The organism is Streptomyces telluris (genome assembly GCF_024519335.1).
Lineage (GTDB): Bacteria > Actinomycetota > Actinomycetes > Streptomycetales > Streptomycetaceae > Streptomyces > Streptomyces telluris.
Genome location: NZ_JANIID010000042.1, coordinates 1 through 51732 on the forward strand (window position 1 = coordinate 1; position 51732 = coordinate 51732).

The 51732-nt window shown below is 73.0% G+C and carries 51 protein-coding genes, 1 pseudogene and 2 riboswitches; of the genes and pseudogenes, 35 read left to right on the forward strand and 17 right to left on the reverse strand.

Going from position 1 to position 51732, the window contains the following annotated elements:
• The 3 genes and pseudogenes from NQU55_RS31875 to NQU55_RS31885 all read left to right on the forward strand — a co-directional run.
• Positions 1–355: pseudogene (locus NQU55_RS31875) on the forward strand (aa3-type cytochrome oxidase subunit I); the annotation flags it as partial.
• Positions 352–750, forward strand: a complete 399-nt coding sequence (locus NQU55_RS31880) for a cytochrome c oxidase subunit 4 (RefSeq protein WP_058044773.1) — start codon at positions 352–354, stop codon at positions 748–750. The pseudogene NQU55_RS31875 and the gene NQU55_RS31880, both read left to right, overlap by 4 nt.
• 119 nt (positions 751–869) lie before the next feature.
• On the forward strand, positions 870–2126 hold the full coding sequence (locus NQU55_RS31885; RefSeq protein WP_168090975.1) for a L,D-transpeptidase: 1257 nt from the start codon (positions 870–872) through the stop codon (positions 2124–2126).
• An 18-nt stretch (positions 2127–2144) separates the two neighbouring features.
• Here NQU55_RS31885 and NQU55_RS31890 read toward each other — a convergent pair whose 3' ends face one another.
• Positions 2145–2546, reverse strand: coding sequence for a DNA-binding transcriptional response regulator (locus tag NQU55_RS31890; protein WP_168090976.1), 402 nt, complete (start codon positions 2544–2546; stop codon positions 2145–2147).
• A gap of 237 nt (positions 2547–2783) precedes the next feature.
• On the opposite strand from NQU55_RS31890, the gene ctaE reads away from it, so the two are divergent.
• The 6 genes from ctaE to NQU55_RS31920 all read left to right on the forward strand — a co-directional run bounded on the left by ctaE (position 2784) and on the right by NQU55_RS31920 (position 9897).
• Entirely contained in the window at positions 2784–3404 is a 621-nt protein-coding gene (gene ctaE / locus NQU55_RS31895) for an aa3-type cytochrome oxidase subunit III (RefSeq protein ID WP_168090977.1), read from the forward strand.
• 67 nt (positions 3405–3471) lie between these two features.
• Entirely contained in the window at positions 3472–4281 is an 810-nt protein-coding gene (qcrC, locus tag NQU55_RS31900; RefSeq protein WP_168090978.1) for a cytochrome bc1 complex diheme cytochrome c subunit, read from the forward strand.
• The gene (gene qcrA, locus NQU55_RS31905) at positions 4278–5333 is read left to right on the forward strand and encodes a cytochrome bc1 complex Rieske iron-sulfur subunit (RefSeq protein ID WP_168090979.1); all 1056 of its coding nucleotides are present in this window, start codon (positions 4278–4280) and stop codon (positions 5331–5333) included. The genes qcrC and qcrA overlap by 4 nt, the downstream gene beginning before the upstream one ends.
• A complete protein-coding gene (gene qcrB / locus NQU55_RS31910; protein ID WP_168090980.1) occupies positions 5330–6955 on the forward strand; it encodes a cytochrome bc1 complex cytochrome b subunit in 1626 nt (541 codons plus the stop codon). Before qcrA ends, qcrB begins: the two co-directional genes overlap by 4 nt.
• 163 nt (positions 6956–7118) lie before the next feature.
• The gene (gene trpD / locus NQU55_RS31915) at positions 7119–8183 is read left to right on the forward strand and encodes an anthranilate phosphoribosyltransferase (RefSeq protein ID WP_168090981.1); all 1065 of its coding nucleotides are present in this window, start codon (positions 7119–7121) and stop codon (positions 8181–8183) included.
• Positions 8184–8272: 89 nt separating this feature from the next.
• Positions 8273–8389: riboswitch (SAM riboswitch) on the forward strand.
• A gap of 149 nt (positions 8390–8538) precedes the next feature.
• Positions 8539–9897 (forward strand): aminotransferase class V-fold PLP-dependent enzyme, encoded by a 1359-nt coding sequence (locus tag NQU55_RS31920; RefSeq protein WP_168090982.1) that lies wholly within the window; start codon positions 8539–8541, stop codon positions 9895–9897.
• Between the two features lie 144 nt (positions 9898–10041).
• Here NQU55_RS31920 and NQU55_RS31925 read toward each other — a convergent pair whose 3' ends face one another.
• On the reverse strand, positions 10042–10323 hold the full coding sequence (locus tag NQU55_RS31925; RefSeq protein WP_168090983.1) for an Lrp/AsnC family transcriptional regulator: 282 nt from the start codon (positions 10321–10323) through the stop codon (positions 10042–10044).
• A 9-nt stretch (positions 10324–10332) separates the two neighbouring features.
• On the reverse strand, positions 10333–11082 hold the full coding sequence (locus NQU55_RS31930) for a rhomboid family intramembrane serine protease (RefSeq protein WP_168090984.1): 750 nt from the start codon (positions 11080–11082) through the stop codon (positions 10333–10335).
• Between the two features lie 152 nt (positions 11083–11234).
• On the opposite strand from NQU55_RS31930, the gene NQU55_RS31935 reads away from it, so the two are divergent.
• The 5 genes from NQU55_RS31935 (at position 11235) to NQU55_RS31955 (ending at position 16818) form a co-directional block, all read left to right on the forward strand.
• Positions 11235–11474: a hypothetical protein gene (locus NQU55_RS31935; protein WP_168091009.1), complete on the forward strand. Its 240-nt coding sequence runs from the start codon at positions 11235–11237 to the stop codon at positions 11472–11474.
• Positions 11475–11493: 19 nt separating this feature from the next.
• Positions 11494–12873, forward strand: coding sequence for an NYN domain-containing protein (locus NQU55_RS31940; protein ID WP_168090985.1), 1380 nt, complete (start codon positions 11494–11496; stop codon positions 12871–12873).
• Between the two features lie 218 nt (positions 12874–13091).
• A complete protein-coding gene (locus NQU55_RS31945; RefSeq protein WP_168090986.1) occupies positions 13092–14156 on the forward strand; it encodes a C40 family peptidase in 1065 nt (354 codons plus the stop codon).
• Between the two features lie 236 nt (positions 14157–14392).
• Positions 14393–15463 carry a C40 family peptidase gene (locus NQU55_RS31950; RefSeq protein WP_168090987.1) on the forward strand — a complete coding sequence of 357 codons (1071 nt, stop codon included), beginning with the start codon at positions 14393–14395 and terminating at the stop codon, positions 15461–15463.
• A 146-nt stretch (positions 15464–15609) separates the two neighbouring features.
• Positions 15610–16818, forward strand: coding sequence for a hypothetical protein (locus NQU55_RS31955; RefSeq protein ID WP_206328881.1), 1209 nt, complete (start codon positions 15610–15612; stop codon positions 16816–16818).
• A 26-nt stretch (positions 16819–16844) separates the two neighbouring features.
• On the opposite strand, the gene NQU55_RS31960 is transcribed toward NQU55_RS31955, so the two are convergent.
• A complete protein-coding gene (locus NQU55_RS31960) occupies positions 16845–18083 on the reverse strand; it encodes a glycosyltransferase 87 family protein (RefSeq protein ID WP_168090989.1) in 1239 nt (412 codons plus the stop codon).
• Between the two features lie 146 nt (positions 18084–18229).
• Here NQU55_RS31960 and NQU55_RS31965 point away from each other — a divergent pair, with 146 nt between their 5' ends.
• Positions 18230–19372: a glycosyltransferase family 4 protein gene (locus NQU55_RS31965; RefSeq protein WP_168090990.1), complete on the forward strand. Its 1143-nt coding sequence runs from the start codon at positions 18230–18232 to the stop codon at positions 19370–19372.
• A 78-nt stretch (positions 19373–19450) separates the two neighbouring features.
• On the opposite strand, the gene NQU55_RS31970 is transcribed toward NQU55_RS31965, so the two are convergent.
• Positions 19451–21247 carry an AMP-dependent synthetase/ligase gene (locus NQU55_RS31970; protein ID WP_168090991.1) on the reverse strand — a complete coding sequence of 599 codons (1797 nt, stop codon included), beginning with the start codon at positions 21245–21247 and terminating at the stop codon, positions 19451–19453.
• Between the two features lie 295 nt (positions 21248–21542).
• On the opposite strand from NQU55_RS31970, the gene NQU55_RS31975 reads away from it, so the two are divergent.
• The 6 genes from NQU55_RS31975 (at position 21543) to NQU55_RS32000 (ending at position 26650) form a co-directional block, all read left to right on the forward strand.
• Complete coding sequence (locus NQU55_RS31975; RefSeq protein ID WP_168090992.1) at positions 21543–22304, forward strand: metallophosphoesterase family protein; 762 nt, start codon at positions 21543–21545, stop codon at positions 22302–22304.
• A 68-nt stretch (positions 22305–22372) separates the two neighbouring features.
• The gene (locus tag NQU55_RS31980; protein WP_168090993.1) at positions 22373–22822 is read left to right on the forward strand and encodes an SRPBCC family protein; all 450 of its coding nucleotides are present in this window, start codon (positions 22373–22375) and stop codon (positions 22820–22822) included.
• 50 nt (positions 22823–22872) lie between these two features.
• Positions 22873–24216, forward strand: a complete 1344-nt coding sequence (locus NQU55_RS31985) for an ArsA family ATPase (protein ID WP_168090994.1) — start codon at positions 22873–22875, stop codon at positions 24214–24216.
• 80 nt (positions 24217–24296) lie between these two features.
• Complete coding sequence (locus tag NQU55_RS31990; RefSeq protein ID WP_168090995.1) at positions 24297–24758, forward strand: DUF5304 family protein; 462 nt, start codon at positions 24297–24299, stop codon at positions 24756–24758.
• Positions 24759–24815: 57 nt separating this feature from the next.
• Positions 24816–25757 carry an ROK family glucokinase gene (locus NQU55_RS31995; protein ID WP_168090996.1) on the forward strand — a complete coding sequence of 314 codons (942 nt, stop codon included), beginning with the start codon at positions 24816–24818 and terminating at the stop codon, positions 25755–25757.
• Positions 25758–25903: 146 nt separating this feature from the next.
• The gene (locus NQU55_RS32000; protein WP_168091010.1) at positions 25904–26650 is read left to right on the forward strand and encodes an endonuclease/exonuclease/phosphatase family protein; all 747 of its coding nucleotides are present in this window, start codon (positions 25904–25906) and stop codon (positions 26648–26650) included.
• Between the two features lie 10 nt (positions 26651–26660).
• On the opposite strand, the gene NQU55_RS32005 is transcribed toward NQU55_RS32000, so the two are convergent.
• Positions 26661–27242, reverse strand: coding sequence for a hypothetical protein (locus NQU55_RS32005; protein ID WP_168090997.1), 582 nt, complete (start codon positions 27240–27242; stop codon positions 26661–26663).
• Positions 27235–28014, reverse strand: coding sequence for an alpha/beta hydrolase (locus NQU55_RS32010; protein ID WP_168090998.1), 780 nt, complete (start codon positions 28012–28014; stop codon positions 27235–27237). The genes NQU55_RS32005 and NQU55_RS32010 overlap by 8 nt, the downstream gene beginning before the upstream one ends.
• A 126-nt stretch (positions 28015–28140) precedes the next feature.
• Here NQU55_RS32010 and NQU55_RS32015 point away from each other — a divergent pair, with 126 nt between their 5' ends.
• The 4 genes from NQU55_RS32015 to NQU55_RS32030 are packed head-to-tail and all read left to right on the forward strand — an operon-like array spanning position 28141 to position 31940.
• The gene (locus NQU55_RS32015) at positions 28141–28902 is read left to right on the forward strand and encodes a lysophospholipid acyltransferase family protein (RefSeq protein WP_168090999.1); all 762 of its coding nucleotides are present in this window, start codon (positions 28141–28143) and stop codon (positions 28900–28902) included.
• Between the two features lie 49 nt (positions 28903–28951).
• Positions 28952–30178 (forward strand): MacS family sensor histidine kinase, encoded by a 1227-nt coding sequence (gene macS, locus NQU55_RS32020; protein ID WP_240976093.1) that lies wholly within the window; start codon positions 28952–28954, stop codon positions 30176–30178.
• Complete coding sequence (locus tag NQU55_RS32025; protein ID WP_168091000.1) at positions 30175–30867, forward strand: response regulator; 693 nt, start codon at positions 30175–30177, stop codon at positions 30865–30867. The genes macS and NQU55_RS32025 overlap by 4 nt, the downstream gene beginning before the upstream one ends.
• A gap of 41 nt (positions 30868–30908) precedes the next feature.
• The gene (locus tag NQU55_RS32030; RefSeq protein WP_168091001.1) at positions 30909–31940 is read left to right on the forward strand and encodes a 6-phosphofructokinase; all 1032 of its coding nucleotides are present in this window, start codon (positions 30909–30911) and stop codon (positions 31938–31940) included.
• Between the two features lie 118 nt (positions 31941–32058).
• Here NQU55_RS32030 and NQU55_RS32035 read toward each other — a convergent pair whose 3' ends face one another.
• The gene (locus NQU55_RS32035; protein WP_168091002.1) at positions 32059–34026 is read right to left on the reverse strand and encodes an anthranilate synthase family protein; all 1968 of its coding nucleotides are present in this window, start codon (positions 34024–34026) and stop codon (positions 32059–32061) included.
• 95 nt (positions 34027–34121) lie between these two features.
• Positions 34122–34178, reverse strand: a complete 57-nt coding sequence (locus NQU55_RS37220) for a trp operon leader peptide (protein WP_168091012.1) — start codon at positions 34176–34178, stop codon at positions 34122–34124.
• Positions 34179–34435: 257 nt separating this feature from the next.
• Between NQU55_RS37220 and NQU55_RS32040 the strand changes: the two genes are divergently transcribed.
• Both NQU55_RS32040 and NQU55_RS32045 read left to right on the forward strand, forming a co-directional pair.
• On the forward strand, positions 34436–35785 hold the full coding sequence (locus NQU55_RS32040) for a class II 3-deoxy-7-phosphoheptulonate synthase (RefSeq protein WP_168091003.1): 1350 nt from the start codon (positions 34436–34438) through the stop codon (positions 35783–35785).
• A 119-nt stretch (positions 35786–35904) separates the two neighbouring features.
• On the forward strand, positions 35905–36159 hold the full coding sequence (locus NQU55_RS32045; protein ID WP_168091004.1) for a (2Fe-2S)-binding protein: 255 nt from the start codon (positions 35905–35907) through the stop codon (positions 36157–36159).
• A gap of 17 nt (positions 36160–36176) precedes the next feature.
• Here the strand turns inward: NQU55_RS32045 and bfr are convergent, their stop codons facing one another.
• Positions 36177–36665 (reverse strand): bacterioferritin, encoded by a 489-nt coding sequence (gene bfr, locus NQU55_RS32050; protein ID WP_168091005.1) that lies wholly within the window; start codon positions 36663–36665, stop codon positions 36177–36179.
• A gap of 155 nt (positions 36666–36820) precedes the next feature.
• Here bfr and NQU55_RS32055 point away from each other — a divergent pair, with 155 nt between their 5' ends.
• Entirely contained in the window at positions 36821–37453 is a 633-nt protein-coding gene (locus NQU55_RS32055) for a sulfite oxidase-like oxidoreductase (RefSeq protein WP_058044804.1), read from the forward strand.
• Positions 37454–37492: 39 nt separating this feature from the next.
• Here the strand turns inward: NQU55_RS32055 and NQU55_RS32060 are convergent, their stop codons facing one another.
• The 5 genes from NQU55_RS32060 to thiO all read right to left on the reverse strand — a co-directional run bounded on the left by NQU55_RS32060 (position 37493) and on the right by thiO (position 42677).
• Positions 37493–38377 carry a deoxyribonuclease IV gene (locus NQU55_RS32060; protein WP_168091006.1) on the reverse strand — a complete coding sequence of 295 codons (885 nt, stop codon included), beginning with the start codon at positions 38375–38377 and terminating at the stop codon, positions 37493–37495.
• 2 nt (positions 38378–38379) lie between these two features.
• Positions 38380–40335, reverse strand: a complete 1956-nt coding sequence (pknB, locus tag NQU55_RS32065) for a Stk1 family PASTA domain-containing Ser/Thr kinase (protein WP_168091007.1) — start codon at positions 40333–40335, stop codon at positions 38380–38382.
• Positions 40336–40431: 96 nt separating this feature from the next.
• Complete coding sequence (locus NQU55_RS32070) at positions 40432–41232, reverse strand: thiazole synthase (RefSeq protein WP_058044806.1); 801 nt, start codon at positions 41230–41232, stop codon at positions 40432–40434.
• A gap of 9 nt (positions 41233–41241) precedes the next feature.
• Complete coding sequence (thiS, locus tag NQU55_RS32075) at positions 41242–41481, reverse strand: sulfur carrier protein ThiS (protein WP_240976094.1); 240 nt, start codon at positions 41479–41481, stop codon at positions 41242–41244.
• Positions 41478–42677, reverse strand: coding sequence for a glycine oxidase ThiO (gene thiO, locus NQU55_RS32080; protein ID WP_168091008.1), 1200 nt, complete (start codon positions 42675–42677; stop codon positions 41478–41480). Before thiO ends, thiS begins: the two co-directional genes overlap by 4 nt.
• Positions 42676–42787, reverse strand: a riboswitch (TPP riboswitch). Its footprint overlaps the gene before it by 2 nt.
• Positions 42788–42915: 128 nt before the next feature.
• Here thiO and NQU55_RS32085 point away from each other — a divergent pair.
• The 5 genes from NQU55_RS32085 to NQU55_RS32105 all read left to right on the forward strand — a co-directional run bounded on the left by NQU55_RS32085 (position 42916) and on the right by NQU55_RS32105 (position 47546).
• A complete protein-coding gene (locus tag NQU55_RS32085; protein WP_372504854.1) occupies positions 42916–44151 on the forward strand; it encodes an NAD(P)/FAD-dependent oxidoreductase in 1236 nt (411 codons plus the stop codon).
• Between the two features lie 60 nt (positions 44152–44211).
• Positions 44212–44577, forward strand: coding sequence for an Rv2175c family DNA-binding protein (locus NQU55_RS32090; RefSeq protein ID WP_256791626.1), 366 nt, complete (start codon positions 44212–44214; stop codon positions 44575–44577).
• Positions 44578–44718: 141 nt separating this feature from the next.
• On the forward strand, positions 44719–45369 hold the full coding sequence (gene thiE / locus NQU55_RS32095) for a thiamine phosphate synthase (protein WP_168096921.1): 651 nt from the start codon (positions 44719–44721) through the stop codon (positions 45367–45369).
• A gap of 153 nt (positions 45370–45522) precedes the next feature.
• Complete coding sequence (metF, locus tag NQU55_RS32100) at positions 45523–46440, forward strand: methylenetetrahydrofolate reductase [NAD(P)H] (RefSeq protein ID WP_256791627.1); 918 nt, start codon at positions 45523–45525, stop codon at positions 46438–46440.
• Between the two features lie 41 nt (positions 46441–46481).
• Entirely contained in the window at positions 46482–47546 is a 1065-nt protein-coding gene (locus NQU55_RS32105) for a chromosomal replication initiator protein DnaA (RefSeq protein ID WP_168090798.1), read from the forward strand.
• 63 nt (positions 47547–47609) lie between these two features.
• Here the strand turns inward: NQU55_RS32105 and NQU55_RS32110 are convergent, their stop codons facing one another.
• Complete coding sequence (locus tag NQU55_RS32110) at positions 47610–49136, reverse strand: phytoene desaturase family protein (protein ID WP_168090799.1); 1527 nt, start codon at positions 49134–49136, stop codon at positions 47610–47612.
• 366 nt (positions 49137–49502) lie between these two features.
• Entirely contained in the window at positions 49503–50117 is a 615-nt protein-coding gene (locus NQU55_RS32115; protein ID WP_168090800.1) for a TetR/AcrR family transcriptional regulator, read from the reverse strand.
• A gap of 208 nt (positions 50118–50325) precedes the next feature.
• Here NQU55_RS32115 and NQU55_RS32120 point away from each other — a divergent pair, with 208 nt between their 5' ends.
• The gene (locus NQU55_RS32120) at positions 50326–51087 is read left to right on the forward strand and encodes a methyltransferase (protein ID WP_168090801.1); all 762 of its coding nucleotides are present in this window, start codon (positions 50326–50328) and stop codon (positions 51085–51087) included.
• Positions 51088–51324: 237 nt separating this feature from the next.
• Entirely contained in the window at positions 51325–51729 is a 405-nt protein-coding gene (locus NQU55_RS32125; protein WP_168090802.1) for an SCO2097 family morphological protein, read from the forward strand.
• Positions 51730–51732 lie beyond the last annotated feature (3 nt).

Genomic DNA, 51732 nt, shown 5'->3' on the forward strand with positions numbered 1-51732 from the left:
CATGCCGCGCCGTTACGCGGACTACCTCGCCGCCGACGGCTTCACCACGCTGAACACCATCTCGACCATCAGCTCCTTCCTGCTGGGCCTGTCGATCCTGCCGTTCATGTACAACGTCTGGAAGACCGCCAAGTACGGCAAGAAGGTCGAGGTCGACGACCCGTGGGGCTACGGCCGCTCGCTGGAGTGGGCGACCTCCTGCCCGCCGCCGCGGCACAACTTCCTCACGCTGCCGCGCATCCGCTCCGAATCCCCGGCGTTCGACCTGCACCACCCGGAGATCGCGGCCCTGGAGCTCGAAGAGAACCTCGCGGCTGAGAAGGCCCTCGCGGGTGGCAAGGAGGCCGGCAAGTGAAGATCCAGGGCAAGATGTTCATCTGGCTCTCCGTCTTCATCCTCGCCATGGCGTGCGTCTATGGCGTGTGGTCGAAGGAGCCGGCCGGTACGACGGCGCTCTTCCTGGCCTTCGGCCTGTGCATCATGGTCGGCTACTACCTGGCGTTCACCGCGCGCCGGGTGGACACCGGCGCCGGTGACAACAAGGAGGCGGACGTCGCCGACGACGCCGGCGAGCTGGGCTTCTTCGCCCCGCACAGCTGGCAGCCGCTCTCCCTGGCGATCGGTGGCGCCCTGGCCTTCATGAGCATCTGCTTCGGCTGGTGGCTGATGTACTTCTCGGCCCCGGTCATCGCGGTCGGCCTCTTCGGCTGGGTGTTCGAGTTCTACCGAGGCGAGAACCAGAACCAGTAGCGAACGGCCGTTGCCGTCCAGGGCCCCCCGCACCGTCAGGTGCGGGGGGCCCGGTGCGTTTCCACCCGTTTGCAGTCACCCGGCAGGCCGGAGGTCCCGATCCTTCCTACGGTGTGACCATGACCCAGTCACGTCGACACCGTCTGGCGCTCACCGGGGCGGTGCTGCTGACCGCGCTGGTGGTGGGGGTCACCGCCTGCGGCGGCTCGTCCAACCCGCTGGCCGACAAGCCCTACGACGCCAGCGGCCAGGTCGAGCTCACCAGTGCCCACGACGGGCAGAAGGCGGACCCCAGCAAGCCCCTGGAGGTGGTGGCCAGGGGCGAGGACCGGATCACGGACGTCACGGCGACGGACGCGGCGGGTCGCTACGTCAAGGGCGAACTCAGCCCCGACGGCTCCCGCTGGCACAGCACCGGCGCCCTCGCCGCCGGCGCCCACTACACCGTGCGCGTCACCACGGAGGACGAGAACGGCTCCCAGGGGCGCCGCACGATCGGCTTCGACACCAACCCGGCCGACCGCCTCCTGCGCGTCAGTTTCGGCCCGCAGAGCGGCACCTACGGCGTGGGGCAGCCCATCACCGCCGAGCTGAGCACCCCCGTCCAGGACCCGGCAGCCCGCGCGATCGTCGAGCGCACCTTCCGGGTCGAGTCCAAGCCCGCCGTGGAGGGCGCCTGGCACTGGGTGGACAACCGCACCCTGCACTACCGCCCGAAGGAGTACTGGCCCGCCCACACCACCGTCGACGTGCACGCCAACCTCGACGGCATCAAGGTCGGCGGCGGCCTCTACGGAGGCCCCTCCAGGGCCGTGCGGATGACGACGGGCGACCGCATCGAGGCCGTCACCGACGCGAGCGCGCACAGCATGACCGTGTTCGTGAGCGGCAAGGAGGTCCGGTCCATCCCGGTGACCACCGGCAAGCCCGGCTACGCCACCCGCAACGGGGTCAAGGTGATCCTGGGCCGGGAATCCTTCGTACGCATGCGCGGCACCAGCATCGGCATCGCCGAGGGCAGCGCGGACTCCTACGACCTGCCCGTCCACTGGGCCACCCGGGTCACCTGGAGCGGCGAGTACGTACACGCCGCGCCCTGGTCCGAGGGGTCCCAGGGCGCCGAGAACGTCAGCCACGGCTGCACCGGCATGAGCACCGCCAACGCCAAGTGGTTCTTCGACACCGTGCACGTCGGCGACATCGTCAAGGTCGTGGGCAGCGCCGGCGCGACCATGACCCCGTTCGACAACGGCTTCGGCGACTGGAACATGTCCTGGGACGAATGGCGCAAGGGCAGTGCCCTCGTCGGAGGGAAGACCGGGAAGGCCGAGGGGAGCAGCCCCGCCGACGCGGCCCGCCTGCGCCCCGAGCTCTAGCCGCCCCCGGGCGCCCCCTCAGGCGTCCACGGCCTTCCGGGCGCGCAGCAGGCCCGCCAGGGCGTCGGCGAAGACCCCCGGGTCCAGCGGGTGCGTCACGGCCGCGTCGGCGCGGCTCCAGGTGGCCAGCCAGGCGTCCTGCGGGCGGCCCATGAGCAGCAGCACGGGCGGGCAGCGGAACACCTCGTCCTTCAGCTGCCGGCAGACCCCCATGCCGCCCGCGGGCGCCGTCTCGCCGTCCAGGACGCACACGTCCACGTGGTGCTCCTCCAGGGCCGTGAGCACGCCCGGGAGCGTCGCGCACTCCACGTACACGACCGGCGGCACGTCGGGGGCGGGCCGGCGCCCGGCGGCCAGCCGGACCTGCTCGCGGGTGTCCGCGTTGTCGCTGTAGACCAGCACGGTGGCCGTCGGCTGCATCGTTCCTCCAGGCTTGTGTTCGGCACAGCTGTGGATCTGACGTGGAGCTGATCGATGGCCGGACTCTACTCCGCGAACACCCTTCCGGAGGAGGGTCCGTCAGGCCCCCGAGGTGCCCCGGAACGTCCGGTTCCCCCCTTTGGGGGACCCCGGCACTGGGCCGTACGAGCAGCGCACATGCTCTTGACACACCGAACGGCACCCCCCGGAGTGAGCACGAGATAAGCGACCGACATAATGTCGGTCGTGGCGACTGCAACAGCAACAGATACCGGGCACGCACACCCGTCGGTCAATCGACCGAACCTCACCAGCGTCGGAACCATCATCTGGTTGAGTTCCGAGCTGATGTTCTTCGCGGCCCTCTTCGCGATGTACTTCACCCTGCGATCGGTGACGGGCACCGAGTTCTGGTCGGAAAAGGCGTCCGCGCTGAACCTGCCGTTCTCGGCGACCAACACCACGATCCTGGTGCTCTCCTCCCTCACCTGCCAGCTCGGCGTCTTCGCCGCCGAGCGCGGCGACGTGAAGAAGCTGCGCACCTGGTTCGTGATCACCTTCGTGATGGGTGCCATCTTCATCGGCGGCCAGGTCTTCGAGTACACCGACCTCGTGAAGAAGGACGGGCTCTCGCTCTCCTCCGACCCGTACGGCTCGGTGTTCTACCTGACGACCGGCTTCCACGGCCTGCACGTGACGGGCGGTCTGATCGCCTTCCTGCTGGTCCTGGGCAGGACGTACGCGGCCAAGAGGTTCACCCACCACCAGGCGACGGCGGCCATCGTCGTGTCCTACTACTGGCACTTCGTCGACGTGGTGTGGATCGGCCTCTTCGCCACGATCTACTTGATCAAGTAATCGGTCCCGTCCCGCACCGGACCAACAGTCCAGATCGACGCAGAAGATCCTGACACCGGGGTAATCCGTGAAAAAGCTCTCCGCACGACGACGCCATCCGCTGGCGGCGGTCGTCGTCCTACTCTTCGCGCTGGCGGTAACTGGGGGGCTGTACGCCGCGTTCGCGCCGGCGGACACGGCCAAGGCCGATGAAACCGCCCAGTCCCTCGCCATCGAGGAGGGCAAGAAGCTCTATTCCGTGGGCTGCGCAAGCTGCCACGGCACCGGCGGTCAGGGCACCACCGACGGCCCGAGCCTCGTCGGCGTGGGCGCTGCGGCCGTCGACTTCCAGGTCGCCACCGGCCGCATGCCGCTCCAGCAGCAGGGTGCCCAGGCCCCCCGCAAGAAGGCGATCTACTCGCAGGCCGAGATCGACCAGCTCGCCGCGTACATCGCCTCGCTGGGTGCCGGCCCCGCGATCCCGACCAAGGATCAGTACAGCCCGGACGGCGCGGACATCGCGAAGGGCGGGGAGCTCTTCCGCACCAACTGCGCCCAGTGCCACAACTTCACCGGTAAGGGCGGCGCGCTTTCCAACGGCAAGTACGCCCCCACGCTTGAGGACGTCAACCCCAAGCACATCTACGAGGCCATGCAGACCGGCCCGCAGAACATGCCTTCCTTCCCCGACACGACGATGACGGAGAAGAACAAGAAGGACATCATCGCGTACCTCGACACGGTCAACAGCAGCAAGTCGGAGAGCCCGGGCGGCCTCGAGCTGGGCGGGCTCGGCCCCGTCAGCGAGGGTCTGTTCGCGTGGATCTTCGGACTGGGCGCGCTGATCGCAGTAGCCATCTGGGTCGCGGCCCACACCGCTAAGGCCAAGAAGTCATGAGTAGCCAAGACATTCCAGAAGAGAACCTGCCGAGCACGCAGGACGCGCACGGCGGTGCCGTGACGAAGACGGCCGGCGACCCGTTCGCCGACCCCGGCCTCCCGCCGCACGAGCCCCGCATCCAGGACGTCGACGAGCGGGCCGCCCAGCGCTCCGAGCGCGTGGTCGCCTTCCTGTTCCTGCTCTCGATGCTGGCCACGGTCGGCTTCATCGCCTCCTACGTGACCCTCCCGGTCGACAAGAGCATCTACGTCTTCCCGATCGGTCACATCAGCGCCCTGAACTTCGCGCTGGGCATGACCCTCGCGGTGGCGCTGTTCTGCATCGGCGCGGGCGCGGTCCACTGGGCCCGCACCCTGATGTCGGACGTGGAGGTCGCCGACGAGCGGCACGCCATCGCCGCCGAGCCCGATGTCAAGGCCAAGGTCATGGCCGACTTCAAGCAGGGCGCGGAGGAGTCGGCCTTCGGCCGCCGCAAGCTGATCCGCAACACCATGTTCGGCGCGCTGGCCCTGGTGCCGCTCTCCGGCGTGGTGCTGCTGCGCGACCTCGGACCGCTTCCGGGCACCAAGCTCCGGAAGACCGCCTGGTCCGAGGGCAAGATGCTGATCAACCAGAACACGCTGCAGCCGCTGCGTCCCGAGGACATCCAGGTCGGCTCCCTCACCTTCGCCATGCCCGAGGGCATGAAGGAGGAGGACCACGACTTCCAGAAGGAGATCGCCAAGGCCGCCCTGATGATCGTCCGGCTCCGCCCGGAGAACATCAAGGACAAGCGCGAGCTCGACTGGTCCGCCGACGGCATCGTCGCGTTCTCCAAGATCTGCACCCACGTCGGCTGCCCGATCAGCCTCTACGAGCAGCAGACGCACCACGTGCTGTGCCCGTGCCACCAGTCCACCTTCGACCTGTCCGACGGCGGACGCGTGATCTTCGGCCCGGCCGGCCACGCCCTTCCGCAGCTGCGGATCAAGGTCAACGACAAGGGCTACCTTGAGGCCATGGGCGACTTCGCCGAGCCCGTCGGTCCTGCCTACTGGGAGCGCGGATGAGCACTACGACTGACAACCGCCGCAAGGCGCCCGCAGGCGAGCGGGTCGCCGACTGGGCCGACGGCCGTCTGGGTATCTACACCCTGGCCAAGGCCAACATGCGGAAGATCTTCCCGGACCACTGGTCCTTCATGCTGGGCGAGGTCTGCCTCTACAGCTTCGTGATCATCATCCTCACGGGTGTGTATCTGACGCTGTTCTTCCACCCGAGCATGAACGAGGTCGTCTACCACGGCTCGTACGTGCCCATGCAGGGCATGCACATGTCCGAGGCGTTCAAGTCGACCCTCGACATCAGCTTCGACGTCCGTGGCGGTCTGCTCATCCGGCAGATCCACCACTGGGCCGCGCTGATCTTCCTCGCGGGCATGTTCGTGCACATGATGCGCGTGTTCTTCACCGGTGCGTTCCGCAAGCCGCGTGAGGTCAACTGGCTGTTCGGCTTCCTGCTGTTCGTCCTCGGCATGTTCACCGGCTTCACCGGTTACTCGCTCCCGGACGACCTGCTCTCCGGCACCGGTGTCCGCTTCATGGAGGGCGCGATCCTGTCCGTGCCGATCGTCGGCACGTACATCTCGATGTTCCTCTTCGGCGGCGAGTTCCCCGGCTCGGACTTCGTGCCGCGGTTCTTCTCCATCCACGTCCTGCTGCTGCCGGGCATCATGCTCGGTCTGCTGGTGGCCCACCTGATCCTGGTGATCTACCACAAGCACACGCAGTTCCCCGGCCCGGGCCGGACCAACAAGAACGTCGTCGGCCTCCCGCTGATGCCGGTCTACATGGCCAAGGCCGGTGGCTTCTTCTTCCTGGTCTTCGGCATCATCGCGGCCATCGCGGCGATCGCCTCGATCAACCCGATCTGGGCCATCGGCCCGTACCGCCCGGACCAGGTGTCCACCGGCGCCCAGCCCGACTGGTACATGGGCTTCGCCGAGGGTCTGATCCGTGTCATGCCGGGCTGGGAGATCAACCTGTGGGGCCACACGCTCGTCCTGGGCGTGTTCATTCCGCTGGTCATCTTCCCGCTGGTGCTCGGTGCGATCGCGGTCTGGCCGTTCATCGAGTCCTGGGTCACCGGTGACAAGCGCGAGCACCACCTGCTGGACCGCCCGCGCAACGCCCCGACGCGCACCGCCTTCGGTGCCGCCTGGATCGCCGCGTACTTCGTGATGCTGGTCGGTGGTGGAAACGACCTGTGGGCCACCCACTTCCACCTGTCGATCAACGCCATCACCTGGTTCGTCCGCATCGGCTTCTTCGTGATCCCGGTCCTGGTGTTCATCGCCACCCGCCGGATCTGCATGGGCCTGCAGCGCCGCGACAAGGACAAGGTGCTGCACGGACGCGAGTCCGGCATCATCAAGCGCCTGCCGCACGGTGAGTTCGTCGAGGTCCACGAGCCCCTCTCGCAGGAGCAGATGCACACCCTCACGGCGCACCACCAGCCCCAGCCGCTCGAGCTGGAGCCGGAGTACGACGAGAACGGCGTGGCCCGCAAGGCCGGCGCCGGCCAGCGCCTCCGGGTGAAGCTCTCGAAGGGCTTCTACGGCGAGGGGACCCAGATCCCCAAGGCCACCGTGGAGGAGTACGAGGAGATCACGAGCGGCCACGGCCACCACTGATCCCCCGGATCGCCTCTGATCCACCCTGATCGCTGATCGCCACAGCGAGAGCCCCGTCCGACGCATGGACGGGGCTCTTCGCTGTCTGCGGGGGTGGATAGGCTGGGCTGGCAGACCCCGGGACGAACCCGGCTCTCCGGACCGACCACCAGGAGCGTGGACCATGAACGTTGTGACCCCGGCAGGCGGCGACAGCGCGGTGGCCCCCTCCTGGCCGGGCCTCCTGGACGCCCTGCTCGCCGGCCGTGACCTCACCGTCGTCGACGCCGCCTGGGCCATGGACCGGATCATGAGCGGCGAGGCCACCGGCGCGCAGATCGCGGGCTTCCTGGTCGCCCTGCGCGCCAAGGGCGAGACGGTCGCCGAGATCTCCGGCCTGGTGCGCACGATGTACGAGCACGCCCGGCTGATCGAGGTCCCCGGCCCCAGCGTGGACATCGTCGGCACCGGCGGCGACGGCGCCAAGACCGTCAACATCTCCACCATGTCCTCGATCGTCGTCGCCGGCACCGGCGTGAAGGTCGTCAAGCACGGCAACCGGGCGGCGTCCTCGGCCAGCGGCGCCTCCGACGTGCTGGAGAAGCTGGGCGTGAACCTCGACCTCAGCCCGCAGCGGGTGGTGGAGGTGGCCGAGGAGGCCGGCATCACCCTCTGCTTCGCGGTGAAGTTCCACCCGGCGCTGCGGCACGTGGCCGCGGCCCGGCGCGAGCTCGGCATCCGCACCGTCTTCAACGTGCTCGGCCCGCTGACCAACCCCGCGAAGGTACGGGCCCAGGCCACGGGCGTCGCGGACGCCCGGATGGCCCCGATCCTCGCCGGGGTGCTCGCCGAGCGCGGCTCCTCGGCGCTGGTCTTCCGCGGCGACGACGGCCTCGACGAGCTGACCTCGACCGCCACGTCGAAGGTGTGGGTGGTCTCCGGGGGACGGGTCCGCGAGGAGTCCTTCGACCCGCGGGACGTGGGGATCGACCTGGTGCCCGTGGAGGCGCTGCGGGGGGGCGACGCGTCCTACAACGCCGATGTCGCGCGGCGTCTGCTCGCGGGCGAGGCGGGGCCGGTGCGGGACGCCGTGCTCCTCAACTCCGCCGCGGCGCTGGTGGCGTTGGCGCCGACGGAGGAGCCGCTGGCGGAGCAGATCAGGGGTGGGCTGGTGCGGGCCGGGGAGTCCATCGACTCCGGGGCGGCCCGGCGGGTGCTAGAGCGGTGGGCGCTGGCGAGCAACGCGTAGCGCCGTGAAGGAGTAGTGCGGTGCAGGGGCGTCCGTGATCCGGACGCCCCTTCCCGGCCGGCGATCAGTTGTGCCATACTCTCCGCCAAGGTCACGAGTGACAGCGACACGGCCCCGGCCCGCTGTCCGGCAACCCTCCTTCCGTGGCGGGGTGCCCCGGGTGATGACCAGGTCGCAGGCAGCGAGGTCTGCGGCAAGCGCGGGTCCCTCGCCAGGGATCCTGGTTGTCGAGGGAGTTCCTTCCGTGGTTCAGCGAATGCGTTAGGGCTCGAAGAGCCCCTTTTCCCGCACCCTCTTTCCCTTTCCCGCGCCCGTCGCGCGGTGGAATTCGCCTGCCTTTTTACGGGAGTTCGCCATGTCTGTCCCCACCCTTGCCTCCGACCGGTCCGTTTGCACCCCTCTGCCCGTTCTCGGGTGCGATGTCCGGGTCCCGCTGGTGACCGGCGGAGAGGTGACCTACGCCGCGCTGGACTACGCGGCCAGCGCCCCCGCCCTGCAGCGGGTGTGGGACGACGTGGCGGCGTACGCGCCCTACTACGGCAGCGTGCACCGCGGCGCGGGCTACCTCTCGCAGCTGTCGACGGAGCTCTTCGAGAACAGCCGGGCGGACGTCGCCGCGTTCCTCGGCTGCCGGGACGGCGACCAGGTCCTCTTCACCCGCTCGACCACCGACTCGCTCAACCTGCTCGCGGCCGTACTCCCCGCCGGGACGCGGGTGTTCGTCTTCGAGACCGAGCACCACGCGGCGCTGCTGCCCTGGGAGCGGCGCGCGGACGCCGAGGTGACCTACCTCGACGCGCCCCGCACCCCCGGGCAGGCGGTCGAGACGCTGGAGCAGGCGCTCGCGGCCCGCGAGCCCTACGGGCCCGCGCTGGTGTGCGTGACCGGTGCGTCCAACGTGACCGGCGAGCTGTGGCCCGTACGGGAGCTGGCCGCCGCCGCGCACGCCCACGGCGCGCGGATCGTCGTGGACGCGGCCCAGCTCGTCCCCCACCAGCGCGTGGACATCGCGGAACTGGACGCCGACTGGGTCGCCTTCTCCGGGCACAAGCTGTACGCGCCCTTCGGCGCCGGCGTGCTGGCCGGCCGGGCGGACTGGCTCCGCGACGCCGAGCCCTACCTGGCCGGCGGGGGCGCGAGCCGGCGCGTCGCGCGGGGCGCCTCCGGCGAGGTGGAGGTCGACTGGCACGACGGGGTCGCCCGGCACGAGGCCGGCTCGCCCAACGTCATCGGGGCCTACGCCATCGCCTCCGCGTGCAAGGCGCTCACCGAGGCCGGCTTCGACCGGCTCGCGGAGCGGGAGCGGCAGCTGATCACCGCCGTGCGGGAGGGGCTGGCGGCGGTGCCGGGGGTGCGGGTGCTCTCGCTCTTCGGGCCCGGCGCCCCGAGCGTGGGCGTCCTGTCCTTCACCGTCGACGGCTGGAACAGCTCGCACTTCGCGGCGGCGCTCTCCGCGGAGTACGGGATCGGCGTCCGCGACGGCCTCTTCTGCGCGCACCCGCTGGTGCGGACGCTGGTCGGCGGCGCGTCCTCGGCGGACGGCGGGTGCGGCTCCGACGAGGGGGCGCCCCTCAACGCGATCCGTGTGAGCTTCGGTGCCGGCACGCCCGATGAGCATGTCGAACGCTTCGTGACGGCGGTCGGTGAGCTCGTCCGCGACGGGGCGAGGTGGTCCTACCGGACGGAGAACGGGCGCTGCGTGCCGGTCGCCTGACGGCGGAGGCTTGATCGCGGGCTGCGCCGGTACCGGCACCGCCGGTCACGATCGTCGTGGCTGATCGCCGCCGCGGCGGGTCACCACGATGGTGGTGACCGGCGGTGCCGGGCGGGCGCAACCCGTGGTTTCTGCGACGTGCCGTCAGGCGTCCAGGCCGATGGCGAACGCCGCCTCCAGGTCGTGCTGGGAGTACGTGCGGAACGCGATATGCGTCTCCGTCGAGGCGACGCCCGGGACCTTGCTGATCCTGCCCGGGATGACGTCCGCGAGGTCGTCGTGCCGGGCCACCCGCACCATGGCGATCAGATCGTGCGCACCCGTCACCGAGTACACCTCGCTCACGCCCTCGATCGCGGCGATCTGCTCGGCGATCTCGGGGATCCGGTCGACGTCGGTCTTGATCAGCACGATCGAAGTGATCACTGCGGGCTCCTATCGGGGGTCGGGGGGCAGCCCCGCCTTCACTCTAGTCGTACGGCCGTACCTCGCCCACGCGTACAGGAAGCCCAGCGCGAAGCCCACGACGTGGGCGAGGTAGGCGACGCCGGGGCGGTCGCCGGCCGCGCGGGCGGCCACCCACTGCAGGGCGAACCAGAAGAGCAGCACGGCCCAGGCGGGGAACCGCAGCGGCAGGAAGAAGAGGAACGGGAAGAGACTGGTGACGCGGGCCCGGGGGAAGAGGTAGAGGAAGGCCCCGAGGACCCCGGAGATCGCACCGGAGGCGCCGACGAGCGTGCGGTCGGAGGCGGCGTGCGCGGCCGCGTAGCCGAGCAGGGCGAGCACTCCGGCGGCGAGGTAGAAGAGGACGAAGGGTCCGCGTCCCATCCGGTTTTCGGCCATGGCGCCGAAGACGTAGAGGAAGAGCATGTTCCCGAGCAGATGCAGCCAGTTGCCGTGCACGAAGAGCGCGGTGAGCGGGGTGATCAGCTCCGCCGGCGGCCCGTGCCAGAGCTTCTCGGGCACCACGCCCCAGCGCTCGAAGTAGGCGCTCTGGGCGGCGAGGAGGTTGCTGCCGCTGCCGTGGCCGGCCAGGGGGGCGGTGAGCTCCGCCGCGGGGCCCAGGAGGAACACCGCGCAGCAGGCGCCGATGAGGGCGTAGGTGACCAGGGGGACCGGCGGGGGGATCCCGTCGTGACCCCCGTGCGCCGCCGTCCCGGCTGCCTTTCCGGCCTTTCCCAACATGAGCAGATCATGACGTACCGGCAGCAAAGCGCACAGAGTGCCTCGCCGGGCCGGTGAAGCGGGCCCGCACTCCGCGCCGCATGACCATCAGGCCGTAGGGTTACGGGAAGCACACCCGCAGTTCGATGGACTTGATGAGGACGGACGACACGATGGGCGTTCCCCAGCCGACAGCCGGGACCCGGTGGCGCTGCGCTCTGTGCGGCAATCTCACCCGGTTCGACGTGACGCGTACGACCAAAGCCGTGGAATTCATCCATCTCGACCTCTCCGGCGAGCCGAGCGTGGAGGAGCGCGAGGTGGTCAGTGAGACGATCGAGTCCGTGCGTTGCCGCTGGTGCAACGCGGTCGACCAGGTCGAGCTGGTGGACCGGCCGGGCGCGAAGGCCTGAAGAACGGGAGCGATGAGCGGTGGTGGAGCACACGGGTGGCGCGGAGGCGGCCGGTGGACCTGGTGACACCGGTGGGACCGACGGCGCTGCCGAGGTGCTCGACCGTCCGTTGCCGGAAGGCGTGCGGCGCCGGGTCATCGGCTTGGTCGCGGAGGCGTTCGGCGGTCTGACCGTCGCCGAACTCCCGGCGGCGCTGCGGCAGTACGCCCGGTTCACGCCGAGCCGGCGGGCCAAGTTCGCGGGCAATGCGATGGCGGCGGCGGTGGAGAACGACCCCGCGTTCCGCCAGCGCATCTCGGCCCGGCTGCGCGAGACGGGCTCCGAGCTCGCCGAGGCGCTGGACGCGGGTTCGCCGCCGGCGGCCGCCGATCCGGAGGACGTGGCCGCCATGGCCTACGTGCTGCGGCCCACGGGCTGGGTCAAGCTCGTGACGGCGGCCGGCGAGGAGGCCCTGCGGGCGACCGCGGAGCGCGCGGGCGAGGAGGCCCAGCGCGAACTGCGGCGGCTGCGCGAGGAGCTGGCGGAGGCCCGGGTCGCGGCGCGGGCCGAGGCCGAGCGGGTCCGCGCCGAGCTGGAGGCGTCCCGCAGGGAAACCGACTCGCTGCAGCGCAAGCTGCGCAGCGCGGTCGCCGATGTGCGGCGCGGGGAGGCCGCCCTGCGCAAGGCGGAGGCCGAGCTGGAGTCCGTGCGGGCGGCCGGTGCGGCCGAGAAGGCCGCCGCGCTGGGGGAGACCCGCCGGCTCAAGACGCGGCTGTCGGAGGCCGAGGCCGCGCTGGAGGCGAGCCGCCGGGCGGTGCGCGAGGGGCGCAGCGTGGAGGACATGCGCCTGCGGCTGCTGCTGGACACCGTCCTGGACGCGGCGCAGGGGCTGCGCCGCGAACTGGCCCTGCCGCCCGTCTCCGTGCACCCCGCGGACACGGTGGACGCCGTGGAGCCGGGCCGGATGACCCCGAAGGACATCGCCACGCGCGCCCTGTCCGAGACCGATCCTGCGCTGCTGGACCAGCTGCTGGCGCTGCCTCAGGCGCACCTCGTGGTCGACGGCTACAACGTCACCAAGACCGGCTATCCGACGATGCCGCTGGACAAGCAGCGGCTGCGGCTGCTGGGCGGGCTCGCGATGCTGGCCGCGCAGACGGGCGCCGAGGTGACCTGCGTCTTCGACGGGGCCGAGCTGGCCGCGCCCGTGCTGCTCGCGCCGCCGCGCGGCGTGCGGGTGCTCTTCAGCAAGCCCGGGGTGACCGCGGACGAGCTCATCCGCCAGCTGGTGCGGGCCGAGCCGCCGGGCCGTCCGGTCGTGGTGGTCTCCACCGACCGCGAGGTCGCCGACGGCGTCGCGAAGGCGGGCGCCCGGCCGGTGGCATCGGCCCTGCTCCTCAAGCGACTTGCCCGTACCTGACCGTCAAGCCGTCATCACCGGCTGTGTCACGTTGGTAAAGCTTCTGTTGAGGCAAGAGATTTTTCTGATGAGGATTTGAACGGATCAGTCGGGGGTCACTAAGGTCGGACCTCGAACCTTCGCCCGGTCGATCATCCATTCGGGGTGACGGTGAAGGTCCCGCCCGAACCGTGCCCTCCGGCGTGCGGTGGCGGCCGAGGAAGAAGGAGCCCGTCTCCGTGGCGTCCCACCGTCGACCCAAGCAGCCGGGCCGCGCCCGGGTGACCGTGCTGACCGCGACCGCGGCCGCGGCCGTCGCCCTCACCTCGCAGGCCGCGCACGCCGATCCGAAGGCCTCCAAGGCGGAGGTCAAGGAGAAGGTCGACAAGTACTACGAAGAGGCCGAGCAGGCCACGGAGAAGTACAACGGGGCCAAGGAGAAGCAGGACAAGCTCGACAAGCAGGTCACCGATCTCCAGGACAAGGTCGCCCGCGGCCAGGAGGAGATCAACAAGCTGCGCAACAGCCTCGGTTCGCTGGCCACCGCGCAGTACCGCAGCGGCGCCGTCGACCCCTCGCTGCAGCTGCTGCTCTCCTCCGACCCGGAGAGCTACCTGGAGAAGGCCTCCACGCTCAACCAGGTGAGCGCCAAGCAGGCCGACACCCTCAAGCAGATCTCCGAGAAGCAGCGCGCGCTCAAGCAGCAGCGCCAGGAGGCGACCGGAAAGCTCAAGGACCTCGCGGAGACCCGCACGGTGCTGGGCGAGCAGAAGGAAGCCGTCCAGGAGAAGCTCGCCGCCGCCAAGGAGCAGCTCAACACCCTCACCGCCGCGGAGCGCGCCGAGGTCCTCGGCGAGAAGGAGAAGGCCGACGGCGCCAAGGGCGGCGAGGAGCGCGCCGGCCGCGCCGGCGGCAGCAGCCGCCCCGACCTCGGCAAGGACGTGCCCACCTCCGGCCGCGCCGCCGCCGCGCTCGCCGCCGCCCAGGGCAAGATCGGCTCCCCGTACGTCTGGGGCGCGACCGGCCCCGGCTCCTTCGACTGCTCCGGGCTGACCGGCTGGGCGTACGCACAGGCCGGCGTCACCCTGCCGCGCATCTCCCAGGACCAGGCCAACGCGGGCACCCGCATCTACGACCAGAGCCAGCTCAAGCCCGGTGACCTGGTGCTCTTCTACGGCGACCTGCACCACATCGGCCTCTACGCGGGCAACGGCCAGACCCTGCACGCCCCCAAGCCGGGCGCCAACGTGCGCTACGAGTCGATGGGCAACATGCCCTTCCAGTTCGGCGTCCGCATAGGCTGACGACTGGGCCGAATGGCTGACCCGCCGCCCGTTCGGGCGAATCGCGGTGGCCCTCGCTGACATCACGCCCCGCCGGTGACCTGCGTCTCCGGCGGGGCGTCCGCATTCCCGTCCCATTCCCACCCCGCGAGGTCTTTGAACACGGGGTGAGCGCGCCGCTACTGTCTGGCGCTGCGGTACCGGCGCGCCGGGCAGACCGCGCCCACAGTGCAGCAAGGAAGGGAGTGCGGCAGCCCGTGGCGTCCCATCGCCGTTCTTCGCAGTCCGGTCTCACCCAGACCGTCCGGGTCACCGTCCTGTCCGCCGCCGTGGCCACGGCCGCGGCCGCGATGGCGCCCCCGGCCGGAGCGCGGCCCAGCGACACCGCCCGCGACGACCGGTCCCGCGGGACCGTCAAGGCGCAGGTCGACCGGCTCTACGAGCAGGCCGAGCGGGCCACCGAGAAGTTCAACGAAGCGGGCGAGCGCGCAGGCGAGCTCCGCAGGAAGGTCGCCGAGGCCACCGACCGCGTCGCCCGCGGCCAGGAGCGCGTCAACCACATGCGCACCGCCCTCGGCATGGTCGCCGCCGCGCAGTACCGCAGCGGCGCCGTCGACCCCGCCCTGCAGCTGCTCCTGTCCTCCGACCCCGACGGCTACCTGGACCGCGCCGCCACCCTGGACCGCGTCTCCGACCGGCAGAGCGAGCAGCTCAAGGCCCTCACGGAGGCCCAGCGGGCCCTGCGCCAGGAGCGCAGCGAGGCGGCCCGGATGCTCGGCGAGCTGGAGCGGACGCGCAAGGCCGTCGAAGAGCACAAGCGGCAGGTCGAAGGGAAGCTCGCCACCGCCCGCCGCCTGCTGAACGCCCTGCCGGCGGCCGACCGGGAGGCCTACGCCCGCGCCTCGCGCTCGGACGGCACCCGGCAGCTGGAGCGCCCGGACGGGGGCGCCCCCGCCGGCCTGCAGGACCTCGCCGCCGCCTCCGCCCGCGGCGCCGCCGCCGCCATGGCCGTCCGCTCCGCCGTCGGCTCGCCCTACGCCTGGGGCGCGACCGGGCCCGGCGCCTTCGACTGCTCCGGGCTCATGCAGTGGGCGTACGGGCGGGCCGGGGTCGGCCTGCCGCGCACCTCCCAGGCGCAGCGCAACGCCGGACGGCACGTCCCGCTGTCCGAGGCACGCCCCGGGGACCTCGTCATCTACCGCGACGACGCCAGCCACGTCGGCATGTACGTGGGGGGCGGCCAGGTCGTCCACGCCCCCTACCCCGGCGCCCGGGTGCGCTACGACCCGGCCAACATGATGCCGATTTCGTCGGTGACCCGGCCGTGATCACGTCCTGAGCGCGCCCCCGGGGGCGCACGGCTCGTACGATGCGGGACGTGACGGGCCGGTGGTGGTGGAGCGGACGCGGGGGCACACGAGCGGGCGGCCGCGGGCCGGCCCGCCGGGCGGCGTGCTGCCTGGCGGCCCTCCTCATGGCCCTCCAGGCCGGGCTGACCGGCTGCTCCGGAGGGCTCTCCGGGGGCCCTGACGCCCGCGAGCGGGCCCTGCAGGGGCTCCTGGACCGGTGGGCCGCCGCGGTCCGCGACCGCGACGAGAGCGCCTTCCTGGGCGCCGTCGACCCGGCCGCCGGGAGCTACCGGGAGGAGCAGCGCCGCCTCTTCGCCAACCTCGCGGCCGTCCCGCTCGCCTCCTGGGACTACCGCCTCGTGCGCACGGGCGGCTTCACCCCCGCGCCCGGGGACGGCCGGCGGGTCGCCGCCGAGGCCGAGCTGCGCTACCGGCTGGCCGGCTACGACAGCGCTCCCGTCACCGCCCGCAGCCGGCTGACCCTCGTCGAGCGCGACGGGCGCTGGTACGTGGCCGCCGGCTCCCGGCGCGGCGGGCACCAGCTGTGGGAGCAGGGGCCCGTGACCGTCGTCCGCGGCGAGCGCAGCCTCGTCCTCGGCGTCGGCCAGGACCGCGAGCGGCTGCGCGCCCTCGCCGACCTCGCCGACAAGGCCGTCCCGGCCGTGGGCGCGGCCTGGCGGGCCGGGTCGGGCGAGTGGCCCGGCCGGGTCGTGGTCGAGATGCCCGCCTCGCTGGCGCGCATGGCCGCGCTCCTGGACTCGCCCGTCTCCAACTACCGGGGGATCGCCGCCGTGACCACCGGCGAGGCGGGCGGCTCCGGCGCCGCCGCCCCCGCGGACCGCATCATCGTCAACCCCGAGGCGTACGGGGTGCTCGGCGCGTTCGGGCGGCGCATCGTGCTCACCCACGAGACCGCCCACGTGGCCACCCGGGCCAGGACGACCAAGGCCACGCCGCTGTGGCTGTCCGAGGGCTTCGCCGACTGGGCCGCCTACCGCGGCACCGGCCGCACCGTCCGCCAGGCCGCCCCCGAACTCTCCCGCGCGGCCGCCGCCGGCACCCTCCCCGACCGGCTGCCCGGGGACCCCGAGTTCGGCTTCACCGGGGAGGCGGGGCGGCTCGCCCGCGCCTACGAGGAGGGCTGGCTGGCCTGCCGGCTGATCGCCGACCGCTGGAGCGAGGAGAAACTCGTCGCGTTCTACCGCGCGGTGGGCTCCCACGCCCGCCGCGACGGGGCCGTCGAAACCGCGCTCCACGACGTTCTGGGCGTCTCGCTGCAGGAGTTCACGGAACGGTGGCGCGCGTATGTGGTGGAACAGCTGCGCCCGGGGTGAGCGCTGTTCCCCGCCGAGCGGGCCCGTCAGCCTGCCAGCAAGGCCGGTTCCTTCTCCGCGGGAGGGTCGTCCGGCGTGTCGGACGACCCCGGCAGGGACACCGTCTCCCGCCACAGGCGCGTGCACGACACCAGCGTCGCCACCACCAGCAGCCCGTTGCGCAGGGTCAGCGTCGCCACGCCCAGCTTGTCACTGGCCACCACGTGCGAGAACCAGATCGGGAACTCCAGCTGGGTCAGCGGGGCGGCCAGCAGGACCAGGGCGATGGGCAGGCGCTGGCGCGTCGTGCCCATCGTGAGGCACACCGCCGCCAGCCCGAGCAGCCAGACGACGTACTGCGGGCTGATGACCCGGCTGGTCGTGGTGAACAGCAGCACCGACGCGAACGCCGCCTCGTAGGGCGTGCAGGCGGTGAACCTGCGCGCCCGTACGCGCCACAGGAGCAGCCAGGCGAACGCCACCACGCTCAGCACGAGCGCGAGCCGGCTCACCGTGTGGACGTAGGGGCCGAGGAACTCCACCGAGCCGTAGTGCAGCCGCGCGTGGCCGTGCCAGCCGGCGTGCCGCCCCAGGTGGAAGACCAGCGAACCCAGGGACTCCACCTCCGTGCCCCGGTCCCGCTGGAAGGTCAGGAACGCCAGCGCCCCCGGCATGGTCGCCGCGAACGCCAGCCCGAGCACCGCGGCCGTCACCGCCGCCGCGCCCCACGTCTCCCGCGTGCGGGCCCCCCGCGGCGTACCGACCAGCAGCAGCACCGGCCACACCTTCAGCAGCGCCCCGAAGGCCGTGAGTGCCCCCGAGAGGCGGGCCCTGCGCCCGGCCGCGAGGAGGGCGGCCACGGCGACGGCCGTGACCATCACGTCGTAGCGGGCGTAGACGATCGGGCCGAGCAGCGGGACCCCGGCCACCCACACCCACACCCCGGCGGCGCGGCGCCGCCCGCCCCGCACCGCGTACAGCAGCAGCGCGTAGACGACCGCGTCGGCGAGGAGGCACACCACGAAGAAGGCGGGGGCGTAGTCGAGGAAGGGGAGCAGGCCGGGGGCGAGCACGGCGAAGGCCGCGGCGGGCGGGTACTGCCAGGTGACGTCGTCGTAGGGGAAGGTGCCGGTGCTCAGCACCCCGTACCAGCCCTGGTAGATCACCTCGATGTCGACGGAGACGTCCGACCCCGGCATCACCCACACCCGCAGCACGCACATCAGCAGCACGGCCCGGGTGACGGCCCACGCCGCGAACGAGAGCCGCAAACCCCTGCCCGCCATCACTCACCTCGCCCTTCACGGTCACTACACGCTGTACGCGCGCCGCTACTGCAAGGCATGATGCCGTTCCGGCGGGTCCATACGCCGTGACGTGGCGGGACGGGGCCCCGACTGCCCCCGATCGCACCCGGTACTGTCGGACGGCGATGGACAAGACTCTCGTCGTCACCAACGACTTCCCGCCCCGCCCCGGCGGCATCCAGGCGTTCCTGCACAACATGGCGCTGCGCCTGGACCCGTCGGGCATCGTCGTCTACGCCTCCACGTGGAAGCGCGGCCAGGAGGGTGCGGAGGCCACCGCCCGCTTCGACGCCGAGCAGCCGTTCACGGTCGTCCGCGACCGCACCACCATGCTGCTGCCGACGCCCCGGGTGACCCGGCGCGCCACCGGCCTGCTGCGCGAACACGGCTGCACCTCGGTGTGGTTCGGGGCCGCGGCCCCGCTCGGGCTCATGGCCCCGGCGTTGCGCCGGGCGGGCGCCCGCAGGCTGGTCGGCACCACGCACGGGCACGAGGCCGGCTGGGCGCAGCTGCCCGCGTCGCGGCAGCTGCTGCGGCGGATCGGCGAGGGCACCGACACCCTCACCTACCTGGGGGAGTACACCCGCTCGCGGATCGCCTCCGCGCTGACGGACGAGGCGGCGGCCCGGATGGTGCAACTGCCGCCCGGCGTGGACGAGAAGACCTTCCACCCCGGCTCCGGCGGCGACGAGGTCCGCGCCCGGCTCGGCCTCGCCGACCGGCCCGTGGTCGTGTGCGTCTCGCGGCTGGTGCCGCGCAAGGGCCAGGACACGCTGATCCTGGCCATGCCGCGGATCCTGGCGGCCGTTCCGGACGCGGTGCTGCTCATCGTCGGCGGCGGGCCCTACGGGGACGACCTGCGGCGGCTGGCCGGGGAGACGGGCGTCGCCCACGCCGTCCGCTTCACGGGCGCCGTGCCGTGGGAGGAGCTGCCCGCGCACTACGGGGCGGGCGACGTCTTCGCCATGCCCTGCCGCACGCGCCGCGGCGGCCTCGACGTCGAAGGCCTCGGCATCGTCTACCTGGAGGCTTCGGCGACGGGCCTGCCGGTGGTCGCCGGCGACTCGGGCGGGGCGCCGGACGCGGTCCTGGAGGGCGAGACGGGGTACGTGGTGCCGGGCGGTTCGCCGGCCAGGGCCGCGGACCGCATCGTGACGCTGCTGCGGGACCCGGAGCTGCGCGCGCGCATGGGCGCGCGGGGGCGGCAGTGGGTGGAGGAGAAGTGGCGCTGGGACCTTCTGGCCGAGCGCCTCAAGGAATTGCTGTAGAGATCCCCCTCATTGCAGGACGGGCCGGATCCGGAAGAATCCGGCCCGTCCTGCAATGAGACGGGAAGCGACGGGCCGCTAGGCGCGGTAGATGGCCTCGATCTCGTCCGCGAAGTCCTTCGCCACGACGTTCCGCTTCAGCTTCAGCGACGGCGTCACATGGCCCGAGGCCTCCGTGAACTGCGCGGGCAGGATACGGAACTTGCGCACCGACTCGGCCTTGGAGACGGCCGCGTTGCCGTCGTCGACGGCCTTCTGCACGTCCGCCAGCAGGTCGGCGTCCTCGGCCAGTTCGGCCGGCGTCATCCCGGCGGGCTTGCCGTGGTCGGCGAGCCAGCGCGGCAGGAAGTCCTCGTCGAGGGTGACGAGCGCGCCCACGAACGGGCGGGCGTCGCCGACGACCATGCACTCGGCGATCAGGGCGTGGGCCCGGATGCGGTCCTCGATCACGGCCGGGGCGACGTTCTTGCCGCCCGCCGTGACGATGATCTCCTTCTTGCGGCCGGTGATCGTGAGGTAGCCGTCCTCGTCGAGGGTGCCGAGGTCGCCGGTGTGGAACCAGGCGTCGGACATGGCCTCCTCGGTGGCCGCCTCGTTGTTCCAGTAGCCCTGGAAGAGGTGCTCGCCGTGCAGCAGCACCTCGCCGTCGTCGGCGATGCGCACGACGGAGCCCGGCAGCGGCTGCCCGACGGTGCCGATCTTCGGCCGGTCCCACGGGTTGAAGGCGGTCGCGGCGCAGGACTCGGTCAGGCCGTAGCCCTCCAGGACCGTGAAGCCGATGCCCCGGTAGAAGTGGCCCAGGCGCTCGCCCAGCGGCCCGCCGCCGGAGATGGCGTGGGTGGCCCGGCCGCCGAGGACGGCCCGCAGCTTGCCGTAGACGAGCTTGTCGAAGACGGCGTGCTTGATGCGCAGGCCCAGGCCCGGCCCGGAGGGGGCGTCCAGGGCCCGGCTGTAGGCGATGGCGGTGTCCGCGGCCTTGTCGAAGATCTTGCCCTTGCCGTCGGCCTGGGCCTTGGCGCGGGCGCCGTTGTAGACCTTCTCGAAGACGCGCGGGACGCCCAGGATCAGCGTGGGGCGGAAGGAGGCGAGCTCGTCCGTCAGGTTGCGGATGTCGGGCACGCAGCCCAGGCGGATCGGCGCGAGCATCGCGGAGATCTCCACCAGGCGCCCGAAGACGTGGGCGGTGGGGAGGAAGAGCAGGACGGAGGAGTCGCCCGTGTTGAACAGCGGCTTGAGCCGCTCGACCGCGTTGCCGCACTCCGCGAAGAACGCGCGGTGGGTGAGGACGCAGCCCTTGGGGCGGCCCGTGGTGCCCGAGGTGTAGACGATGGTCGCGGGGGAGTCGGCGTTCGCGAGGGCGCTGCGCTCGTCGACCTCCTCGTCCGTGATGCCGGCCCCGGCCTCGCGCAGCTTCGCCACGGCGCCGGCCTCGATCTGCCAGACGTGGGCGAGCTCGGGCAGCCGGTCCTTGACGGACTCGACGGCCGCCTCGTGGTCGGCGGTCTCGACGAGGCAGGCGACCGCGCCGGAGTCGCTGAGGATCCACTGGATCTGCTCGGGCGAGCTCGTCTCGTACACCGGCACGGTGACGCCGCCGGCGCTCCAGATCGCGAAGTCCAGCAGCGTCCACTCGTAGCGGGTGCGGGACATCAGCCCGACCCGGTCGCCCGGCCGCACACCGGAGGCGATCAGACCCTTGGCGGCCGCCCGGACCTCGGCGAGGAACTGCGCCGCACTGACGTCCTCCCACCGGTTGCCGGCCTTGCGGCCTATGACGGCGACGTCGGGGCGCTGCGCGGCGTTGCGGCGGATCAGATCCGTCAGGTTTCCGTCCGCAGGGACCTCATAGAGGGCCGGAAGGCTGAACTCGCGCAAGACTGCTGCTCCTCGTCGGGCGCCGGCGCCGCCGCGTCTTCGAGGGGCGCTGCGTCGGCTGCGGTCCATGATCAGGCAAGGGGGGTAGTGGACAACTGCCCGGACGTTACCCACCAGTACGGATTTCGAATAGGGGGCTGCGCCCAGATGTTCTCTGCGTCACATGCCGCGGGACTGCTCCCCGCACCCTAGCCGGTCCGTTTGGTGACCCGGAAGTAACCACAGAAGTAACCGCAGGTCGCAGCCCTTCCGGAGGCCGCGCCGCAGCGCCTAGGGTGATCGGCATGGAGGCGGTATGAGGGTTCATGTGGTCAGCGACGTGCACGGCAACAGCACGGCCCTCGCCCGGGCGGGCGACGGCGCCGACGCCCTGATCTGTCTGGGCGACCTGGTCCTCTTCCTCGACTACGCGGACCACTCGCGCGGCATCTTCCCCGAGCTCTTCGGCGTGGAGAACGCCGACCGGATCGTCGCGCTGCGCACCGCGCGCCGCTTCGACGACGCCCGTGCGCTGGCGCGGAGCCTGTGGCACGGCATGGACCGGGACTCCGCCATCGAGGGGGCCGTCCGCAAGCAGTACTCCGAGCTCTTCGCCGCCTTCCCCGCGCCCACGTACGCCACATACGGAAATGTCGACATCCCCCGTCTCTGGCCGGAATTCGCCCAGGAGGGCACGACCGTCCTCGACGGGGAGCGGGCCGAGATCGGCGGACTCGTCTTCGGTTTCGTCGGCGGCGGCCTCCCCTCGCCCATGCGCACCCCCTACGAGGTCTCCGAGGAGGAGTACGCGGCGAAGGTCGCGGCCCTCGGCGAGGTCGACGTCCTCTGCTCGCACATCCCGCCCGACGTGCCCGAACTCTGCTACGACACCGTCGCCCGGCGCTTCGAGCGCGGCAGCTCCGTCCTGCTGGACGCCATCCGCGCCACGCGCCCCCGGTACGCGCTCTTCGGCCACGTCCACCAGCCGCTCGCCCGCCGGATGCGGATCGGGGGGACGGAATGCGTCAACGTCGGCCACTTCGCCTCCACGGGAACACCCTGGGTGCTGGAGTGGTGACGGGCGCCGCGAGGTAGCCTTCAGCGGCAAGACCCCAGGCGGCGGACCGGTACGGAGGAGCCACGGAGATGGCGGAACACACCAGCTCGAGCATCACGATCGAGGCGACCCCTGCCGAGGTGATGGCCGTGATCGCCGACTTCGGCCGCTACGCGGAGTGGACCGGCGAGGTCAAGCAGGCCGAGGTGCTGGAGAAGGACGAGCAGGGCCGCGCCACGCAGGTGCGCCTCGTGCTCGACGCGGGCGCCATCAAGGACGACCACGTGCTGGCGTACAGCTGGCCGGAAGAGAATGTGGTCAGCTGGTCGCTGGTGAAGTCGCAGATGCTGCGCCAGATCGACGGCTCCTACAGCCTCAAGCCCGCGGCGGGCGGCAAGCACACCGAGGTCACCTACCAGCTCACCGTCGACGTCAAGATCCCCATGCTCGGGATGATCAAGCGCAAGGCGGAGAAGGTCATCATCGACCGCGCCCTCGACGGTCTCAAGAAGCGCGTCGAGAGCGGCGCGGCCTCCTGAGCCCCCGCCGCTGACCGCCTTACGCACGTTCACCGCTGGAGGCTCCCCCCTTGCGCACGGTCCTCGTCACCGGTCCCGGCGGCGCGGGCCGCACCACCGCCGCGGCGGCCACGGCCCTCGCCGCGGCCCGCGAGGGGCGGCGCGTCCTGCTCCTGACCGCCGACCGCGGCCCCGCACCCGAGGCCGTGCTCGGCACCGCCCTGCCCGCCCCGGAGGCGGGCGGCGGCGCGCTCTGGGGCCCGCCGGCCGAGGTGACGCCCGGCCTCCACGCCGCCCGCATCGCCACCGGCGAGCACTTCCAGGACCGCGCCCGCGACCTGCAGGAGCGCGGCGCCTCCCTCTTCGACCTGCTCGGCGCGAGCCCCCTCGACCCCGAGGAGCTCACCGAACTCCCCGGCGCCGAGCCCCTCGCGCTCCTCACCGCCCTGCGCGCCGCCCACGCGGACGGGGGCCACGACCTGCTCGTCGCCGACATGCCGCCCCTGCACGCCACGGTGCGGCTGCTGGCCCTCCCCGAGCAGCTGCGCCGCTACCTGCGCAGGCTGCTGCCCGCCGAGCGGCAGGCCGCCCGCGCCCTGCGCCCCGTGCTCGCCCAGCTCGCCGGCGTGCCCATGCCCGCGCAGCGGCTCTACGAGACCGCGGCCCGCTGGGAGGCCGAGCTCGCCGCCGTCCAGGACGTCCTCGAAGCCGAGGGCACGACGGTGCGGCTCGTCGCCGAGCCCGGCCCGCTCGCCGCCGGCGAACTGCGCCTCGCCCGCGCCGCCCTCTCCCTCCAGGGCTGCCGCGTCGACGCCCTCGTCGCCAACCGCCTGCTGCCCGGCGTCACCGGCGCCGGAGCGACCGACGGCGGGGTCACCGCCGACCCCTGGCTCGCCGGCCTCGTCGCCGAGCAGCTGGCCGCCCACAAGAGCCTGCACGAGGAGTTCCTCGTCGACGGCGTCACCGTCTGCGAGCTGCCGCACCTCGGCCGCGGCCCGCGCGGCCCGCAGGACCTCGCCGAGCTCGCCGCACGGGCGCGCTCGACCACCATCGGTGTCGCCGCCGCAGGAGGAAACGGTTCGGCCGGCGGCTTCGGCGTCATACCCGGCGGCGGCCTCACCGACGAGCTCGACGGCTGGAGCGGCACCGGCGGCGCCGGGGACCCGGCCGTCGAGGACCGCCTCGCCGCCGACGGCGTCCTGCTGTGGCGCCTCCCGCTGCCCGGCGCCGACCGCGGCGACCTCGACCTGCTGCGCCGCGGCGACGAACTCATCATCGGGGTGGGCCCGTTCCGCCGCGTCCTGACCCTGCCCTCCGCGCTGCGCCGCTGCACCGTCTCGGGCGCGGGTCTGCGGGACGGAGCGCTGTGCGTACGCTTCACCCCCGACCCCGGCCTGTGGCCGAGACCCTCGTGAACGACGCTGCCTGAACGGCACCCCACCCTTCGGGTAACGTCGGAGAAAACCCCTGTTTGCAGGAGCCAGGAGGCGCTGCCATGAGCGATCACACCGAGCGCCCCGCACCCGAGGCGCCCGACCCCGACGCCTGGGGCGAGGCCTGCGCCGAGGACCTCGCGGCCGAGCGCGCCCGCCGGCGCGCGCAGCAGGGGCCGCCGCCCGGCACCGCCGCCGAGGAGCTGCGCAAGCTCGTCGACGCCGTCGCCGACAAGGTCTCCGGCATGCAGCTGCCGCTCGGGGGCGGCTCCGCCCAGGTCGTCGTCCAGCAGGTCGTCGCCCAGGCGAAGGCCGTCGTCGAGCCCGTCATCGAGCGCAACCCCGACGTCTTCGACCACCTCGCCTCCGCCGGCTCCGAACTCCTGGCCGCCTACCGCGCGGCGGTCCGGGGCCAGGAGGCCCGCTGGGTGCGCGACGAGCCCGCACAGCGCCCCGGAAAGCCCGCCGGACCCGGCGAAGGTGACGGAGGCAAGGGCGGGAGCGAGCGCATCGACCTCGACTGATCCCCGGCTCCGGTACGGTGGGTCGCGGCGGGGTTCGAGCGAAAAACTGAGGGACACATGGGACTCACCATCGGCGTCGACATCGGCGGCACGAAGATCGCGGCCGGTGTGGTCGACGAAGCGGGCAACATCCTCGCGACGTGCAAAGTGCCGACCCCGTCGACCCCCGAGGGCGTCATCGACGCCATCGCGGACGCGGTGCGCACGGTCAGCGCCGACCACGACGTGGAGGCCGTCGGCATCGGCGCCGCCGGCTACGTGGACGACAAGCGGGCCACCGTCCTCTTCGCCCCGAACATCAACTGGCGCCACGAGGCGCTGAAGGACAAGGTCGAGCAGCGCGTCGGCCTCCCCGTCGTCGTCGAGAACGACGCCAACGCCGCGGCCTGGGGCGAGTACCGCTTCGGCGCCGGCCAGGGCCACGACGACGTCATCTGCATCACCCTGGGCACCGGCCTCGGCGGCGGCATCATCATCGGCAACAAGCTCCGCCGCGGCCGCTTCGGCGTGGCCGCCGAGTTCGGCCACATCCGGGTCGTCCCCGACGGCCTGCTGTGCGGCTGCGGCAGCCAGGGCTGCTGGGAGCAGTACGCCTCCGGGCGCGCGCTCGTCCGCTACGCCAAGCAGCGCGCCAACGCCACCCCCGAGAACGCCGCGATCCTGCTGGGCCTCGGCGACGGCACGGTCGAGGGCATCGAGGGCAAGCACATCAGCGCCGCCGCCCGGCAGGGCGACCCGGTCGCCATCGACTCCTTCCGCGAGCTGGCCCGCTGGGCGGGCGCGGGCCTGGCCGACCTGGCCTCGCTCTTCGACCCCTCCGCGTTCATCGTCGGCGGCGGCGTCTCGGACGAGGGCGACCTCGTGCTCGACCCCATCCGCAAGTCCTTCAAGCGCTGGCTGATCGGTGGTCAGTGGCGCCCGCACGCACAGGTGCTGGCCGCACAGCTGGGCGGCAAGGCGGGGCTCGTCGGCGCGGCCGACCTGGCCCGGCAGGGCTAGCGTTTTTCTTCCGCCGCGGCGGACATCGACCACGATGGTGTGATCCGGTGGTGCCGGACCCGGCTCAGGCGGGCCCGGCACCGCCGGACATCGCCGTCTCGGATCTCGCCGGTGCGGCGGGAAGGGGAAGCGTGGAGACGGGAAGCCTGCAGGATCTGCCCGAGTCGGCGACGGAGCCCGACGGCTCCGTCGTCGTTCGCGTGCTCAGTTACAACATCCGCTCCATGCGCGACGACGTCGCGGCCCTCGCCCGGGTGATCCGGGCCTGCCGGCCTGACGTCGTCTGCGTTCAGGAGGCGCCCCGCTTCTTCCGCTGGCGCAAGGCCGCCGCCCGGCTCGCCCGGACCTCCGGGCTCGTCCACGTCGCGGGCGGCGCCACCGCCTCCGGGCCGATGATCCTCTCCTCGCTCCGCGCCCACGTGGAGCGCACCGAGGACGTCCTGCTGCCCCGCACCCCCGGCCTCCACCAGCGGGGCTTCTCGACCGCCGTGCTCCGCTTCGGCGGCGCCCGGCTCGGCGTCCTCAGCTGCCACCTGAGCATCAGGGACTGGGAGCGCTACGAACAGGGCCGGCTGCTCCTCGACCGGCTGGCCGCCATGGACGTGCCGCACGCCGTCGCCGCGGGCGATCTCAACGACCGCCCCGACGGCCGCACCTTCGGCCTGCTGGCGGACGCCCTGCAGGACGGCTGGGCGACGAAGCCGTGGGGGAGGGAGCACACCACCCGGCTGGGCGATCCGCTGCAGCGGATCGACGCCGTCTTCGCGACGGAGGGGGTGGAGGTGCTGGGGTGCGGGGTGCCCATGGGGCTGCCCGGCATCGCCGAAGGCGATCTCCGGGCAGCCACGGATCACCTGCCGGTGCTGGCCGCTTTGCGGGTGCCCGCCGCGTAGGACAGGCGGTTCACACGACCGCGCCGCGCCCCGGGTCGTCGTCCTCGTCGTCGCTGTCCTTCATCCGCAGGACGAGCGTGGCGAAGCCGCCCAGGAAGCCGCCGACCCCGAGGGTCGTCACCCACCAGGTGAGCGGCTGCTGCAGCAGCACCATGATCAGGAGCAGCAGCGGGCCGCCCAGCACGGCGATCCAGGCGAAGCGCGCGGTGACGTCCCCGGTGGGCAGGGGCGGCGGCTCGGGCGGGATGAAGTGGCCCTCGTCGGCCGGGTCGTCCGCATCGTCCGCGCCGTCCTGCGGGGGCTCCGGCGTGCTCCAGTCGCGGGGGCCGACGCCGGGCGCGTAGACGATGAAGCTGCCCGGCGGCTCCTCCCGGGCCGGAGAGGGCTCGGGGGAGGCGTCCTTCCCGGTGGCGTCCTTCTCCGGGGCGTCCTTCCCGGCCCCCGCAGGGGTGCCGGTGTCGTCGCCCGTGGCCGGCCAGCGGCCGGTCGCGGGGTCGGGCTGCTCCCCGTACGCGGCGACGAGCTCCGCCCAGGCCGCGTCCTCGTCGAGCGGGTCGCGGCTCTCGTCGCGGCCCGCGTCACGCTCAGCCACGGGCGGCCGCCCCCTCCTGGGAGCCGACGCCGGAGAGCCGGCCGATGAACGCGTAGGTGTCCTCGAAGATGCGCTCGGCGTCGTGGTCCAGGGTGGCCACGTGGTAGCTGCGCTCCAGCAGGCGCTCGGTGACGTCGCGGGAGGAGACGCGGGCGAGGATGCGGGCGGAGTCGGACGGCGGGACGATGTGGTCCTCGGGGCTGTGCATCAGCAGCAAGGGCTGGGTGACCTGGGGCAGTTCGGCGTCGACCAGCTGGAAGAAGCGGCGCAGCGAGTACGCGGCGTGCAGCGGCACCCGGTCGTAGCCGACCTCCTGGGCGCCGGGCTTGGCGATGTCGCTCGCGATGCCCTTGGTGGAGGGCACGAAGTGGCGCACGACGGGCAGGGCCCGCGCGGCCAGGCCGTGGACCTTGTTGCCCGGGTTGACGAGGACGACGCCGCTGACCGCGTCCCCGTGGCGGGCCGCGAGGCGCAGGGCGAGCGCCCCGCCCATCGACAGGCCGCACACGAACACCTGCGAGCAGCGCTCGCTCAGCTCCCGCAGCGCGTGATCGACCTCCGCGTACCAGTCCTGCCAGCCGGTGAGCTGCATGTCCTGCCAGCGGGTGCCGTGCCCGGGCAGCAGCGGCAGCGAGACGCTCAGGCCCCGCCCGGCCAGGTGGTCCGCCCAGGGCCGCACGGACTGCGGGGAACCGGTGAAGCCGTGACACACGAGGACGCCTACCTCTCCGCCTTCATGGCGGAACGGCTCGGCTCCGGGGAGGAGCGGCACCGGGATCTCCGATCGGTGGAACGGGGGCAAGGGAGGACACAGAGGGTCCGGTCCTCAGCGTACGCGGAGCGCCGCACGGCGGGTAGGCAGGTTAAGGTCTCCTCGTCACACACAGGAGGTTCTCGGTTGTTCTACGGCGCTATGAAGGTGTCCATCGGCGGGTCGCTGAAGCTTGCCTTCCGGCCGTGGGTGGAGGGCCTGGAGAACATCCCGGCCGAAGGGCCCGCGATCCTCGCGAGCAACCACCTGTCGTTCTCGGATTCGTTCTTCCTGCCCGCGGTGCTCGACCGCAAGGTCACGTTCATCGCGAAGCAGGAATACTTCACCTCCCCCGGAGTCAAGGGGAAGCTGACGGCCGCCTTCTTCAAGGGCGTGGGCCAGCTGCCCGTCGACCGTTCGGGTGCCCGCGGCGCGGGTGAGGCCGCGGTCAAGAGCGGCCTGGACGTGCTGGCGCGCGGCGAGCTGTTCGGCATCTACCCCGAGGGCACCCGCTCCCCCGACGGCCGCCTCTACCGGGGCAAGCCGGGCGGGCTCGCCCGGGTGGCCCTGCTGTCCGGGGCGCCGGTGATCCCCGTGGCCATGATCGACACGGAGAAGGTGCAGCCCCCCGGCAAGGTGCTGCCCAAGATGGTGCGCCCGGGCATCCGCATCGGCGAGCCGCTGGACTTCAGCCGCTACCACGGCATGGACGGCGACCGCTTCATCCTGCGCTCGGTCACCGACGAGGTCATGTACAAGATCATGGAGCTCTCGGGCCAGGAGTACGTGGACATCTACGCGACCGCCGCCAAGCGGCAGATCGCGGACGAGGCGAAGCGGAAGGCCGAGGAGGAGAAGGCGGCGAAGGCCGCCGGGCTCGGCAAGGCATCCGATCAGGGCGGAAAGTAAAGGGGAGCGGCAGCCGGCGGCGCAGCGCGCCCGGCTCGGGGGTTGGTCGATGACACCGCGCAGCAGGAAGCCGCGCGTCGTACGGATGTCGGTGGAGCTGCCGCTGTGGCGCGCGCTGACCGGCTACCGCATTCTGACGCTCTGCTACGCCCTGGCGATCTTCGCCATCAACTACCACGAGTACGCCCATCCGCTCGGCGGCGCCCTCTACATGGGCGTACTCACCGGGTGGATGGCGCTCACGTGGAACCGGACCTCGGCGCCGGAGCGGTGCACGAAACGGTTCCTCATCGCCGACCTGGCCCTCGCGCTCGCCGGAATCCTCGTCACCGCCGTCGTCGACTCCCCGGCCCGCATCGACGGCGGCGCGGCCACCCTGCCGTCCATATGGACCGGCGGCGCCGTACTGGGCCTGGCCATCAAGGGCGGCTGGCGCTGGGCGGCCGTCGGCTCCACCCTCGTGGCCGTCGCCAACCTCGCCGAGCGCGGCAGCCCCGCCCGGGACACCGTCCACAACGTGCTCCTGGTGTGGGTCTCCAGCATCGCCATCGGCTACATCGTCGAGGTCGCCCGCGCCAGTGAGCGCACCCTCGCCCGCGCCCTGCGCATCGAGGCCGCCACCCGCGAGCGCGAACGGCTCGCCCGCGACATCCACGACGGCGTCCTGCAGGTGCTGGCCATGGTGCAGCGGCGCGGTGCCGCGCTCGGCGGCGAGGCGGCCGAGCTCGGCCGGATGGCCGGTGAGCAGGAGATCGCCCTGCGCACCCTGGTCGCCGGGGGCCTGCTGCCCCCGCAGCGCTCCGCCGAGGAGCTGGCCGGGGACGCGGAGCTGGTCGGCGCCGCGGCGGCCGCACCGCCGGTCCCCACCGGCCCCATCGACGTGGGAGCGCTGCTCGCCCCGCACGCGGGCGCCGACGTCTCCTTCGCCGGGCCCGGCACCCCCGTTCTGCTGGAGGCGGCCGCCGCCGCCGAGCTCGCCGCCGCCGTCGGCGCCGCCCTGGACAATGTGCGCAAGCACGCGGGCGAGGGCGCGCGGGCCTGGATCCTGCTGGAGGACGAGCCCGAAGAGGTGATCGTCACCGTGCGGGACGACGGCCCCGGCATCCCCGAGGGCCGGCTCGCCGACGCCGAACGGGAGGGGCGGATGGGCGTCGCCCTGTCGATCCGCGGGCGGCTGAGGGACCTGGGCGGCAGCGCCGAGCTGGTGTCCGTCCCCGGCCAGGGCACGGAAGTCGAACTGAAGGTTCCACGGGGGAACGGGAAAGAACAGCGATGAGCGAAACGCAAGCCGAAGCACCCGCCGGGCACGCCGTGAGGGTCATGGTCGTCGACGACCACCCCATGTGGCGCGACGCCGTCGCCCGCGACCTGGCCGCCGCCGGGTACGACGTCGTGGCGACCGCCGGGGACGGCCCCGAGGCCGTGCGCCGCGCGAAGGCCGCCGGCCCCGACGTCCTGGTCCTCGACCTCAACCTGCCGGGCCTGCCCGGCGTGGCCGTCTGCAAGGAGCTCGTCGGGGAGAACCCCGCGCTGCGCGTCCTCGTCCTCTCCGCCAGCGGCGAGCACGCCGACGTGCTGGAGGCCGTGAAGTCCGGCGCCACCGGCTACCTGCTGAAGTCGGCCAGCACGCAGGAGCTCGTGGACGCCGTCCGGCGCACCGCCATGGGCGACCCCGTCTTCACCCCCGGACTCGCCGGGCTCGTCCTCGGCGAGTACCGGCGGCTGGCCGCCGACCCCGCCCCGGCCGCGCCCGACGAGCCCAAGGCGCCCCGGCTGACCGACCGCGAGACCGAGGTGCTGCGCCTCGTCGCCAAGGGTCTGTCGTACAAGCAGATTGCCGAGCGGCTGGTTATTTCCCACCGCACGGTGCAGAACCATGTGCAGAACACCTTGGGCAAGCTCCAGTTGCACAACCGCGTGGAGCTCGTGCGCTACGCGATAGAGCGAGGTCTCGACGACGCCTGACCTTGACCCGGCCGGGCGTCCTCCGGCTGAAGGAGAGTGTCATGCGGATCGGAGTGCTGACCGGCGGCGGTGACTGCCCCGGGCTCAACGCGGTCATCCGCGCCGTCGTCCGCAAGGGCGTCCAGGACCATTCCTACGACTTCATCGGCTACCGGGACGGCTGGCGCGGCCTCCTCCACGGCGCCACGTCCCGGCTCGACATCCCCGCCGTGCGCGGCATCCTCCCGCGCGGCGGCACCGTGCTCGGCTCCTCGCGCACCAACCCCTTCAAGGAACCCGGCGGCATCCGCCGCATCCGCGAGCACCTCGCCGCGGACGAGGTCGACGCCCTCGTCGCCATCGGCGGCGAGGACACCCTCGGCGTCGCCGCGCTCCTGTGGGCCGAGCACGGCATCCCCTGCGTCGGCGTCCCCAAGACCATCGACAACGACCTCTCGGCCACCGACTACACCTTCGGCTTCGACACCGCCGTCGGCATCGCCACCGAGGCCATCGACCGGCTCCACACCACCGCCGAGTCCCACATGCGCGTCCTCGTCGTGGAGGTCATGGGCCGGCACGCCGGCTGGATCGCCCTGCACTCCGGCCTCGCCGGCGGGGCCAACGTCATCCTCGTCCCCGAGCAGCGCTTCGACCTCGACGAGATCTGCGGCTGGGTCACCTCCCGCTTCCGCGCCAGCTACGCGCCCATCGTGGTGGTCGCGGAGGGCGCCATGCCCAAGGACGGCGACCTCGTCCTCAAGGACGGCTCCTCCCACGACGCCTTCGGGCACGTGCGGCTCTCCGGCGTCGGGGAGTGGCTCGCGAAGGAGATCGAACGGCGCACGGGCAAGGAGGCGCGGACCACCGTCCTGGGCCACGTCCAGCGGGGCGGCACGCCCAGCGCGTTCGACCGGTGGCTGGCGACGCGGTTCGGGTTGCACGCGATCGACGCGGTGCGGGAGCGGGACTTCGGGCGGATGGTGGCCCTGCGGGGTACGGACATCGTCCGCGTGCCTCTGGCCGAGGCCACGGCCCGTCTGAAGACCGTTCCGGTCGAGCGCTACGAGGAGGTGAAGGTCTTCTTCGGCTGACGGCCGGTGCCCGCGCCTCCGGCGCGGTGTCGCCCGCCCACCCGCCCGTTACCGGAGAGCCGTTGCCCTCCGAGTGAACGGGTGGGCGGGCGGGACGGTCCCGCCGCGCAGCGGCGGGTCAGACCAGGACGCTCGTCAGCAGCTCGGCGATGATCGCCGCCCCGTCCAGCGTCAGGACCGACTCCGGATGGAACTGCACGCCGGCGAATCCGGGGGCCCGCAGGGCGTGCACGTCCCCGCTCCCGGGGTCCCGGCTCACCTCCACCCGGTGCATCGCGAGCTCCCCCTCCGCGGCAGCGCTGCACCGCGCGGTGAACGTGTTGTAGAACCCGACGGTCTCGGGCCGCCCGAAGAAGTCGATCCGCTCCTGCGCCCCCTGGTACGGCACGTCCTTGCGGACGATCTCCAGCCCCAGCTCCGCCGCGATCAGCTCGTGCCCCAGGCACACGCCCAGGAGGCCGTGCCGGTGGCCGCGCAGGAGCTCCGCCGCGAGGGCGCGCAGCAGCCGCATCTTCGGGTCGGCCGCGTCGGAGGGGTTGCCGGGGCCGGGGCCCAGCACGACGGGGCCCTCGTGGGCGAGGGCGGCCGCGCGCAGGCCGGGCTCGTCGTAGCGCCGTACGGTCACCTCCAGGCCGGACGTGCGCAGCAGGTGGGCCAGCATGGCCGTGAAGGTGTCCTCGCCGTCGATCACCAGGGCGTGCCCGGTCAGCCGGGCGGTGGCGGCGGTGGATGCGGCGGCGGTCTCCACGGCCTGCATGCGCAGCCAGAAGGGGGCGAGGTCCGCGCGGCGGGCGTCGAGCGCGGCTCGCACCTGCGGGTCGTCGGCGAGCCGCGGGGCCGGCGCCGCGGGCCGGTCCGGCCGCGGGGCGCGGACGCCGAGGGCGGCGAGGACACCGGCCGCCTTGGCGTGGGTCTCGGCGACCTCGGCGTACGGGTCGGAGCGGCGCACGAGGGTGGCGCCGACCCCGACGCGCAGCCGCCCGCGGCGGTCGATGTCGGCGGTGCGGATGAGGATGGGCGAGTCCAGGGTGGCGGCGCCGCCGGCGTCGCGGCCGATGAGCGCGAGGGCGCCGGAGTAGTAGCCGCGCCCGCCGGGCTCGTGGCGCTCGATGACGCGGCAGGCGTTCTGCACGGGGGAGCCGGTGACGGTCGCGGCGAACATGGTCTCGCGCAGCACGTCGCGCACGTCCAGGGAGGAGCGCCCGCGCAGTTCGTACTCCGTGTGGGCGAGGTGGGCCATCTCCTTCAGGCGCGGTCCGACGACGACGCCGCCCATGTCGCCGACGGTGCACATCATCTTCAGCTCCTCGTCCACGACCATGGACAGCTCCTCGACCTCCTTGCGGTCGTGGAGGAAGGCCAGCAGGCCGTCCTTGTCGGGGCCGGAGGCGGGGTAGCGGTAGGTGCCGCTGATGGGGTTCATCACGACCGTCCCGCCGGACATGCGCACGTGCACCTCAGGGCTGGCCCCGACGAGCGTGCGGTCGCCGGTGTGCACGACGTAGGTCCAGTAGGCGCCGCGCTCGCCGGCCAGCAGGCGGCGGAAGAGGGCGAGGGCGTCGGCGGGGGTGAAGCCGTGGATCTCGCCCTCGAAGGTCCGCCGGATGACGAAATTGGCGCCTTCGCCGGTGCCGATCTCGTCGTCGATCACGCGCCGGACGATGTCCGCGTAGGCGTCGTCGCCGGTGTCGAAGGCGCCGCCCTCGACGCGGACGGCGTGGGCGGGCAGGGCGGCGAGGACGTCGTCGAGGGGCAGCTCGTGGCTCTCCTCGGGGCGCAGGACGGCCAGCGGGGTGCCGTCGTCGCGGACGTCGAAGCCGCGCTCGCGGATCTGCCGGAAGGGCACGAGGGCGAGGGCGTCGTGGACGGGGCGGCCGCCGCCGGGCCGGCCGGCGGGCAGGGGGATGTCGGCCAGGCGCTCCACCTCCTCGACGGGGCCGAGGAGCAGCTCGACGGTGCCGGCGGGGGCGCCCGCCGCGTCCGCGGCGCCCCGGGGGAGGCCGGGCGTGCGGCGGTGGAGGAGGGCGAAGGGCGGGCAGACGGGGCCGGTGAGCCGGGCGAGCAGGGCGGCGGTGTCGCTGGGCATGGGGGGTGTTCCTTCCGGTGCGGGGAGGAACGGCCCGGGAAATGCGGAAGGCCGCCCCTCGGGCGGCCTTCGCGATGCGTCGGTGGTACGCGCAGTCAGTGGGCCGCCGGATGAGCGGTCCACCACCAGTTCTGGGTCTGCAGCGCGAACATGCTGGGCACCCTACCCGAAGCACGATCCCTACCGGCGGGTATCAGCCGAGGCCAGGCCGTAGGAATGGAAGCTTCCGCAGTGTGGGGCGAGGGCGTGGGGGCGTCCGTGCCGCGTGCGGTCGCGAGGCAGTACGGGGGTGGCCGGTATTGAGCGGTGGCTCTGGCGTGTCTTGGGCGCGTCTCGCCCTGGTATCGGCAAATGTCTCAAAGTGCGGTCCGGCGACGGGGCAGCCGCCGCGACCCCGTAGGGTTGGAGCGTGACCGTGAACGCTGAACTCCACGCCGGTGGCAACACCTGGCGCTCCCTTCCCGCGGCGCAGCAGCCCGAATGGCCGGACCAAGAGGCTCTGCGCGATGTGATCGCCGAGCTCGAGTCCTATCCGCCTCTCGTCTTCGCGGGCGAGTGCGACCAGCTGCGCCAGCGCCTGGGAGCGGTCGCCCGTGGAGAGGCGTTCCTGCTCCAGGGCGGCGACTGCGCCGAGGCCTTCGATGCCGTCGGCGCCGATCAGATCCGTAACAAGCTCAAGACGCTGCTCCAGATGGGCGCCGTGCTGACCTACGCGGGCCAGGTGCCCGTCGTCAAGGTCGGCCGCATCGCCGGTCAGTACAGCAAGCCCCGCTCGAAGCCGACCGAGACCCGCGACGGCGTGACCCTGCCGACCTACCGCGGCGACTCCGTCAACGGCTTCGCCTTCACGCCCGAGGCCCGCACGCCGGACCCCGAGCGGCTGAAGCGCATGTACCACGCCTCCTCGGCCACGCTGAACCTGGTGCGCGCCTTCACCACCGGCGGCTACGCCGACCTGCGCCAGGTGCACGCCTGGAACCAGGACTTCGTGAAGTCCTCCCCGTCCGGGCAGCGCTACGAGGCCCTGGCGCGCGAGATCGACCGTGCGCTGAACTTCATGAACGCCTGCGGGACGGACCCGGAGGAGTTCAAGACGGTCGAGTTCTACTCCTCGCACGAGGCCCTGATCCTCGACTACGAGTCGGCCCTGACCCGTACGGACTCCCGCACCGGGAACCTGTACGACGTCTCCGGCCACATGGTCTGGATCGGCGAGCGCACCCGTCAGCTGGACGGCGCGCACATCGAGTTCGCCTCGAAGATCCGCAACCCGATCGGTGTGAAGCTCGGCCCGACCACCTCGGCCGAGGACGCGCTCACCCTGATCGAGCGCCTCGACCCGGAGCGCGAGCCCGGCCGGCTCACGTTCATCACCCGGATGGGTGCGGGCAAGATCCGTGACCACCTCCCCGAGCTGGTGGAGAAGGTCACCGCCTCCGGTGCCCAGGTGGCGTGGATCTGCGACCCGATGCACGGCAACACCTTCGAGGCGGCCTCGGGCCACAAGACCCGCCGCTTCGACGACGTGCTGGACGAGGTCAAGGGCTTCTTCGAGGTCCACAAGAGCCTCGGCACGCACCCGGGCGGCATCCACGTCGAGCTCACCGGTGACGACGTCACCGAGTGCGTGGGCGGCGGCGACGAGATCTTCGTCGACGACCTCCACCAGCGCTACGAGACGGCCTGCGACCCCCGTCTCAACCGCAGCCAGTCCCTGGACCTGGCGTTCCTCGTCGCGGAGATGTACCGCGACCAGTAGGAGCCGGTGAAACGAGCGCGCCGTGGGGCGGGAATCTGTGATCCCCGCCCCACGGCGTTGTTATTCCGCCACCAGGCCGGGTAAGGTAAGGGTTACCTTATTGATCAATCCGGTTGGCGGTGAACCGCGTGTACGTCTGCTCGTGCTTCGGCATCACGGAGCAGCAGGTGCGTGAGCACGCGGACAAGGGGGCGTGCACGCCCCGGCAGATAGCCTCCGCCAGCAAGGCGGGCACCGACTGCGGCAGCTGCGTGCGCCGCATCCAGGCGCTCCTCGGCCGTGGCGCGTGCCCGCGCCGCGAGCTGGCCGACCAGGGGGATGCCGGCGTGCTCAGCGCCGAGATACCCGCGCTGCCGCAGCCCCAGGCGGCCTAGCGCCCCGGGCGGCCCGGCTAGTCCGCCCCGCCGTTCTCCTGCTCGATGAACTGCGCGATGTACAGCGCCTCGCCGAGCTTCTCCAGCAGCTCCAGCTGGGTGTCCAGATAGTCGATGTGATCCTCCTCGTCCGCGAGGATCGCCTCGAAGATGTTGGCCGAGGTGATGTCGCCCTTGGCCCGCATGACCTCCACCCCGCGCCGCAGGCGGTCGATGGCCTCGACCTCCACCTGCCGGTCGGCCTGGAACATCTCCGTGATGGTCTGGCCGATCCGGACGTGGAAGAGCCGCTGGTAGTTGGGCAGCCCCTCCAGGAAGATGATCCGGTCGGTGAGGGTCTCCGCGTGCCGCATCTCGTCGAACGACTCGGCGCGCGTATGCGCCGCGATCTTGGTCCACCCGTGGTGCTCCTGCAGTTTCGCGTGCAGGAAGTACTGATTGATGGCGGTCAGCTCGGCAGTCAGCTGTTCATTGAGGAACTCGATGACCTCGGGGTCGCCCTGCATTGCAGAGGCTCCTTCCAAGCAAGGGTGACTGGCAGGTTGCGCGCATCCTCGCACCGCCCTTCGAAACCGTCCAGTAAGTGCACACTTAGTGGGAGTTGTCCCCATAGTGGAACCCCTGGTCATCGGCGCCGTGAAAGGTCTGACACCATGGGGGCATGGGGCCCTCGAAAAACACCGAAAGCCGCAAAGGGGAGCTCCCCCAGCTGCCGCCGGGGCAGCGCCTTCAGCGCGGCTGGCCGGTAACGCACTACGGCCCCGTGCCGAGGTTCAAGCCGGACCGGTGGGAGTTCCGGGTCTTCGGCTCCACCGCCGACGGCGACAAGCACTGCTGGACGCACGAGGAATTCTCAGCCCTGCCGTATACGACGGTGGTGGCCGATCTGCACTGCGTCACGAAATACAGCATGCTCGACGCCGAATGGGGCGGAGTGTCGGCCCGTACGGTGCTCGAACTCGCACCGCCCGCGCCGGAGGTCACGCATGTGATGGTGTGGGCGGAATACGGCTTCAGTTCCAATCTGCGACTGGCCGACTTCGCCTCCGAAAAGACGATTTTCGCCACGCACAAGGACGATGAGCCGCTGACTGCCGAGCACGGTTTCCCGGTCCGCCTCGTCGTGCCGCACCTCTACGCCTGGAAGGGGCCCAAATGGGTGCGCGGCGTGGAGTACATGACCGCCGACCGGCGCGGATTCTGGGAGGAACGGGGCTACCACAACGTGGGGGACCCCTGGCGCGAGCAGCGCTACTCCTACCAGGAGCAGCCGGGCGAGGGCCCGGAGCTGTAGCCCTGCGGGCGGCGGACCGCTGCGGGAGCCCGCCTTCGCCTACAGCACGCCGTCGCGCAGTTCCTTCAGCCGGGCCACGTCCGCGGCGTGGCCCGCTGGGCCGCCCGGCGTCTCGATCGTCAGCGGCACCCCGGCCGTCGCCGGGTGGCGGAAGAGCTCCGCGAAGGGGTCGGCGCCGATGTGGCCGGAACCGATGTTCTCGTGCCGGTCGAGGTGCGCGCCGACGACGGCCTTCGAGTCGTTGGCGTGGATCAGGCGCAGCCGTCCCTCGCCCACCACCGAGACCAGCTCGTCGAGCGTGCTCTTCATCCCGCCGGGCCCGGCGAGGTCGTGGCCCGCCGCGAAGACGTGGCAGGTGTCCAGGCACACCCCCAGCTTCGGGTGGTGCTCCAGCGCCTCGAAGTAGGGGCCGAGGTCCTCGACCAGCGAGCACAGGGACGCGCCCTGGCCGGCCGTGGGCTCCAGCAGCAGCCAGGGGTCGTCGTCGTGGGTCAGCTCGTCCAGCAGCGGCAGCAGCCGCTCGTGGACCTGCTCCAGCGCCGCCCGGCGCGGCCGCCCGCCCGTCGCGGAGCCGGTGTGCACGACCACGCCCCGCGCGCCGATGGCCCGGCCGCGGCGCAGCGAGTGCCGCATCGACTCCCCGGACAGCTCGACCGTCGCCTCCGTGTGCGAGCCGAAGTTGATCAGGTAGGGGGCGTGCACCCAGACCGGCAGGGACTCCTCCGCGCACGCGGCGCGGAACTCCTCGTCCTGCCGGGGGTTGCCCGCGGGCGTCGCCCAGCCGCGCGGGTTGGCGACGAAGACCTGCAGGGTCTCCGCGCCCATCTCGCGCGCGTACGCCAGGCCCACCTTGGCCAGGCCGCCCGCCACCGGCACATGGCCGCCTACGGGGTTGCGCAGCCGCGCCGGGGTCAGCTCCTCCACCGCTACAGACCGCCCTTGAGCTTGATGGTGATCGTGTCGCCCTTGGCGGCCTGCTCGCCGCTCTTGACCGACTGGCTCTCCACCGAGTCCTGCGGGAAGAAGAAGGGCTTGTCGACCTTCACCTTGAAGCCCGCCTCGGTCAGCAGCCGCTTGGCCTCGGCCTCGTTCCTGCCCGTGACGTCCGGGACCGGCACCATCTCCTTGCCCTTGGAGACGGTGAGGGTGACCGTGTCGCCCTTGGCGGCCTTGTCGCCCGTACCGGGGGACTGCTCGGCCACGGAGCCCTTGGCGCGGTCGGAGAAGACCTGGGCGTCCGACACCTTCGCCTCGAAGCCCTTGTCGCGCAGCGCGGCGGTCGCGGCGTCCACGGGCATGCCCCGCACGTCCGGCACGTCCAGCGGCGCGCCCTTGCTGACGGTCAGCGCGACCGGGGCCTCCGGCCGTCGCTGCTCGCCCGGCTTCGGGTCGGTGGCCAGCACCGAGCCCTGCGGGGTCTCGCTGCTGAACTGCTTGCCGACCTCGCCGACGGTCAGGCCCGCGGCCTCGATCTTCTTCTTCGCCTCCTCGAAGGGCATGCCGGCGACGTTGGGCACCTCGGCCCGGGCGGGGCCGCGCGAGAGGGTGATCGTCACCTTGCCGGTGTTGCGGATGCGCTTGCCGGGCGCCGGGTCGGCGGCGATGACGTGGCCGCGCTCGACGGTGTCGCTGAAGTCCTCCTTCGTGCGCACCCCGAGCCCGGCGTCGTCCAGGGTCTTCTCCGCCTTGTCCCGGGTCATGTCCAGGACGGCGGGGACGGTCGTGAACTGGCCCGAGTTGATGTACCAGACGCCCGCGCCGATCAGCACCGCCAGCAGCGCGGCGACCACCGCGAGGACCCCGCGCCGCGGCGCCTGCCGGAACCGGCCGCGCGGGCCCGCGGGGGGCGCCGGCGGGACCGGGGGAGCGGGCGGGTGCTCCAGCCGCGTCGTGCGGTTCAGCTGCTCGCCGTCCTCCGCGGGCAGCGGGCGCGCGGCCGGCCGGGGCAGCACGCTCGTACGGTCCTCCGGGCCCGTCGCGCGGCCGGTGGCCGCGTCGGTGAGCGCCTGCGGGGGCGCCGCGTCCAGCTGCTCGTCGCTCAGCTCCGCGCGCGCCGCACGGGCCAGGCCGAGCAGCGCGACGGCGTCCGCCGGGCGCAGCTGCGGGTCGCGGGCCGTGGCGTCGGCCACGAGGCCGTCGAGCCCGGCGGCCAGGCCCGGCACGGTCGCCGACGGCGGCGGGACGTCCGCGTGGAGGTGCTGGTAGAGGACCTGGGCCGGGGTGCTGCCCGTGTGGGGCTTGGCGCCGGTCAGCATCTCGTAGAGGACGACGCCGCACGCGTAGACGTCCACGCGCGGATCGGCGGTGCCGTGCTCCAGTTGCTCGGGGGCCAGGTACGACACGGTGCCGAGGACGGATCCGGTGGAGGCGGTGGTGTCGGTGTCCACGGCCCGGACGAGCCCGAAGTCGGCGACCTTGACCCGGCCGTCGTCGCCGATCAGCACGTTCTCGGGCTTCATGTCGCGGTGCACCAGGCCCGCGAGGTGGGCCGCGCCCAGCGCGGCCAGCACCGGCTCCAGGATGTCGAGGGCGGCGCGGGGCTGGAGGGCCCCGCGTTCGCGCAGCACGTCGCGCAGGGTGCACCCGGGCACGTACTCCATCGCCAGATAGACGTACGGGCCGTCGGTGCCCTGGTCGTAGACGCCCACCACGTTGGGGTGGTCCAGGCGCGCGACCGACTTGGCCTCGCGGATGAAGCGCTCCACGAACGCGGTGTCGGCGGCGAGGCCGGGGTGCATCACCTTGACCGCGAGCACCCGGTCGAGCCGGGTGTCGAGGGCGCGGTAGACCGTGGCCATCCCGCCCACGGCGATGCGGGCCTCGACCCGGTAGCGGCCGTCGAGCGTGTGCCCGACCAACGGGTCCCCTAGCGTCGTATCCACGCGACGAGTCTAAAAGGGGCGGGGACGGAGCCTTGACCCGGCAGAAATCAGCCCGTCCGGCGATTGAGGACAAAGGGGTCAGGGGCGGAGCCCCTGCTACTGAGCGAACTCCGGACGTTCCGGATCGAGACGTGCCAAGCCCTCCGCAGGAGAGGACGCCTCGGCGAAGTGCCGCCGCGGTATCCGTCCCGCCCGGTACGCCAGCCGCCCCGCCTCCACCGCGTGCCGCATCGCCTCGGCCATCAGCACCGGCTCCTGCGCGCGGGTCACCGCGGAGGCGAGCATCACCGCGGCGCAGCCCAGCTCCATGGCGAGCGCCGCGTCGGAGGCCGTGCCGGCGCCCGCGTCGAGGATGACGGGGACCCCGGCCCGCTCGGTGATCAGCTGGAAGTTGTGCGGGTTGCGGATGCCGAGGCCGGAGCCGATGGGCGAGCCCAGCGGCATGATCGCCGCGCAGCCCGCGTCCTCCAGCTTGCGGGCGAGGACCGGGTCGTCGTTGGTGTACGGCAGCACCGTGAAGCCGTCGTCCACGAGGATCTCCGCGGCGTCGAGCAGTTCGACGGGGTCGGGCAGCAGCGTGCGCTCGTCGGCGATGACTTCGAGCTTGACCCAGTCCGTGCCGAGGGCCTCCCGGGCCAGCCGGGCGGTCAGGACGGCCTCGCCGGCGGTGTAGCAGCCGGCGGTGTTCGGCAGCACCCGGATGGAGTGGCGCTCCAGCACGGACAGCACGGAGCCCCGGACGCTCGCGTCCAGGCGGCGCATCGCGACGGTGGTCAGCTCGGTGCCGGAGGCGAGCAGCGCGCGCTCCATGACGTCGAGGCTGGGCGCCCCGCCGGTGCCCATGATCAGCCGGGAGCCGAAGGTGGTGTCGGCGATGGTGAGCAGATCGTCCGCCATCAGTGCTGATCAGCCCCCCTGCACTGCGGTGAGGACCTCGACGCGGTCGCCCGCGCCGAGCCGGGTGGCGGCCCACTGGCCGCGCGGCACGACGGCCTCGTTGACGGCGGCGGCGACGCCGCCGGGCGCGGAGCTCATGCTCGCGACGAGAGCGCCGAGGGTCAGGCCGTGGGGCACCTCGCGGTGCTCGCCGTTGACGCTGATGCCCATGCGGGCCTCGGGGTTGTCGGTGGGGTCGCTGGGGTTCATACGGGCAGCTCCTGCAGCGCGTTCGAGAAGCGTCGGGGGGTGAAGGGGCGGGCCTCTTCGGGGAGGCGCCCGGTGGTGAGCACCTCGGCCATGACGTCGCCGGTCAGCGGGGCGAGGAGGACGCCGTTGCGGTGGTGGCCGGTGGCGGCGTGCAGCCCGGGCAGGGCGGTCGGGCCGAGGAGGGGGGCGTTGTCGGGGGAGCCGGGGCGCAGCCCGGCGGAGGTCTCCACCAGGGGCAGCTCGGTGATGCCGGGCACCAGCTCGTGGGCGTCGCGCAGCAGCTCGTAGACGCCGCCGGCGGTGACCGTGGTGTCCCAGCCCAGCTCCTCGGTGGTCGCGCCGAGGACGAGCTCGCCGTTCTCGCGCGGCACCAGGTAGACCGGCCCGCCGCGGACGACCGCCCGCACGGTGCGGGAGAGGAAGGGCGCGTACGCCTCCGGGACGCGCAGCCGCAGCACCTGGCCCTTGACGGGGCGCACGGGCGGCAGGACGTCGGCGGGGACGCCCGCCAGCGTCCCGCTGCGGCTGCCCGCGGCGAGCACCACCTGGCCCGCGGCGACGCGGCGGCCGTCCGTGAGCTCGGCGCCCGCGGCGCGGTCCCCGGCGAGCAGCAGCCGGGCGGCCCCGGCCCGGTGGAAGGCGACCCCGGCCCGCTCGCAGGCCGTGAGCAGCGCCCGCGCGAGCCTGCGGGGATCGGTCTGGTGGTCCCCGTCCACCCGTAGCCCCCCGCGTACGCCGGGCGCGAGCATCGGCTCCAGGCGGCGGCACTCGCGGCCCGTGAGCCACTGCGAGTCCAGGCCGGAGCGCTGCTGCAGGGCGTGCAGTTCGCGCAGGTGCTCGCGGTCGTCGGCGTCGAGGGCGACGGCCAGCGTGCCGCACGCCCGGTAGCCGGTGGCGACGCCGCTGGCCTCCTCCAGCTCCGCCGTGAAGTCCGGGTAGCGGCGCGCGGAGGCCAGGTTGAGGGCGAGCAGCGCCTCCTCGCCGTAGTGCAGCTCGGTCACCGCCGCCAGCATCCCGGCGGCGACGCGCGCCGCGCCGCCGCCCGGTGCGGGGTCGGCGACGGCGGTCCGCAGCCCGCGCTGCGCGGCGCGCCAGGCGGTGACGAGCCCGATGAGCCCGCCGCCCACGACGAGGACGTCGCAGGCGGGAACGGTCGGCGCGGTCGGTGCGCCCGGTGTGGTCGTCGACGCGGCCATGAGGTGTCCAGCCCCTCCCTTCGCCGGCATGACCCGGATCAGGTTCGTACGGTCGGAGGCCGTCCAGCCTCCCTCTCAGCCCGGTCGTCCGGGCTCCCGCGAGTGCGTGCACCGGCCACCCTAGTACGCGCCGCGAACCCACCGGAAGGCCGGACCGGGGCGCCCCGCGGCGCGGGAGAAGACCCGCCGGGCGGGCCCTGGCCCCGGTCGCGCACGGCCGTCGTCCTACAGTGATCGGGTGAGCGAGCACCGGGAAGAACCTCTTGCCGCCCGTGAGCGGCGCGTCGTCATCGTGGGTGCCGGAATGGCCGGCGTGCAGACCGCGGTCGCGCTGCGCGAGCTCGGCTGGGCCGGCACCGTCACCGTGCTGGGCGCCGAGCCGCACCCCCCGTACGACAGGCCCCCGCTCTCCAAGGCCGTCCTGCTGGGCAAGGCCGACGGCTCCGCGTTCGAGGTGGACTTCGCCCTGCTGGGGATAGACCTCCAGCTCGGGCGGGAGGCCACCGGCCTGCGCCCGGCCGAGCACCTGGTGGACACCGCCTCCGGGCCGGTCCCCTACGACGTCCTGGTCATCGCCACCGGCGCCGAGCCCGTCCGGCTGCCCGGCAGCGAGGGCCTGCCCAACGTCCACTTGCTGCGCACCCTCGACGACGCCGTGCGGCTGCGTCCGGTCCTGGCCGCGCAGCACGACGTCGTGGCCGTCGGCGCGGGCTGGATCGGCGCCGAGGTCGCGACGGCCGCCCGGGAGGCGGGCTGCGAGGTGACCGTGGTCGAGGCCGCGGACCGCGTCCTCGCCGGCGCCCTGCCCGCCGAGGTCGCCGCCCGGATGGCCCCCTGGTACGCCGAGAGCGGCGCCCGGCTGATGCTCGGCGCGCGGGTGACCACCGTGGAGGACGACGCGGTCGTGCTGGCCGACGGCACGCGGCTGACGGCCGGCGCCGTGGTCGTCGGCGTCGGGGCGCGGGCCGCGACCGGCTGGCTGGAGGGCTCCGGCATCGCGCTCGGCGACGACCGCGCCGTCCTCGCCGACGAGCGGCTGCGCACCTCGCTGCCCGGCGTCTACGCGGTCGGCGACTGCGCGTCGTTCCCCTCCGCCCGCTACGGCGAACGGCTGCTCGTGCACCACTGGGACAACGCGATGCAGGGGCCGCGGACCGTCGCGGCGAACATCGTGCTGGGCCCGGCCGAGGGGCCCTCCTACGACCCGGTGCCGTACTTCTGGTCCGAGCAGTTCGGGCGGTTCGTGCAGTACGCGGGCCACCACGCCGCCGCCGACGAGATGCTGTGGCGCGGCGACCCCGCGAGCGCCGCCTGGAGCGTGTGCTGGCTGCGCGCCGGCGTCCTGGTCGCCCTGCTGGCCGTCGGCCGTCCCAGGGACCTGGCCCAGGGCCGCAAGCTCATCGAGAAGGGCGCCTCCCTGGACCGCGCCAGGGCCGCCGACGCGTCGGTGCCGCTGAAGGCCGCGGTGCTGTGACGCGCCCGGGTCGGGTCAACCCGGCTACCGGCTGTCAGCGCCAGATGGCAGGCTTGTCCCGTGACCGAGATTGACGCAAAGATCGACGCGCTTGTTCCCGCCTGGCTCAACCTCCCCGACATCGCCGAGGAGCTCGGCGTGGAGGTGACGCGCGTGCGGCAGCTGGTGAAGGAGGGCCAGCTGATCGCCGTGCGCCGAGGTGAGAACCGGGTGCTCATGGTGCCCGCCGCCTTCATCGGCGAGGGCAAGGTCGTCAAGGGCCTGGCCGGGACCCTGACGCTGCTGCGGGACGACGGCTTCAGCGACGAGGAGATGCTGGAGTGGCTGTTCACCCCCGACGAGAGCCTGCCGGGCACCCCGGCCGACGCCCTGCGGGAGAACCGCGGCACGGAGGTGAAGCGGCGCGCCCAGGCGCTCGCCGTCTGAGCCGCCGGGCAGCCCGGGGGCCCGGCCCGTTCCGGGACCCGATCCGTTTCAGGGCGCGGTGACCGCGCCCGTCAGTACCGTCCGGTGTGCGGGCGGGGCACGCCCCCGCCCGCACACCGCCGACCCGGGGGGAACCACCCGATGTCCGCCACCGCCCGCGACGCCCTCGCCGACGCCCGGCTGTACCTGTGCACCGACGCCCGCAAGCGCCAGGGCGACCTGCCGGAATTCCTCGACGCGGTCCTCGCCTCCGGTGTCGACATCGTCCAGCTGCGCGACAAGGGCATGGAGGCGGGCGAGGAGCTGGAGCACCTCGCGGTCTTCGCCGACGCCGCCCGGCGCCACGGCAGGCTCTTCGCGGTCAACGACCGCGCCGACGTCGCCCACGCCGCCGGCTCCGGCGTGCTGCACCTGGGCCAGGGCGACCTGCCGGTGCCCGCCGCACGCGCCATCCTCGGCGGGGAGGTGCTGATCGGCCGGTCGACGCACGCCGAGGCCGAGGTGGACGCCGCGGCCGCCGAGCCCGGTGTGGACTACTTCTGCACCGGCCCCTGCTGGCCCACCCCCACCAAGCCGGGCCGGCACGCCCCCGGCCTGCCCCTGGTCCGCCACGCGGCGGCCCTCGGCGCCGAGCGCCCCTGGTTCGCGATCGGCGGCATCGACCTGGGCAATCTGGAGCAGGTGCTCGACGCCGGCGCCCGCCGGGTCGTCGTGGTCCGCGCGATCACCGAGGCGGACGACCCCGCAGCGGCCGCGGCGGAGCTGGCCAAGAGGGTCCGCGAGCGCCTCTGAGGCCCGCCCGTGCCGCCCCGCGGCGGCCGGGAACGTCAACGGAGCGTCAACGGAACATGAAGATCCGTCCGCATGCCGGACGGGATACCGGCCTATCGGGCAAATCGCAGAAGTGGGTTGGGGGCCGCGGGGACCGCTGGTTAACTTGCCGGTATGGCCCTTGGTACCGCCTCCACCAGGACAGACCACGCGCGCACGGTGCGTGAGCTGCTCGCCTCAGGCGAGCGGTCGTATTCCTTCGAGTTCGCCGCCCCGAGGTCCGAGAAGGGGGAGCGCACCCTCTGGGACGCCATCCGCCGGATCGAGGCCGTCGGCCCGACCTTCGTGTCCGTCACCTACGGCGCGGGAGGCTCCTCCCGCGAGGGCACCGTGCGGGTGACCGAGCGCATGGCGACCGACACGACGCTCACGCCCGTCGCCCACCTGACAGCCGTCAACCACTCCAAGGCCGAGCTGCGCAACATCATCGGCCAGTACGCCGACGTCGGCATCCGCAACATGCTCGCCCTGCGCGGCGATCCGCCCGGTGACCCCATGGGCGAGTGGGTGCGCCACCCCGAGGGCCTGCACTACGCCGCCGACCTCGTGAGCCTCATCAAGGAGTCCGGCGACTTCTGCGTCGGCGTCGCCGCCTTCCCGGAGATGCACCCGCGCTCCACCGACTGGGACACCGACATCCGGTACTTCGTGGACAAGTGCCGCGCGGGTGCGGACTTCGCCATCACCCAGATGTTCTTCTACCCCGAGGACTACCTCCGGCTGCGCGACCGGGTGGCCGCCGCCGGCTGCGACACCCCGATCATCCCCGAGATCATGCCCGTCACCAACGTCCGTCAGATCGAGCGGTTCGCGCAGCTCAGCAATGCCGCGTTCCCCCCGGCGCTGGCCGAGCGGATCCTCGCGGTCAAGGACGACCGGGCCGCTGTACGCTCGATCGGGATCGAGTACGCCACGGAGCTGTGCGCTCGGTTGATGGCCGAGGAGATTCCCGGGCTGCACTTCATTACCCTGAACCACTCCACGGCGACGCTGGAAATCTACGAGAATCTGGGACTGCACCAGCGGTCCTGACGGCCGGCCCCTCGAAGGCGCCGGCCACGAGAGGGGCGTAAATGGGCTGGACGGTCCTCTACATCGCGTTCGGCGTCGTCGCGCTCTGGCTGCTCGGCGAAGTGCTGCTGCAGTACAAGGCGCGACTGCGCTGGCGCCTCCTCGCCTTCGCCGGCTTCCTCGGCGTCGTCGCGGGCGTCGTCATCCCGTCCGTCGCGGTCATCGCGGCGGGCGCGGTGGCCTTCGCCGTCGGGCAGACGTACGTGACGCTCTCCTTCCGCCGGGGCTTCTCCCGCGGCTGGGCGCTCCGCCGGGACAAGGCCGGCAACGCTGACGACGCAGGCGAGTTCGACAAGTCCGGTACGGAAGAGAAGTCCGGTACGGGTGGTAGGTCTGGAAGGGGTGTCAAGTCCGGTAGGCGTGCCGGGAAGCCGGCCGCCGAGGACGATGCCGTGAAGGAGCCGCGCGCCGGCCGCCGCCGCAGGACGGAGCGGTCGGAGGCCCCGCCGCTCGACGAGACCGCGGCCATGCCCGCCGTTCCCCCGCTCGCGGAGCCCGCGTGCGACCCCGGCCCGCCCGGCGCCGACCACCAGCAGCACGCCGTCCCCGCCCCCGGCACCACGGGCGACGCGGCCTACGGCGGCTACGGCGACAGCGGCTACGGCACCGCCTCCGCTCCCGCACCGGACCACGGCCCCGCCCCGTACGCCGACCCCTACGGCACCCAGGTCCCGGCGGCGCCCGGCGCACCCACCGAGCCCGGTCAATTCGACTACGGGCAGGGACAGTACGCCGCGTACTCCGACCCCTACATCGGCAGCAGGCAGCAGGCCTACGAGCCGTACGACTCCTACGGGCAGTACCAGCAGCCCGCCCCGCAGCCCTACGGCATGGGCGGCCACCCCGCCGAGGCCTACGCGCCCGCCCCGCAGTACGACACGGACACCCCGCCCGGCGGCGTCTGGGTGCCGCAGCAGCGCGACGGCGACTACCCGCCCGTCCCGCAGGGCTACGCCCAGCAGCCCTACCCCGGCTACCCCCAGCAACTCCCCGGACAGGGGCAGGGACAGGCGCCGGGCTACGGCGAGCAGTACAGCGAGCACCACAACGAGCAGCCCCGCTACTGACCGTCCGCTACTGACCGTGGGCCCCGCCGCTCCCGCGGCGGGGCCCACGCGGGCAACCGCCGCCTACTGGGAGCCGCGCCAGTCCGCCCCGGAGACGATCAGGCCCGCGGCCATCGTCCCGGACATCCCCGCGTGCGCCAGCCCGCCGCCGGGGTGGGCGAATCCGCCCGCCAGGTACAGGCCCGGCAGCGACGTCGCATTGGCGGCCCGGAGGAAGGCTCCCCCGGCACCGGCCAGCACCGGTGCCGGAACGCCCCCGCCCTCGGCGCCCGTGGCGCGCTCGGTGTCGGCGGGCGTGCGCACCTCGTGCCACAGCAGGCGCTCCCGCAGCCCCGGCAGCACCCCTTCCGCGGCGTCGAGCACGCGCTCGGCGAAGGCGGCCGCCGTCGCCTCGTCGCTCCAGTCCACCGGGCCGTGCGGGGCGACCGTGGCGGTCAGCGTGACGGCCTCGTGGCCGTCGTCCGGGCGGACGTCCGGATCGTCCGGGCGCAGTACGGTCACCGTCGGCCGGTAGTGCAGCGCGGCGGGGCCGCGCGCGCCCTCGCCGAAGATCCCCTCCAACTCCGCGCCGCGGTCCGGCGCGTGGATCACCGTGCGGTGGGCGGTCGCGGCGGGCCGCGCCCCGCGGAGCGCCAGGAAGAGCGTGAAGCGTCCGGGCGGCACCGGCGGGCCGGGCCGCACGGCGGGCCCGCAGGCCGCCGGGGCGAGGCGCCGCAGCAGCCCGGGCGAGACGCCGGCGACCACCGTGTCGGCCTCGGCCGTGCGCCCGTCCGCCAGCTCCACCCCGGCCGCGCGGCCGTCCTTCTCGACGACCGCCGTGACCTCCGTGCCCAGGGCGAACTCCACCCGGCGCGCCAGGCACCGCGCGTGGACGGCGTCGGCCAGGCCGCGCATCCCGCCGCGCACGTACCAGCTGCCGAAGGTCTGCTCCATATACGGCAGGACCGTCGCGCTCGCGGGGGCGCGGCGCGGATCGAGCCCGTACGCCAGGGCGTGGCTCTCCAACAGGGCCGTGAGCCGGGGGTCCTTCAGCTCCCGCCCGGCGACGGCCGCGAGCACGGGCGGGGTGCTCCGCCGGAACAGCCCGCGCTTGCGCAGCCCCGGGTAGGGGTCGTGCCCCAGGGCCTCCAGATACTCGGGGTCGTCGAGCAGGGGCTCCTCCAGCAGGGGGCGGCGCGTGGCGTCCCACACCGCGCGCGCCCGGTTCACCAGCTCGCTCCAGCGCTCGCCCGCGCCCGCGCCCACGGCCTCGTCGAGGGCCTGCACCACCCCGGCCCGGGAGGCGTTGGGCAGGGCGACGGAGGTGCCGTCGGCGAAGACGTGCGCGCTCGCCGGATCCACCTGGACCAGGCCGACGCTCTGCTCCAGCGACTCCTTGCCCGTCTTGACGAACAGGTCGCGGTACACGGCCGGCAGGTGCAGCAGCCCCGGCCCCGTGTCGAAGGCGAAGCCGTCCCGGGTCATGCGCCCGACGCCTCCGCCGTGCGTCGCCGCCTTCTCGTACACCGTCACCCGGTGGCCCGCGACGGCCAGCCGGGCGGCGGCAGCCATCGCGCCCATCCCGGCGCCGATCACCGCAATCCGTGCCATGGGGGCGACTTTATCCGGCGTCGCCGACGGCACCGGCAGCGCCGGGCGGCACCGGTCCGCAGGGCCCGGACGAGGGGTTCCGGGCGGGGCGTGCCTGGGGCTGAACGCCCAGGGGTGAGTACCTGTACTCAGAGGAGGAGATGAGTAGGCGCGCGGATGGGCCGGAGGCCCGCCGGGCGGAAGAGTGGTGCCCACGGAAGGGGCGCGGCGCCGGTACCGCCGGCACGGGGCTGCGGAACGGCGCGGCACCCCCGACGTGACCGGGGGGCGGGGGCCCCGCAGGGGGGTTCGGGGGAGCACACGGGGGAACGCCGTTCCGGAGGCGGCCGAGGGGGATTCGGCCGCCTCCGGAACGGCACCGCCGCGCTAGCGGACCACGCCGCCCAGGCGTCCTTGTAACACCCGCGCCAGCGACGCGTGGACCTCGTCCACCGACCGCTCCGGCTGGAACGACTGCCAGTCCAGCGCCGTCACGAGCACCATCCCGAACAGCGCGGACGCCGTCAGGGCGACGTCGGACCCGGCCGCCGGGTCGTCCTCCGCGGCCGCCTCCCGCAGCACGGACTCGATCACCTCGACCGCCTGCTGCCGCACCCGCGTCAGCGTCGGGCGCCAGGCCCGGTTGGTGCGCCACAGCTCGGCGACGTAGAGCTGGGCCAGCGCCGGGCGGCGCGCCACGAAGTCCAGCCCGGCGCGGATCATCGCGTCCAGCGCCTCGGCCGCGCCGCCGCCGCGCTCGGCCGTCTCGTCGGCCGCGGCCCGCAGCGCCCCGGTCAGCAGCTCCATGCCGTGCCGCAGCAGCTCCTCGAACAGATCGGTCTTGCTCGCGAAGTTGTAATAGACGGTGCCCTTGGCCACCCCGGCCCGTTCCGCTATCTCGTCCACGGTGGTGGAGGAGAAGCCCTGTTCGGCGATGAGGGTCACCGCGGCGTCGAAGAGCTTTCGCCGGGTGTTCTGACGGCGCGTACTGCTGCTGTCCATGAGGTGATTCTCCCTGCCCGCCCCACGGCCCCCGCGCCTGCGTCAACCTCGCGTGGCCGCACGGGTATTCGTGCAGGCCGGAGCCCTCGCCCGGAGCGCCCCGCACGGCGCCGCGCCGGGCCGGGCGGCCGCGTCGTCCCGGCCCCCGGCACGGCCCATTAGGCTGGGGCGCACGCAACCGTTCGCCACCGCCGAGGAGCCACCCGCCGTGTCAGACCCGCTGCGCCCCCGGGCGTCCCTGCGTACCGCCGTGGTCTGGGAGGTCCTGCGCGACGCCCTGGACCGCCGGGTGAAGGCCGCCGGCCCGGACGGCGGCGTGCTGGACGTGCTCGACACCGGCGGCGGCTCCGGCCACTTCGCGGTGCCCGTCGCGGCGCTCGGCCACCGCGTCACCGTCGTCGACCCCAGCCCCAACGCCCTCTTCGCGCTGGAGCGCCGGGCCGCCGAGGCCGGTGTCGCCGAGCGGGTGCGCGGCGTCCAGGGCGACGCCCACGGCCTGTTCGACGTGGTGGACCGCGGCGCCTACGACGTGGTGCTGTGCCACGGCGTCCTGGAGTACGTGGACGACCCCGCCGAGGGCGTGCGCAACGTCATCGAGGCGCTCCGCCCCGCCGGCACCCTGAGCCTGCTGGCCGCGGGCCTCGGCGGCGCCGTCCTCTCCCGTGCGCTCGCCGGGCACTTCGCCGAGGCCCGCCAGGTCCTCACCGACCCGGCCGGCCACTGGGGCGCGGGCGACCCGATGCCGCGCCGGTTCACCGCCGAGCAGCTGACGGAGCTCGTGACCGCCGCGGGCCTGGAGGCGGGCGCCGTGCACGGCGTGCGCGTCTTCGCCGATCTGGTGCCCGGCGTGCTGCTCGACGCGGAGCCCGGGGCCCGGGAGGCGCTCGCCCAGCTGGAGGCCGCCGCGGCCGCGCTGCCGGCCTTCCACTCGGTGGCCACCCAGCTGCATGTACTGGCCGAACGTGGCTGACTGCGCGCTGTAGGTCACACACCACCCGATCAGCTGGTTCGCCCCGTATGATCGGGGGACGCCGTCCGGCATGGCCGTTCGGCGAACCGGGAATGTACGTCCCGACACCACCGATCGCCACACGGACATCGGTGGGCGGATTGGCGCAGAGGGGCGGGTTTCACGGGGGCGATTCCCTGCCTATCCTGAAAGGGTCGCACCCGGTCGCCCCCCGCGACCGACGAGTAGGAGGACTCCGTGCCGCTCTCGGAGCACGAGCAGCGCATGCTCGAGCAGATGGAGCGAGCGCTGTACGCCGAAGATCCCAAGTTCGCGACAGCGCTCGAGGGCAGCGGCCTGCGCACGTACACCCGGCGACGGGTCTACCAGGCGGTCGCCGGGTTTCTGGTGGGTATCGCGCTCTTGATGACCGGCGTGATGATTCAGGGGCAGTACTGGATCAGTGTGGTCGGCTTCCTCGTCATGCTGGGCTGCGCGGCGCTCGCCGTCACCGGCTGGCGCAAGGCGCCCAGGCCCGGTGCGCAGCAGGGGACGGGCCCGGCGGGGCCCCTGGGCGGCCGTGGCCAGATGCGCCCGCGCCGCAGCATGATGGATCGCATCGAGCAGCGCTGGCAGCGCCGCCGCGACGAGCAGGGCCACTGAGAG

Excerpts from the sequence above, each read along its gene's own strand:
- thiS (WP_240976094.1), bottom strand. The coding sequence starts at position 41,481 with ATGAACCCCAGCGACCCCACCGACAACCCCGAGGCCCGCATGGGCATC.
- NQU55_RS32070 (WP_058044806.1), bottom strand. The coding sequence starts at position 41,232 with ATGGCGGACGATCTGCTCACCATCGCCGACACCACCTTCGGCTCCCGG.
- NQU55_RS31920 (WP_168090982.1), top strand. The coding sequence starts at position 8,539 with ATGTCTGTCCCCACCCTTGCCTCCGACCGGTCCGTTTGCACCCCTCTG.
- macS (WP_240976093.1), top strand. The coding sequence starts at position 28,952 with ATGACACCGCGCAGCAGGAAGCCGCGCGTCGTACGGATGTCGGTGGAG.
- NQU55_RS31975 (WP_168090992.1), top strand. The coding sequence starts at position 21,543 with ATGAGGGTTCATGTGGTCAGCGACGTGCACGGCAACAGCACGGCCCTC.
- ctaE (WP_168090977.1), top strand. The coding sequence starts at position 2,784 with ATGTCGGTCGTGGCGACTGCAACAGCAACAGATACCGGGCACGCACAC.
- trpD (WP_168090981.1), top strand. The coding sequence starts at position 7,119 with ATGAACGTTGTGACCCCGGCAGGCGGCGACAGCGCGGTGGCCCCCTCC.
- qcrA (WP_168090979.1), top strand. The coding sequence starts at position 4,278 with ATGAGTAGCCAAGACATTCCAGAAGAGAACCTGCCGAGCACGCAGGAC.
- NQU55_RS31885 (WP_168090975.1), top strand. The coding sequence starts at position 870 with ATGACCCAGTCACGTCGACACCGTCTGGCGCTCACCGGGGCGGTGCTG.
- NQU55_RS31980 (WP_168090993.1), top strand. The coding sequence starts at position 22,373 with ATGGCGGAACACACCAGCTCGAGCATCACGATCGAGGCGACCCCTGCC.
- bfr (WP_168091005.1), bottom strand. The coding sequence starts at position 36,665 with ATGCAGGGCGACCCCGAGGTCATCGAGTTCCTCAATGAACAGCTGACT.
- NQU55_RS31995 (WP_168090996.1), top strand. The coding sequence starts at position 24,816 with ATGGGACTCACCATCGGCGTCGACATCGGCGGCACGAAGATCGCGGCC.
- NQU55_RS31990 (WP_168090995.1), top strand. The coding sequence starts at position 24,297 with ATGAGCGATCACACCGAGCGCCCCGCACCCGAGGCGCCCGACCCCGAC.
- metF (WP_256791627.1), top strand. The coding sequence starts at position 45,523 with ATGGCCCTTGGTACCGCCTCCACCAGGACAGACCACGCGCGCACGGTG.
- NQU55_RS32030 (WP_168091001.1), top strand. The coding sequence starts at position 30,909 with ATGCGGATCGGAGTGCTGACCGGCGGCGGTGACTGCCCCGGGCTCAAC.
- NQU55_RS32055 (WP_058044804.1), top strand. The coding sequence starts at position 36,821 with ATGGGGCCCTCGAAAAACACCGAAAGCCGCAAAGGGGAGCTCCCCCAG.
- qcrB (WP_168090980.1), top strand. The coding sequence starts at position 5,330 with ATGAGCACTACGACTGACAACCGCCGCAAGGCGCCCGCAGGCGAGCGG.
- NQU55_RS31965 (WP_168090990.1), top strand. The coding sequence starts at position 18,230 with ATGGACAAGACTCTCGTCGTCACCAACGACTTCCCGCCCCGCCCCGGC.
- NQU55_RS32025 (WP_168091000.1), top strand. The coding sequence starts at position 30,175 with ATGAGCGAAACGCAAGCCGAAGCACCCGCCGGGCACGCCGTGAGGGTC.
- NQU55_RS32035 (WP_168091002.1), bottom strand. The coding sequence starts at position 34,026 with ATGCCCAGCGACACCGCCGCCCTGCTCGCCCGGCTCACCGGCCCCGTC.
- NQU55_RS31955 (WP_206328881.1), top strand. The coding sequence starts at position 15,610 with ATGGCCCTCCAGGCCGGGCTGACCGGCTGCTCCGGAGGGCTCTCCGGG.
- thiE (WP_168096921.1), top strand. The coding sequence starts at position 44,719 with ATGTCCGCCACCGCCCGCGACGCCCTCGCCGACGCCCGGCTGTACCTG.
- thiO (WP_168091008.1), bottom strand. The coding sequence starts at position 42,677 with ATGGCCGCGTCGACGACCACACCGGGCGCACCGACCGCGCCGACCGTT.
- NQU55_RS31930 (WP_168090984.1), bottom strand. The coding sequence starts at position 11,082 with ATGTTGGGAAAGGCCGGAAAGGCAGCCGGGACGGCGGCGCACGGGGGT.
- NQU55_RS32115 (WP_168090800.1), bottom strand. The coding sequence starts at position 50,117 with ATGGACAGCAGCAGTACGCGCCGTCAGAACACCCGGCGAAAGCTCTTC.
- NQU55_RS31890 (WP_168090976.1), bottom strand. The coding sequence starts at position 2,546 with ATGCAGCCGACGGCCACCGTGCTGGTCTACAGCGACAACGCGGACACC.
- NQU55_RS32105 (WP_168090798.1), top strand. The coding sequence starts at position 46,482 with ATGGGCTGGACGGTCCTCTACATCGCGTTCGGCGTCGTCGCGCTCTGG.
- NQU55_RS31935 (WP_168091009.1), top strand. The coding sequence starts at position 11,235 with ATGGGCGTTCCCCAGCCGACAGCCGGGACCCGGTGGCGCTGCGCTCTG.
- NQU55_RS32110 (WP_168090799.1), bottom strand. The coding sequence starts at position 49,136 with ATGGCACGGATTGCGGTGATCGGCGCCGGGATGGGCGCGATGGCTGCC.
- NQU55_RS31960 (WP_168090989.1), bottom strand. The coding sequence starts at position 18,083 with ATGGCGGGCAGGGGTTTGCGGCTCTCGTTCGCGGCGTGGGCCGTCACC.